At 60.8% G+C, this 56,582-nt stretch carries 54 protein-coding genes (2 of these 54 only partly in view); 29 read left to right on the top strand and 25 right to left on the bottom strand.

The features are described 5' to 3' along the window. The 10 genes from urtC to AC0J41_RS01195 all read left to right on the top strand — a co-directional run. Positions 1 to 1,002: the 3' portion of an urea ABC transporter permease subunit UrtC gene (gene urtC, locus AC0J41_RS01240; RefSeq protein ID WP_473014347.1), read on the top strand. 78 nt of this gene lie to the left of the window's left edge; 1,002 of the gene's 1,080 nt are visible here — the last part of the coding sequence; its start codon lies beyond the left edge, outside the window; it ends in the stop codon at positions 1,000 to 1,002. After that, on the top strand, positions 999 to 1,871 hold the full coding sequence (gene urtD / locus AC0J41_RS01235; RefSeq protein WP_025111794.1) for an urea ABC transporter ATP-binding protein UrtD: 873 nt from the start codon (positions 999 to 1,001) through the stop codon (positions 1,869 to 1,871). The genes urtC and urtD overlap by 4 nt, the downstream gene beginning before the upstream one ends. Positions 1,872 to 2,005: 134 nt before the next feature. Then, positions 2,006 to 2,704: an urea ABC transporter ATP-binding subunit UrtE gene (gene urtE / locus AC0J41_RS01230; RefSeq protein ID WP_025111795.1), complete on the top strand. Its 699-nt coding sequence runs from the start codon at positions 2,006 to 2,008 to the stop codon at positions 2,702 to 2,704. A gap of 30 nt (positions 2,705 to 2,734) precedes the next feature. After that, positions 2,735 to 3,574: an urease accessory protein UreD gene (locus tag AC0J41_RS01225; protein WP_473014346.1), complete on the top strand. Its 840-nt coding sequence runs from the start codon at positions 2,735 to 2,737 to the stop codon at positions 3,572 to 3,574. A 157-nt stretch (positions 3,575 to 3,731) separates the two neighbouring features. After that, positions 3,732 to 4,034 carry an urease subunit gamma gene (gene ureA / locus AC0J41_RS01220; RefSeq protein WP_025111797.1) on the top strand — a complete coding sequence of 101 codons (303 nt, stop codon included), beginning with the start codon at positions 3,732 to 3,734 and terminating at the stop codon, positions 4,032 to 4,034. A gap of 9 nt (positions 4,035 to 4,043) precedes the next feature. After that, a complete protein-coding gene (locus AC0J41_RS01215) occupies positions 4,044 to 4,577 on the top strand; it encodes a GNAT family N-acetyltransferase (protein WP_025111798.1) in 534 nt (177 codons plus the stop codon). Positions 4,578 to 4,582: 5 nt separating this feature from the next. After that, a complete protein-coding gene (locus AC0J41_RS01210) occupies positions 4,583 to 5,119 on the top strand; it encodes a GNAT family N-acetyltransferase (protein ID WP_025111799.1) in 537 nt (178 codons plus the stop codon). Next, positions 5,116 to 5,421 carry an urease subunit beta gene (locus AC0J41_RS01205; protein ID WP_473014345.1) on the top strand — a complete coding sequence of 102 codons (306 nt, stop codon included), beginning with the start codon at positions 5,116 to 5,118 and terminating at the stop codon, positions 5,419 to 5,421. Before AC0J41_RS01210 ends, AC0J41_RS01205 begins: the two co-directional genes overlap by 4 nt. Before the next feature lie 158 nt (positions 5,422 to 5,579). Continuing rightward, a complete protein-coding gene (ureC, locus tag AC0J41_RS01200) occupies positions 5,580 to 7,280 on the top strand; it encodes an urease subunit alpha (protein ID WP_102354353.1) in 1,701 nt (566 codons plus the stop codon). A 157-nt stretch (positions 7,281 to 7,437) separates the two neighbouring features. Further along, a complete protein-coding gene (locus tag AC0J41_RS01195; protein ID WP_473014344.1) occupies positions 7,438 to 8,565 on the top strand; it encodes a sensor histidine kinase in 1,128 nt (375 codons plus the stop codon). A 123-nt stretch (positions 8,566 to 8,688) separates the two neighbouring features. On the opposite strand, the gene AC0J41_RS01190 is transcribed toward AC0J41_RS01195, so the two are convergent. Both AC0J41_RS01190 and AC0J41_RS01185 read right to left on the bottom strand, forming a co-directional pair. Then, on the bottom strand, positions 8,689 to 8,994 hold the full coding sequence (locus AC0J41_RS01190) for a chaperone modulator CbpM (RefSeq protein ID WP_025111803.1): 306 nt from the start codon (positions 8,992 to 8,994) through the stop codon (positions 8,689 to 8,691). Between the two features lie 23 nt (positions 8,995 to 9,017). After that, positions 9,018 to 9,968: a DnaJ C-terminal domain-containing protein gene (locus AC0J41_RS01185; RefSeq protein ID WP_473014343.1), complete on the bottom strand. Its 951-nt coding sequence runs from the start codon at positions 9,966 to 9,968 to the stop codon at positions 9,018 to 9,020. Between the two features lie 292 nt (positions 9,969 to 10,260). On the opposite strand from AC0J41_RS01185, the gene AC0J41_RS01180 reads away from it, so the two are divergent. After that, positions 10,261 to 11,535 (top strand): Hsp70 family protein, encoded by a 1,275-nt coding sequence (locus AC0J41_RS01180; protein WP_473014342.1) that lies wholly within the window; start codon positions 10,261 to 10,263, stop codon positions 11,533 to 11,535. Positions 11,536 to 11,649: 114 nt separating this feature from the next. Here the strand turns inward: AC0J41_RS01180 and AC0J41_RS01175 are convergent, their stop codons facing one another. The 3 genes from AC0J41_RS01175 to AC0J41_RS01165 all read right to left on the bottom strand — a co-directional run bounded on the left by AC0J41_RS01175 (position 11,650) and on the right by AC0J41_RS01165 (position 14,030). After that, positions 11,650 to 12,663: an AI-2E family transporter gene (locus tag AC0J41_RS01175; RefSeq protein WP_025111806.1), complete on the bottom strand. Its 1,014-nt coding sequence runs from the start codon at positions 12,661 to 12,663 to the stop codon at positions 11,650 to 11,652. A gap of 203 nt (positions 12,664 to 12,866) precedes the next feature. Beyond that, on the bottom strand, positions 12,867 to 13,172 hold the full coding sequence (locus tag AC0J41_RS01170; protein WP_025111807.1) for a PsiF family protein: 306 nt from the start codon (positions 13,170 to 13,172) through the stop codon (positions 12,867 to 12,869). A 63-nt stretch (positions 13,173 to 13,235) separates the two neighbouring features. Then, on the bottom strand, positions 13,236 to 14,030 hold the full coding sequence (locus AC0J41_RS01165) for an AraC family transcriptional regulator (RefSeq protein WP_025111808.1): 795 nt from the start codon (positions 14,028 to 14,030) through the stop codon (positions 13,236 to 13,238). Between the two features lie 96 nt (positions 14,031 to 14,126). Here AC0J41_RS01165 and AC0J41_RS01160 point away from each other — a divergent pair, with 96 nt between their 5' ends. Then, positions 14,127 to 15,014 carry a DMT family transporter gene (locus AC0J41_RS01160; protein ID WP_473014341.1) on the top strand — a complete coding sequence of 296 codons (888 nt, stop codon included), beginning with the start codon at positions 14,127 to 14,129 and terminating at the stop codon, positions 15,012 to 15,014. A gap of 159 nt (positions 15,015 to 15,173) precedes the next feature. Here the strand turns inward: AC0J41_RS01160 and AC0J41_RS01155 are convergent, their stop codons facing one another. The 3 genes from AC0J41_RS01155 to AC0J41_RS01145 form a co-directional block, all read right to left on the bottom strand. Continuing rightward, positions 15,174 to 16,064 carry an alpha/beta fold hydrolase gene (locus tag AC0J41_RS01155; RefSeq protein ID WP_473014340.1) on the bottom strand — a complete coding sequence of 297 codons (891 nt, stop codon included), beginning with the start codon at positions 16,062 to 16,064 and terminating at the stop codon, positions 15,174 to 15,176. 91 nt (positions 16,065 to 16,155) lie between these two features. Beyond that, positions 16,156 to 16,461: a DMT family transporter gene (locus tag AC0J41_RS01150; RefSeq protein WP_473014339.1), complete on the bottom strand. Its 306-nt coding sequence runs from the start codon at positions 16,459 to 16,461 to the stop codon at positions 16,156 to 16,158. Continuing rightward, entirely contained in the window at positions 16,462 to 17,100 is a 639-nt protein-coding gene (locus tag AC0J41_RS01145; protein ID WP_473014338.1) for an FMN-dependent NADH-azoreductase, read from the bottom strand. A gap of 120 nt (positions 17,101 to 17,220) precedes the next feature. Between AC0J41_RS01145 and AC0J41_RS01140 the strand changes: the two genes are divergently transcribed. After that, on the top strand, positions 17,221 to 18,138 hold the full coding sequence (locus tag AC0J41_RS01140) for a LysR substrate-binding domain-containing protein (protein WP_473014337.1): 918 nt from the start codon (positions 17,221 to 17,223) through the stop codon (positions 18,136 to 18,138). Between the two features lie 91 nt (positions 18,139 to 18,229). Continuing rightward, positions 18,230 to 18,763: a ferritin-like domain-containing protein gene (locus AC0J41_RS01135; RefSeq protein WP_025111814.1), complete on the top strand. Its 534-nt coding sequence runs from the start codon at positions 18,230 to 18,232 to the stop codon at positions 18,761 to 18,763. A 119-nt stretch (positions 18,764 to 18,882) separates the two neighbouring features. On the opposite strand, the gene AC0J41_RS01130 is transcribed toward AC0J41_RS01135, so the two are convergent. Continuing rightward, positions 18,883 to 20,958, bottom strand: coding sequence for an AsmA family protein (locus tag AC0J41_RS01130; RefSeq protein WP_473014336.1), 2,076 nt, complete (start codon positions 20,956 to 20,958; stop codon positions 18,883 to 18,885). Positions 20,959 to 21,343: 385 nt separating this feature from the next. On the opposite strand from AC0J41_RS01130, the gene AC0J41_RS01125 reads away from it, so the two are divergent. The 7 genes from AC0J41_RS01125 (at position 21,344) to AC0J41_RS01095 (ending at position 26,680) form a co-directional block, all read left to right on the top strand. Continuing rightward, positions 21,344 to 21,850 carry a hypothetical protein gene (locus tag AC0J41_RS01125; RefSeq protein ID WP_473014335.1) on the top strand — a complete coding sequence of 169 codons (507 nt, stop codon included), beginning with the start codon at positions 21,344 to 21,346 and terminating at the stop codon, positions 21,848 to 21,850. 173 nt (positions 21,851 to 22,023) lie between these two features. Continuing rightward, positions 22,024 to 22,656, top strand: a complete 633-nt coding sequence (locus AC0J41_RS01120; RefSeq protein ID WP_025111817.1) for a TetR family transcriptional regulator — start codon at positions 22,024 to 22,026, stop codon at positions 22,654 to 22,656. A 300-nt stretch (positions 22,657 to 22,956) separates the two neighbouring features. Further along, entirely contained in the window at positions 22,957 to 23,457 is a 501-nt protein-coding gene (gene ureE / locus AC0J41_RS01115) for an urease accessory protein UreE (protein WP_025111818.1), read from the top strand. Further along, positions 23,454 to 24,128, top strand: a complete 675-nt coding sequence (locus AC0J41_RS01110; RefSeq protein WP_473014334.1) for an urease accessory protein UreF — start codon at positions 23,454 to 23,456, stop codon at positions 24,126 to 24,128. The genes ureE and AC0J41_RS01110 overlap by 4 nt, the downstream gene beginning before the upstream one ends. 23 nt (positions 24,129 to 24,151) lie before the next feature. Then, positions 24,152 to 24,766, top strand: coding sequence for an urease accessory protein UreG (gene ureG / locus AC0J41_RS01105; RefSeq protein WP_473014333.1), 615 nt, complete (start codon positions 24,152 to 24,154; stop codon positions 24,764 to 24,766). A gap of 27 nt (positions 24,767 to 24,793) precedes the next feature. Then, positions 24,794 to 25,366: a HupE/UreJ family protein gene (locus AC0J41_RS01100; protein ID WP_473014332.1), complete on the top strand. Its 573-nt coding sequence runs from the start codon at positions 24,794 to 24,796 to the stop codon at positions 25,364 to 25,366. Between the two features lie 180 nt (positions 25,367 to 25,546). Continuing rightward, positions 25,547 to 26,680 carry an AGE family epimerase/isomerase gene (locus tag AC0J41_RS01095; protein WP_473014331.1) on the top strand — a complete coding sequence of 378 codons (1,134 nt, stop codon included), beginning with the start codon at positions 25,547 to 25,549 and terminating at the stop codon, positions 26,678 to 26,680. 123 nt (positions 26,681 to 26,803) lie between these two features. Here AC0J41_RS01095 and AC0J41_RS01090 read toward each other — a convergent pair whose 3' ends face one another. From AC0J41_RS01090 to amaB, 9 genes are all read right to left on the bottom strand, one after another. Next, positions 26,804 to 27,709, bottom strand: a complete 906-nt coding sequence (locus AC0J41_RS01090) for a cation diffusion facilitator family transporter (protein WP_473014330.1) — start codon at positions 27,707 to 27,709, stop codon at positions 26,804 to 26,806. A 174-nt stretch (positions 27,710 to 27,883) separates the two neighbouring features. Beyond that, positions 27,884 to 28,648, bottom strand: coding sequence for an SDR family oxidoreductase (locus AC0J41_RS01085; RefSeq protein WP_473014329.1), 765 nt, complete (start codon positions 28,646 to 28,648; stop codon positions 27,884 to 27,886). Positions 28,649 to 29,394: 746 nt separating this feature from the next. Next, positions 29,395 to 30,111 carry an ABC transporter ATP-binding protein gene (locus AC0J41_RS01080; protein WP_025111825.1) on the bottom strand — a complete coding sequence of 239 codons (717 nt, stop codon included), beginning with the start codon at positions 30,109 to 30,111 and terminating at the stop codon, positions 29,395 to 29,397. Continuing rightward, positions 30,108 to 30,980, bottom strand: coding sequence for an ABC transporter ATP-binding protein (locus AC0J41_RS01075; protein WP_025111826.1), 873 nt, complete (start codon positions 30,978 to 30,980; stop codon positions 30,108 to 30,110). The genes AC0J41_RS01080 and AC0J41_RS01075 overlap by 4 nt, the downstream gene beginning before the upstream one ends. Continuing rightward, positions 30,977 to 32,278: a high-affinity branched-chain amino acid ABC transporter permease LivM gene (livM, locus tag AC0J41_RS01070; protein WP_473014328.1), complete on the bottom strand. Its 1,302-nt coding sequence runs from the start codon at positions 32,276 to 32,278 to the stop codon at positions 30,977 to 30,979. The genes AC0J41_RS01075 and livM overlap by 4 nt, the downstream gene beginning before the upstream one ends. 3 nt (positions 32,279 to 32,281) lie before the next feature. Further along, positions 32,282 to 33,196 carry an ABC transporter permease subunit gene (locus tag AC0J41_RS01065; RefSeq protein WP_003221160.1) on the bottom strand — a complete coding sequence of 305 codons (915 nt, stop codon included), beginning with the start codon at positions 33,194 to 33,196 and terminating at the stop codon, positions 32,282 to 32,284. 241 nt (positions 33,197 to 33,437) lie between these two features. Further along, the gene (locus tag AC0J41_RS01060; protein ID WP_025111828.1) at positions 33,438 to 34,571 is read right to left on the bottom strand and encodes an ABC transporter substrate-binding protein; all 1,134 of its coding nucleotides are present in this window, start codon (positions 34,569 to 34,571) and stop codon (positions 33,438 to 33,440) included. Positions 34,572 to 34,939: 368 nt separating this feature from the next. Continuing rightward, positions 34,940 to 36,223: an L-pipecolate oxidase gene (gene amaA, locus AC0J41_RS01055; RefSeq protein WP_473014327.1), complete on the bottom strand. Its 1,284-nt coding sequence runs from the start codon at positions 36,221 to 36,223 to the stop codon at positions 34,940 to 34,942. Between the two features lie 147 nt (positions 36,224 to 36,370). Continuing rightward, positions 36,371 to 37,861 carry an L-piperidine-6-carboxylate dehydrogenase gene (amaB, locus tag AC0J41_RS01050; protein ID WP_025111830.1) on the bottom strand — a complete coding sequence of 497 codons (1,491 nt, stop codon included), beginning with the start codon at positions 37,859 to 37,861 and terminating at the stop codon, positions 36,371 to 36,373. A 165-nt stretch (positions 37,862 to 38,026) separates the two neighbouring features. On the opposite strand from amaB, the gene AC0J41_RS01045 reads away from it, so the two are divergent. Continuing rightward, on the top strand, positions 38,027 to 38,932 hold the full coding sequence (locus tag AC0J41_RS01045; RefSeq protein ID WP_473014326.1) for a LysR family transcriptional regulator: 906 nt from the start codon (positions 38,027 to 38,029) through the stop codon (positions 38,930 to 38,932). Between the two features lie 28 nt (positions 38,933 to 38,960). Here the strand turns inward: AC0J41_RS01045 and AC0J41_RS01040 are convergent, their stop codons facing one another. Next, positions 38,961 to 39,602, bottom strand: a complete 642-nt coding sequence (locus AC0J41_RS01040) for an XRE family transcriptional regulator (RefSeq protein WP_473014325.1) — start codon at positions 39,600 to 39,602, stop codon at positions 38,961 to 38,963. Between the two features lie 336 nt (positions 39,603 to 39,938). On the opposite strand from AC0J41_RS01040, the gene AC0J41_RS01035 reads away from it, so the two are divergent. The 5 genes from AC0J41_RS01035 to nadE all read left to right on the top strand — a co-directional run bounded on the left by AC0J41_RS01035 (position 39,939) and on the right by nadE (position 44,148). After that, positions 39,939 to 41,393 carry an alanine/glycine:cation symporter family protein gene (locus AC0J41_RS01035; protein WP_473014324.1) on the top strand — a complete coding sequence of 485 codons (1,455 nt, stop codon included), beginning with the start codon at positions 39,939 to 39,941 and terminating at the stop codon, positions 41,391 to 41,393. Positions 41,394 to 41,525: 132 nt separating this feature from the next. Then, positions 41,526 to 41,795 carry a hypothetical protein gene (locus AC0J41_RS01030; protein WP_473014323.1) on the top strand — a complete coding sequence of 90 codons (270 nt, stop codon included), beginning with the start codon at positions 41,526 to 41,528 and terminating at the stop codon, positions 41,793 to 41,795. Continuing rightward, positions 41,788 to 42,042 (top strand): hypothetical protein, encoded by a 255-nt coding sequence (locus AC0J41_RS01025; RefSeq protein WP_473014322.1) that lies wholly within the window; start codon positions 41,788 to 41,790, stop codon positions 42,040 to 42,042. The genes AC0J41_RS01030 and AC0J41_RS01025 overlap by 8 nt, the downstream gene beginning before the upstream one ends. Before the next feature lie 50 nt (positions 42,043 to 42,092). After that, a complete protein-coding gene (pncB, locus tag AC0J41_RS01020; RefSeq protein WP_025111835.1) occupies positions 42,093 to 43,316 on the top strand; it encodes a nicotinate phosphoribosyltransferase in 1,224 nt (407 codons plus the stop codon). A gap of 4 nt (positions 43,317 to 43,320) precedes the next feature. Continuing rightward, positions 43,321 to 44,148, top strand: a complete 828-nt coding sequence (gene nadE / locus AC0J41_RS01015; protein ID WP_424799991.1) for an ammonia-dependent NAD(+) synthetase — start codon at positions 43,321 to 43,323, stop codon at positions 44,146 to 44,148. A 183-nt stretch (positions 44,149 to 44,331) separates the two neighbouring features. Here nadE and azu read toward each other — a convergent pair whose 3' ends face one another. Then, positions 44,332 to 44,778: an azurin gene (gene azu, locus AC0J41_RS01010; RefSeq protein ID WP_473014321.1), complete on the bottom strand. Its 447-nt coding sequence runs from the start codon at positions 44,776 to 44,778 to the stop codon at positions 44,332 to 44,334. 340 nt (positions 44,779 to 45,118) lie between these two features. Here azu and AC0J41_RS01005 point away from each other — a divergent pair, with 340 nt between their 5' ends. Both AC0J41_RS01005 and AC0J41_RS01000 read left to right on the top strand, forming a co-directional pair. After that, positions 45,119 to 45,706, top strand: coding sequence for an LOG family protein (locus AC0J41_RS01005; RefSeq protein ID WP_025111838.1), 588 nt, complete (start codon positions 45,119 to 45,121; stop codon positions 45,704 to 45,706). 68 nt (positions 45,707 to 45,774) lie between these two features. Beyond that, positions 45,775 to 45,960, top strand: a complete 186-nt coding sequence (locus AC0J41_RS01000; RefSeq protein WP_025111839.1) for a hypothetical protein — start codon at positions 45,775 to 45,777, stop codon at positions 45,958 to 45,960. 127 nt (positions 45,961 to 46,087) lie between these two features. Here the strand turns inward: AC0J41_RS01000 and AC0J41_RS00995 are convergent, their stop codons facing one another. The 5 genes from AC0J41_RS00995 to dnaB form a co-directional block, all read right to left on the bottom strand. Beyond that, positions 46,088 to 46,981: a transglutaminase family protein gene (locus AC0J41_RS00995; protein ID WP_473014320.1), complete on the bottom strand. Its 894-nt coding sequence runs from the start codon at positions 46,979 to 46,981 to the stop codon at positions 46,088 to 46,090. Further along, positions 46,981 to 49,467, bottom strand: a complete 2,487-nt coding sequence (locus AC0J41_RS00990; protein WP_025111841.1) for a circularly permuted type 2 ATP-grasp protein — start codon at positions 49,465 to 49,467, stop codon at positions 46,981 to 46,983. Before AC0J41_RS00990 ends, AC0J41_RS00995 begins: the two co-directional genes overlap by 1 nt. Before the next feature lie 88 nt (positions 49,468 to 49,555). Then, positions 49,556 to 52,831 carry a transglutaminase family protein gene (locus AC0J41_RS00985; RefSeq protein WP_473014319.1) on the bottom strand — a complete coding sequence of 1,092 codons (3,276 nt, stop codon included), beginning with the start codon at positions 52,829 to 52,831 and terminating at the stop codon, positions 49,556 to 49,558. Between the two features lie 900 nt (positions 52,832 to 53,731). Beyond that, complete coding sequence (locus tag AC0J41_RS00980) at positions 53,732 to 56,035, bottom strand: YgiQ family radical SAM protein (RefSeq protein ID WP_473014318.1); 2,304 nt, start codon at positions 56,033 to 56,035, stop codon at positions 53,732 to 53,734. A 192-nt stretch (positions 56,036 to 56,227) separates the two neighbouring features. Next, positions 56,228 to 56,582 carry the 3' portion of a replicative DNA helicase gene (gene dnaB / locus AC0J41_RS00975; protein ID WP_025111844.1) on the bottom strand. 1,043 nt of this gene lie beyond the right edge of the window, so only the last 355 of its 1,398 coding nucleotides appear in the window; the start codon falls outside the window, past its right edge; it ends in the stop codon at positions 56,228 to 56,230.

The raw sequence follows: 56,582 nt of genomic DNA, 5'->3' as shown, positions 1-56,582 counted from the left end.
GCACTGCTGATCGCCCTGCCGCTGCTGTCATTGTTGGCGCCGGACAGCGCGCTGCACGTCTCGGCGTACACCCTGACGCTGGTCGGCAAAATCCTCTGTTACGCCATCGTCGCCCTGGCGCTCGATCTGGTCTGGGGTTACGCCGGGTTGCTGTCGTTGGGCCACGGCTTGTTCTTCGCCCTCGGCGGCTATGCGATGGGCATGTACCTGATGCGTCAGGCGGCTGGCGACGGCCTGCCGGCGTTCATGACGTTTCTGTCGTGGAGCGAATTGCCGTGGTACTGGAGCGGCACCAGCAGTTTCATCTGGTCGATGTGTCTGGTGGTATTGGCGCCGGGGCTACTCGCGTTGGTGTTCGGCTTCTTCGCCTTCCGCTCGCGGATCAAGGGCGTGTATTTCTCGATCATGACCCAGGCCCTGACCTTCGCCGGCATGCTCCTGTTTTTCCGCAACGAGACCGGGTTCGGCGGCAACAACGGCTTCACCAATTTCCGCACGATTCTGGGGTTCGGCATCACCGAGCCGGGCACCCGCGCGGTGCTGTTTCTGGCCACGGTGTTGCTGCTGGTGGCGAGCCTGTTCATCGGCTGGCGTCTGGCGCAGAGCAAGTTCGGCCGGGTGCTGACCGCGCTGCGCGATGCGGAAAACCGCCTGATGTTCTGCGGCTACGACCCGCGCGGTTTCAAGTTGTTCGTCTGGGTTCTGAGCGCAGTGTTGTGCGGTCTGGCCGGGGCGTTGTACGTGCCGCAGGTTGGGATCATCAACCCCAGCGAAATGTCGCCGACCAACTCCATCGAAGCCGCCGTGTGGGTCGCCCTCGGCGGGCGCGGGACGTTGATCGGCCCGCTGCTCGGCGCTGGCGTGGTCAACGGCATGAAGAGCTGGTTCACCGTGGCCTTCCCCGAATACTGGCTGTTCTCCCTCGGCGCACTGTTCATCGTCGTGACGTTGTACCTGCCCAAAGGTGTGATCGGCCTGCTGAAGAAACGAGGTGAGCAATGAGAGTGACAGCGAGCGCTGAATTCATGCTGGAACCGGCGTTTTTTCCGCCGTTGGAACCGAACAAGGACGCCGGCACCAGCCGTGATGCACTCGGTCTCGGCCAGCGCGTCGGCCCCGGGCTGAATACCCGCCACGGCACAATCCTGACCCTGGAAGACATCAGCGTCAGCTTCGACGGCTTCAAGGCGCTGAACAATCTGAACCTGTACATCGGCGTCGGCGAGTTGCGCTGCATCATCGGTCCCAATGGCGCGGGTAAAACCACGCTGATGGACGTGATCACCGGCAAGACCCGGCCCAGTCATGGCAAAGCGTGGTTCGGTGAAACACTCGACCTGACGCAGATGAGCGAAGTGCAGATCGCCCAGGCCGGCATTGGCCGCAAGTTTCAGAAGCCAACGGTGTTCGAAGCGTTGAGCGTGTTTGAAAACCTGGAACTGGCGCAAAAAACCGACAAATCGGTGTGGGCCAGTCTGCGCGCACGCCTGAGCGGCGAGCAGCGCGAGCGCATCAGCGAGGTGCTGGAGACCATTCGCCTCACCACATCGGTCAATCGCCCGGCAGGCCTGTTGTCCCACGGCCAGAAACAGTTTCTGGAGATCGGCATGCTGCTGATGCAAGACCCGCAGCTGTTGTTGCTCGACGAACCGGTGGCGGGCATGACCGATGCCGAAACCGAATTCACCGCCGAGCTGTTCAAGTCGCTGGCCGGCAAGCATTCGCTGATGGTGGTGGAGCACGACATGGGCTTTGTCGGCTCGATTGCCGACCATGTGACGGTGCTGCATCAGGGCAGCGTGCTGGCCGAAGGCTCGCTTGAGCAGGTGCAGGAAAACGAGCGGGTGATCGAGGTCTACCTCGGCCGCTGAACTGCAAACACCTTTCCAAACTGTAGGAGTGAGCCTGCTCGCGATAGCTGTGTATCAGATAAGTAGGCGTTGACTGACACGCCGCTATCGCGAGCAGGCTCACTCCTACAAGGGGATTTGAGGAGATTTCGAACATGCTGCAAGTCGACAAACTGCACCAGTACTACGGCGGAAGCCACATCCTGCGTGGCCTGAGCTTTGACGTGAAGGTCGGCGAGGTCACCTGCCTGCTCGGGCGCAACGGCGTGGGCAAGACCACCCTGCTCAAGTGCCTGATGGGCCTGCTGCCGTCCAGGGAAGGTGGGGTGAATTGGGAAGGCAAAGCGATCACCACGCTCAAGCCGCACCAGCGTGTGCACGCCGGGATCGCCTATGTGCCACAGGGCCGGGAAATCTTCGGCCGGCTGACGGTGGAAGAGAATCTGCTGATGGGCCTGTCACGGTTTCCCGGCAGCGAAGCGAAAGAAGTACCAAGTTTCATCTACGAACTGTTCCCGGTGCTGCTACAAATGAAGCAGCGGCGCGGTGGCGACCTGTCCGGCGGCCAGCAACAGCAACTGGCGATCGGTCGCGCACTGGCCAGTCGCCCGCGTTTGCTGATCCTCGACGAACCCACCGAAGGCATTCAGCCGTCGGTGATCAAGGAGATCGGCGCGGTGATCAAGACACTCGCGGCCCGTGGCGACATGGCGATTTTGCTGGTGGAGCAGTTCTACGATTTCGCCGCGGAGCTGGCCGATCAGTACCTGGTGATGTCCCGGGGCGAGATCGTGCAGCAGGGTCGCGGTGAAAATATGGAGGCCGAGGGTGTACGAGGTCTGGTAACGATTTAATCTGTAGCTTCCTAACGATAATTACAAACCATGAATCTAGCGCTTCCCACTGCCCTGTTTACCCCAAGCTGGCACGCCGAGCTGGAGCTGGCCTACGCCCGCTTCGGCGACTGCACGCGCCCGGTTCAACGTCGCCACCTCGGCCCGCTGCGGGTGCAAAAGCACCTGTACGCCGAAGGCCCTCAGGTCTGCCAGCACATTATCGTCCACCCACCGGGCGGGATCGCCGGCGGTGACCGGCTGAACATCAGCGCCCGCGTCGAACCGCACGCCTGGGCGCAGATCACCAGCCCCGGCGCGGCCAAGTGGTATCGCGCGGCGGGGCCGGCGTATCAGCAACTCGATCTGAAAGTGGCGGCTGGCGCGACGCTCGAATGGCTGCCGCAGGAAACCATCGTCTACAGCGCCGCCCAGGCGCAACTCACGACCTCGATCGAGCTTGAGGGCGATGCGCGGCTGTTCTACTGGGACGTGGTGGCGCTGGGTCGCCCGGCCAGCGGCGAGCGTTTCGACCTCGGACATTTTCAGGCGCACCTGGATATTCGCCGCGACGGCCGCTTGCTCTGGCACGAGCGCCAGCGTATCAGCGGCAATGACGGCCTGCTCGACTCGCCCATCGGCCTGGATGGCAATCCGGTGTTTGCGACGCTGCTGGTCACCGGAGAAATCGATGCCGAACTGCTGGAGCGTTGTCGATCGCTGGGCCATGAGGTGCGCGGCGATCTGACCCAACTGCCAGGGTTGCTCGTCGCCCGCTGCCTGGCGAGCGAGGCGCTGCTGGCCCGCGCCTGGCTGATCGACCTGTGGCGCCTGCTGCGCCCGGCCTTGCTCGGCCGCGAGGCCCAGCCACCCCGAATCTGGAACACCTGAAATGCATTCCAATGTGGGAGCGAGCCTGCTCGCGAAAGCGCTGTATCAGTCACCTCAAATATTGATTGGGCCGACGCCTTCGCGAGCAGGCTCGCTCCCACAGAGATCTGTGCCAACAGTCCCGACTCTTTTCAATCTGCCCTGATGGATACCCACAATGGACCTGACCCCACGCGAAAAAGACAAGTTGCTGATATTCACCGCCGGCCTCGTCGCCGAGCGCCGCCTGGCGCGCGGTGTGAAACTCAATTACCCGGAAGCCATGGCCTTCATCTCTGCAGCGCTGCTTGAAGGCGCACGGGATGGCCAGACCGTGGCCGAACTGATGCACTACGGCACTACCCTGCTGAGCCGCGAGCAGGTGATGGAAGGCATCCCGGAAATGATCCCGGAGATCCAGGTCGAAGCAACGTTCCCCGACGGCACCAAACTGGTCACCGTCCACCAGCCCATCGTCTGAGGCCGCGCCATGACCTACACCCTGCGAGATGCCCTGCACGCCGACCTGCCGGCGATCCGCGACATCTACAACGACGCAGTACTCAACACCACCGCGATCTGGAACGAATCGGCGGTCGACCTCGGCAACCGCCAGGCCTGGTTCAGCGCCCGCCAGGCCCAGGCCTACCCGATTCTGGTGATCGTCGACACCGCCAACTGCGTGCTCGGCTACGCTTCGTTTGGCGACTGGCGACCGTTCGACGGGTTTCGCCATACCGTCGAGCACTCGGTCTACGTGCGCAGCGACCAGCGCGGCAATGGTCTTGGTCCGAAATTGATGAGCGCACTGATCGAACGGGCGAAAGCCTGCGACAAGCACGTGATGGTCGCCGCAATCGAGAGTGGCAACGCCGCTTCCATTCGTCTGCATGAGCGCGCCGGTTTCAGCGTCACCGGGCAGATGCCGCAGGTCGGCACCAAGTTCGGCCGCTGGCTCGACCTGACGTTCATGCAACTGATCCTCAACCCTGGCGCGGAGCCGCCTGCAGCCAACAAGGAGTGACACCGATGAACGCCGCCCAACTGCGACGGGTCAATGCGGAAAGTTTTGCGCACTATCGTCAGGGCCTGATTGATCTGCTGCTCGACGCCGTAGGCTATGGCGCCAGCGTCGGTTTCATGGCCGACCTCGATGCCGCGCAGGCCCGCGCCTATTTCGATGATGTGCAGCAACAAGTGAACAAGGGCAGCGTGTTGCTCTGGGTGGTGGTCAAGGACGAACAGGTGCAGGCCAGTGTGCAACTGGGCCTGTGCCAGAAGGCCAATGGTCTCAATCGCGCCGAAGTGCAAAAACTGCTGGTGCGCGAACAGGCGCGCCGGCGCGGCCTGGGCCAGCAATTGATGAGTGCGCTGGAACTTGAGGCAGCCAAGCACAAGCGCGGCATGCTCTACCTCGACACCGAGGCCGGCTCCCCCGCCGAGGATTTCTACAAGGCCCTGGGTTACACCCGAGCCGGCGAAATCCCCGACTACGCCTGCGACCCGCACGGCACCTATCGACCGACCGCCCTCTATTACAAGATTCTGCAAGGAGCCCGGCCATGATTCCCGGCCAGTACCAGATCCAGCCCGGCGACATCGAACTGAATGTCGGCCGCCGCACCGTCAGCCTGAAAGTCGCCAACAGCGGCGACCGGCCGATCCAGGTCGGTTCGCACTATCACTTCTTCGAAACCAACGATGCGCTGACCTTTGATCGCGCCGCCAGCCGTGGCATGCGCCTGAATATTCCGGCCGGAACCGCCGTGCGCTTCGAGCCGGGGCAGAGCCGCGAGGTCGAGCTGGTGGAGTACGCCGGGCATCGGCGGGTGTTCGGCTTTGCCGGGCGGGTCATGGGTGACCTTTAAGTAATGCGGTGTCTGCTCTGGCCCCTTCGCGAGCAAGCCCGCTCCCACATTAAACCGAGTTCCTCCAGCGGGCATCCGATCCCCTGTGGGAGCGAGCCCGCTCGCGAATGTGAGCGCAGCGAACGATCTCAAAACCAATTGAATTCCAAGGCGAACACATGAAGATCTCGCGTCAAGCCTACGCCGACATGTTCGGCCCCACCGTCGGCGACAAGGTGCGCCTGGCGGACACCGAACTGTGGATCGAAGTCGAAAAGGACTTCACCACTTACGGCGAAGAAGTGAAGTTCGGCGGCGGCAAAGTGATTCGCGACGGCCAAGGCCAGAGCCAGTTGCTGGCAGCCGAAGTGGTCGACACGTTGATCACCAACGCGCTGATCATCGACCATTGGGGCATCGTCAAGGCCGACGTCGGCCTCAAGGACGGGCGCATCGCCGCGATCGGCAAGGCCGGCAATCCGGACGTGCAACCGAACGTGACCATCGCCATCGGCGCCAGCACTGAAGTGATTGCCGGTGAAGGCATGATCCTCACCGCCGGCGGCATCGATACGCACATCCACTTCATCTGCCCGCAGCAGATCGAAGAAGCGCTGATGAGCGGTGTCACCACCATGATCGGTGGCGGCACGGGGCCGGCGACCGGCACCAACGCCACCACCTGCACTTCCGGCCCGTGGCACCTGGCGCGCATGCTTCAGGCCGCCGATGCGTTCCCGATGAACATCGGCCTCACCGGCAAGGGCAACGCCAGCCTGCCGGAGCCGTTGATCGAACAGGTCAAGGCCGGCGCCATCGGCCTCAAACTGCACGAAGACTGGGGCACCACCCCGGCGAGCATCGACAACTGCCTGAGCGTCGCCGACCAGTACGACGTGCAGGTGGCAATCCACACCGACACCCTCAACGAATCCGGCTTCGTCGAAACCACCCTCGGCGCGTTCAAGGGCCGCACCATCCACACCTACCACACCGAGGGTGCGGGTGGTGGTCACGCGCCGGACATCATCAAGGCCTGCGGTTTCCCGAACGTATTGCCGAGTTCGACCAACCCGACCCGACCGTTCACCCGCAATACCATCGACGAACACCTCGACATGCTGATGGTCTGCCACCACCTCGACCCGAGCATTGCCGAAGACGTCGCATTCGCCGAAAGCCGCATCCGCCGCGAGACGATTGCCGCCGAGGACATTCTCCACGACCTCGGTGCGTTCTCGATGATCAGCTCCGACAGCCAGGCCATGGGCCGCGTCGGCGAAGTCATCACACGCACCTGGCAGACCGCCGACAAGATGAAAAAGCAGCGCGGCCCGCTGCCACAGGACGGCGAAGGCAACGACAACTTTCGCGCCAAACGCTATATCGCCAAGTACACCATCAACCCGGCGATCACCCATGGCATCAGCCATGAAGTCGGCTCGATCGAAGTTGGCAAATGGGCTGACCTGGTGCTGTGGCGTCCGGCGTTTTTCGGCGTGAAACCGACGCTGATTCTCAAGGGCGGCGCGATTGCCGCCAGCCTCATGGGCGATGCCAACGCGTCGATCCCCACCCCGCAACCCGTGCACTACCGCCCGATGTTCGCCAGCTACGGCGGCTCGCTGCACGCCACCAGCCTGACTTTCATCAGCCAAGCGGCCCTGGAGGCCGGACTGCCGGAGGCGCTGGGCCTGAAGAAGAAAATCGGCGTGGTCAAAGGTTGCCGCGAGGTGCAGAAAACCGACCTGATCCACAACGACTATCTGCCGAACATCGATGTCGACCCGCAGACTTATCAGGTCAAGGCCGACGGTGTGCTTCTGTGGTGTGAACCGGCTGAAACCCTGCCGATGGCCCAGCGCTACTTCCTGTTCTGAGGCGGCCGACACACGGTAAAAGGCCCCGGGCCGGTGCCTTGCGCACAGACCCGGGGCCTTTTTCATGGGTGTGAAAAACCGCCGTTGGATCTGATCGTGTATTTCCCGCCAAAGGGACTACTATTCGATTCGCGCCACCTCTTTTCAGGTACTGCCCATGCGTCTTTCCGAGTTCATCGTGGCCAACATCGACCCTATCGTCGATGAGTGGGAACAGTTTGCCGCGACCATCACGCCGGCCGCCGACTATCTGGATTCAGCCGCGCTGCGTGATCACGCCAGTGCCATTCTGCGGGCCGCTGCCCGCGACATGAACAAGCCGCAGAGTCCTGTCGAACAGGCTGCCAAAGCCAAGGGCGAAGGCCCGGAAAAGACCCCGAGCCTGGACAAGGCCGGCGCCAGTCATGGCGAGCTGCGCCACACCGTGGGTTTCGATCTGGTGCAGATGACCAGCGAATTTCGCCACCTGCGCGCCTGCGTGATCCGCTTGTGGGTCGAGAGTCTCGAATCGTCGGACAAGACTTACTTTCAGGACATGATCCGTTTCAACGAAGCCATCGACGAAGCCCTCGCCGAATCGACCGCCGCCTACGCCGAACAGGTCAATCGCTCGCGGGACATCTTCCTCGCCATTCTCGGCCATGACCTGCGCGCGCCGCTGCAGGCGGTGAGCATGTCCACCGAATTGCTGCTGCGCAAAGCCAGCCTTGAAGGCGATGCCCTGGCCTGCGCCCTGCACATCAAGCGCGGCGCGCGGCACATGGCAGTGATGGTCAGCGACCTGCTGGAGCTGGTGCGCAGCCGTCTGGGTAAAAGCCTGCCGATCGAACCGGCGCCGATGGACCTGGCTGCTGCCGCACGGGCGGCAATTGCTGAAGCCTGCGCCGGCAATCCGGAGTGCGATCCGAAGCTCAAGGTGAACGGCGACACGCGCGGTACCTGGGATGCCGGACGGCTCGATCAGCTCCTGCAAAACCTGATCGGCAATGCGCTGCAGCACGGTGCGAACAATCGCGACGTAACCCTCACACTCAGCGGCGAGGGCGACAGTGTGTGTTTGTCGGTGCATAACTATGGCCCGCCGATTTCCGAAGAAGCCATTGGCACGATTTTCGACCCGTTGGTGCGCAGCGCCGACGAAGAACTCGGGCAGCCGTTGACCAGCCTCGGGTTGGGCCTGTTTATCGTCAAGGAAGTGGTCACCGCGCATGGCGGGACGATCGAAGTCAGCTCGAGCGCGGCTGACGGGACGTTGTTCAGTGTGGTGTTGCCCAGAACGGTTTAAGCAGGCTGACCGCGTTATCGTTCTTCGCGAGCAAGCCCGCTCCCACAGGAGACCGCGATCACATGTGGGAGCGGGCTTGCTCGCGAAGAGGCCCGATCAAGCAACCGATAAACATCAGACAGACTACTCAACCACCAAGCGCCCCAAGCGCTGCCTGAGCATGCGGTTTTCCGCGCGCAACTCATGCACTTCCTCAAGCAGATCGAGCGCCAGGGCGACGCCCTCCCACTCAAGCTCCAGCTCGCGCCGCAACTTGGCGGCGCGCTTGGCCAGACTCAGCTCGTAGTCGGTGAAGCGCCATTCCCGGGGCTGCGCGCCCTGAGGTTCGAGGATGCCGTGTTCGACGATTTCGATCACGTAGACGTCCGATAAATCGGCCGCCTCACAGAATTCTGCCATGTCCAGTTGAACGATCAGGGGGCTGCTCATGATGGGCTACTCCGTCGTCGAATTTAGAAGTTCTCTCGCGGATTGAAGGCGGCTTTCTTTGCCAGCTCCTGCCACAGCGCCTTGACCTCGTCGTCCGAGGTTTTCGGCATCACGGCTTTGAGCTGCACGAACAGATAACCGCGCTCACCGGCCTTGTTTTTCAAGCCATGACCCTTGGCGCGCATGCGCTGGCCATTCTGGCTGCCGGCCGGAACCTTGAGGTTGATCTTGCCGGTCAGGGTCGGCACGGCCACTTCGGCGCCCAGTGCCAGTTCCCACGGCGCCAGCGGCAGGGTGATGATCAGATTGTCGCCTTCGACATCGAATTTCGGGTGCGGCGCAAAGCGAATGGTCAGGTACAGGTCGCCATTGGCCCCGCCACCGATGCCCGGCGCGCCCTGGCCCTTGAGGCGGATACGCTCGCCATCGGTCACGCCCGCCGGGATCTTCACGTTCAGGCTCTTGCTGGTGTTGCTGACGTGTTGGCCGTTGGCGTTGTATTGCGGCACCTGGAAGCTGACTTTCTTCGACTCGTCCGACAGCGTCTCCTCAAGGAAGATCGGCAGTTCCATTTCCACGTCTTGCCCTCGGCGCCCTGCACTGCGTTGTTGCCGACCTTCGCCGCCACCGAAACCGGGGCCGCGATTGCCGAAGATCGAACTGAAGAAGTCCGAGAAGTCGCCGGTGTCACCGCCACCGCCACCAAAGCCGCCACGGCTCTGCCAGCCCGGTGGCCCCTGGAACGGCTGACCGTGCTGGCCGTAGCGACGCAGTTCGTCGTACTCGGCGCGCTTGTCGGCACTTTTCAACGCTTCATAGGCTTCCGAGGCGTCCTTGAACTTGGCCTCGGCGTCTTTTTCCTTGCTGACATCGGGGTGGTATTTGCGCGCCAGCTTGCGATAGGCCGCCTTGATCGCCTTGTCGTCTGCCGTCGGCTCCACGCCGAGTATCTTGTAATAGTCTTTGAAGTCCATCGAAGGAATCACCATCCGTTATCGATTTCGCGCCGATGCCAGCATGCGCCAATGTGCGCACGCCAGGTTGACCGATCTCAAGGTTGTGACCGGGTGGCGCAGCAGAAGTTTATCGGCAGTGGACGGCGGTTCTTGCGACCGCCGGTGGTTCTGCCGGCCCATGCCAGCAAGTTTGGGGCAAAGTCCGCGCTTTCAACCCAGTCTAGTCGCGAAATAGCTGATGACCGGCCTTCGAATCTGGCGCGCACTGACATACACTGCGCGGCCGTTTTTTTGACCGGAACCGAAAGACATGAAAGACGCCTCTCCAGCCCGTGCCTGCGGCATCGACTTCGGCACGTCCAACTCCACCGTCGGCTGGCTGCGCCCCGGCATGGAAACGATGATCGCGCTGGAAGACGACAAGATCACCCTGCCGTCGGTGGTCTTCTTCAACATCGAGGAGCGCCGCCCGGTTTACGGTCGCCTGGCGCTGCACGAGTACCTGGAAGGCTACGAAGGCCGCCTGATGCGCTCGCTCAAGAGCCTGCTCGGTTCCAAGCTGATCAAGCACGACACCAGCGTCCTCGGCACGGCGATGCCGTTCAAGGACTTGCTCGGCCTGTTCATCGGCCAACTGAAGAGCCGCGCCGAAACGGCCGCCGGTCGGGAATTCGAACAAGTGGTACTGGGTCGCCCGGTATTTTTCGTCGATGACGATCCGCTGGCCGACCAGGAAGCCGAAGACACCTTGGTGGAAGTGGCGCGCAAGCTCGGCTTCAAGGACGTCTCGTTCCAGTACGAGCCGATTGCCGCAGCCTTCGACTACGAGTCGACCATCGAAAAAGAAGAGCTGGTACTGATCGTCGACATCGGCGGTGGTACGTCCGACTTCTCGCTGGTGCGCCTGTCGCCCGAGCGTCGCGGCATGGACAACCGCCACGACGACATCCTCGCCACCGGCGGCGTGCATATCGGCGGTACCGACTTCGATAAACAGCTGAGCCTGCAAGGCCTGATGCCGCTGTTCGGCTATGGCAGCCGCATGAAGAGCGGCGCCTACATGCCGACCAGCCACCACATGAACCTGGCCACCTGGCACACCATCAACTCGGTGTACTCGCAAAAATCCAGCCTGGCGCTGGGCAGCATGCGCTATGACATCGAGGACACTGGCGGCATCGATCGCCTGTTCAAGCTGATCGAACAGCGCGCCGGGCACTGGCTGGCGATGGAAGTCGAAGAAACCAAGATCCAGCTGACCCACACCGACAGCCGTCATGTGCCGCTGGACCGGATCGAGCCAGGCCTGAGCGTGGAACTGAGCCGCGCCTTGTTCGAATCGTCCATCGACGCGCTGCTTGAGCGCGTGCGTGGCAGCGTCACGCAGTTGTTGAACGACGCGAACGTGGCCGTGGGTCAGGTCGATACAGTGTTCTTCACCGGCGGCTCCAGCGGCATCCCGGCGCTGCGCAACAGCGTCTCGGCAATGCTGCCGAACGCGCGGCACGTGGAAGGCAACATCTTTGGCAGCATCGGCAGCGGTCTGGCGATCGAGGCCATGAAGCGTTATGGCTCGGTGAACTGATCCAGAATGAGCGGTGCGCCCTTCGCGAGCAAGCCCGCTCCCACAGGTTCGGTGTGATCCTGTGGGAGCGGGCTTGCTCGCGACAGCGCCGGCTCAGACGCTACAAAGCCTGGATCAGACCATCCCGCCCAGCTTCAACTCACTCTTCAGATACGCGTAATAAATCGGCCCCGCCACCACTCCCGGCAGACCGAACGCGGCTTCGAACACCAGCATCGCCAGCAGCAACTCCCACGACTTGGCACTGATCTGCCCGCCGACAATGCGCGCGTTGAGGAAGTATTCGAGCTTGTGGATGAAAATCAGATAGCCCAGCGCCGCCACTGCCACCCAGATCGACAGCGACAGGCCGACGATGGTGATCAGCGTGTTCGACATCAGGTTACCGATCACCGGCAGCAGGCCGAGCAGGAAGGTCAGGACGATCAAAGTCTTGGTCAGCGGCAGCTTGATGCCGAACAGCGGCAGGATCACCGCGAGGAAGATCGCGGTGAAGAAGGTGTTCAGCAGGGAAATCTTGATCTGCGCGAAGACGATATTACGGAACGCCTGCACCAGCAGGTGCAAACGGTCGAACAGCGCGGCGGCCAGCGGTTTGCGTTTGGTCAGGTCCGGCACTCGCTGCAGGGCGATGATCGCGCCCAGCACCATGCCGATCAGCAAGGTGACGAACATGTGCGCCGCGTCCTTGCCCACCAGTTGCAGGTCGGCCAGGTGCTTACTCGCCCAGTCGCCAATGGCCACGCGGAATTCGGCGGCGCTGGCAGGCAGGTAACTGTCGAGAAATGGCGGCAGTTGACCGCGAGCGCGATCGACCACGCCCATGAATTTATCGAGCGAGGCGCCGGGATTTTCCGCTTCGTGCAGCAGGAAACTGATGGCCCCGGCAAAAATCAGCGCCAGCACACTGACCACCAGCGTGCCCAGCAGCGCCACCGCCAGCCAGCGCGCGCGCCGGCCTTCGATCAGCCGTTGCAGTTGCGGGGTGAGCATGTTGACCAGCTCGAACACCAGCAGACCGGCCAGCAGGCTGGGCAACAAGCGCAACGGCAACGCCAGCAGCAAACCGCCGCAAATGATGATGCAACTGACCCAAAACACAACATGACGCTCAGAAAACGTTGGCATACAGCCTCAAAACGAACGGCGTAAAAGGATTGGCAGTCTGCCAGCGATCCGGGGTGAGCACTAGAAATATGCAGGGTTTGAGATTGGCGGTGCAGCAGCAGACGCCATCGCGAGCAGGCTCACTCCTACACTTGAAATGCGTTCCCCTGTAGGAGTGAGCCTGCTCGCGATGAGGCCGGCACGCTCACCCACTGATCAGAGAATCATTTTTTCTTCAGGCAATCACTCATGAATGTCTTGCGCGCATCGCCGGTCAGGGCTTTGGTTTTCGCGTCGGCGTTGCAGGTTTTCATTTTTTCCTGCTGCGGGGTCAGGGTCTTGGCGTCGTTGGCGGCAGGCGCAGCCTTGAGGCAGGTGCTCATGAAAGTCTTGCGCTCATCGCCCTTGAGGCTCTTGGCGGTAGCGTCGGCATTGCAGGTGGTCATTTTGTTCTGTTGCGCCGTGGCGGCGAAACCCTGGGAACACAGGAGCAGACCGATCATCAACAAAGGGACACGCAACATCTTCATGGAGTTTTCTCCTTGTCGCCGCACCGATGGATGCGGCCTCCGCTGAAGTGTAGCCAAATCTTGTTACACCTTCCTGCCTTCCAGGTGGCTGCGACGATACTGCTCCGGCGTGCACCCCGCCTGCCGGGCAAACATGGCAATGAACGCCGAGCCGCTGCTGTAACCCAGGTCGAAGGCGATCTCCTGCACGCTCCGGGTACTTTCCAGTGCTTCGATCGCTGCCAGATAACGCAGGCGCTGGCGCCATTCGCCAAAACTCATCCCCAGCTCGCGCACAAACTGCCGGGCCAGCGTGCGCTCACTGACGTGCACCTGCGCCGCCCAGTGCGCCAGCGGCTGATTGCTCCCGGGGTCGGCCTGCAGCGCGTCGAGGATCGCCAGCAACCCGGGATGGCTCGCATACGGCAGATAGCATTCATGCACCGGCGCCTGTTGCAGCTGATCGACCAGCACCTGGGCCAGGCGCTGGTCGGCAGCGAGTTCGGGGATTTTCACGTCACGGGCGGCGAAGTCCTTGAGAATCGCCTTGAGGATGTCGCTGATCGCCAGCGTGCAGGCCCGTGCCGGCAGATCGACACAGACCTTGGGATCGAGGCACACCGCGCGATAATTGACCGGCTGGTGGCTGTAGAAGCTGTGCTCGACCTGCGGCGGCACCCACACCGCATATTGCGGCGGCGACATGAAGCGGCTGCCGTCGACGTCCATGTGCAGCACACCGTGGGCCGCATACTCCAGCGTGCCCCACGGATGACGGTGCGGCGCGGCGTATTCATGAGTGTTGAAGTCGGCGTAGCGGAAGTACACCGCTGACGGCAGTTCGCTGAAATCCAGCAGATCGATGTGTTTACTGTTCATGCTGTCCGGTTTCAGAGGCAGGTTGTCTGGTTCGCAGTATAGGGCTGCATCCAGACAGGGGATAATCACCGTTCATCAACGTTCTGGTTTTAACCCATGCAATACGCGTTTCCCCTGCTGGCGATTTTCATCTGGGCCGGCAATACCGTGATCAACAAACTGGCCGTCGGGGCGATTTTCCCCGCCGAGATCGGTTTCTACCGCTGGCTGCTGGCCGGCCTGCTGTTCACCCCCTTCATGCTCAAGGCAGTGTTCGCGCACTGGCCGCAGATTCGCCCGAACCTGGGCAAGATCTTCATCCTCGGCGTGCTGGGCATGGCGGTCTATCAAAGCCTGGCCTACTTCGCCGCAACCCTGACCACAGCAACCAACATGGGCATCATTCTGTCGCTGATGCCGCTGATGTCCCTGGCCATGGCGATCATCAGCCTCGGCCAGCGCCTGACCGCCGGTGCATTGTTCGGCGCGGTGCTGTCGTTCGCCGGCGTACTGGTGGTGGTGTCGTCCGGCAGCCTCGGCGCCTTGCTGCAACACGGGGTGAACATGGGCGATGCGATGATGTTGATCGCCACCCTGGCCTATGCGATCTACAGCACCTTGCTGAAAAAATGGCAGTTGCGCCTGCCGCCGCTGGTGTTGCTGTACCTGCAGGTGCTGGTGGCGATTGTGGTGCTGTTTCCGCTGTATGCCGCTTCGCCGAAAACCGGCCTGACCCTGCAGAATATTCCACTGGTGTTGTATGCGTGCCTGCTGGCGTCGATGCTCGCGCCGCTGGCGTGGATGCAGGCTGTGCAGCGCCTGGGACCGAGCCGCACGACGTTGTTTTTCAACCTGCTGCCGCTGATTACCGCGCTGATTGCCGCGGTGGTGTTGAAGGAAGAGTTGGCGATGTATCACCTGGTCGGTGGTCTGCTGACGTTGGGCGGGGTGATTCTTTCCGAGCGCTGGACCACGGTGTTGGGCCGCAAACTCAGCGTCGCCTGATCTGGCCTCTTCGCGAGCAGGCTCGCTCCCACATTCGACCGAGTTCCAACAGGTGGAATGCGGACAACTGTAGGAACAGGCTTGCTCCCACAGGGGAACGCATTCCAAATGTGGGAGCGAGCCTGCTCGCGAAGAACGATAACGCGGTGTAACTGACCTTCACACGCCGGCAGCCTTGAGCCGCGCCGCATGCTCGACAAACAACCGCACCGGGTCCGCACCCTTGCCCACCAGCCCCAGCGACTGGTTGACGATGTCAAAGTGATCCAGCGGATAGTCGTCGCCAATCACCGTGCCCAGGTGCGAGCTGTACCGCCCGACCATCCCATCACACTGCCCTGGCTCGCGCACGAAGGTTTTCGCGAACAGCCGACAACTGCGGTTGGTGCCATCAAACAGGTTGCCGCCGCGATCGGTCTTGCCGGGTTGCAACGTGCCCGACCACGAGTAATACCGCACGCCGTTGACCTCTTCCGGCCCGTGTCCGCCCCAGGTCTCGGGCAGGCCCTGTGGATAACGCTGATTGAACAGCGCCACACCCTCGTGGGTCAGCGATTGGTGCGAAGCGTGGATATCCACCGGCAGTTTCGGCCCGTGGTAACCGGTTTCCAGCACCGCCATCAGCCAGCCGACAAAACGCAGCAGGGCCTCAAGCAGGCGCCCTTTGGCGCTGTCCGCCGGGTAGTGTTTTTGCAGATAGTCAGCCAGTTCCGAACCGTGATTGGGCCCGGCCACCGAGGTCACCGACGCGACCAGATCCGGTCGCCTGGCAGCGGCATAACGGGCGGTCAACGAACCCTGACTGTGGCCGAACAGATTGACCTTGGCCGCGCCGGTCTCGCGCAGAATCTCGTCGATCCGCGCCAGCAACTGCTCGCCGCGCACTTCGGTGGAATGCAGCGGCGACACCTGCACCGCGATCACCGTCGCACCACCGCGGCGCAACGCCTTGATGATCCCGTACCAGTACGGGTACAGCAGCAGCCGGATAAAGCCGAGCATGCCCGGCACCAGCACCAATGGATAACGTGTCGCCGTACCTTGTGACATGGGCAAACATCCTTGTGGTCGCTGAGTGGATGCCAGACGTGCAAAACGCCCGCCAAGCATCCTCCTCGATGATGACAACGCCACGACCAGCCTACTTCAGCCCCACCACCCCCGCCACAATCAGCCCCACCGATAGCAGTTTGACCAGGGTCAGGCTTTCGCCGAGCAGGGCAAAACCGAGAAACACCGTGCCCAACGAGCCGATCGCCGTCCAGATCGGGTAGGCGACGCTCACCGGCAACTCGCGCATCGCCAACGTCAGGAAGCAGATCCCGCCAATCGCCGCCACCACAGTGATCAATGACGGCCACAAGCGGGTGAAGCCTTCGGCGTACTTCATGCTCATGGCGAACGAGACTTCGAACCCGGCGGCGATCAGCAGGAACAGCCAGGCCATCTAGAACACCCGGGCGAGGTCGAGCAAACACTGCTCGGCCTCGGCCACCGACACCGCGAAGGTGCGTTCCGCCGACTCTTCACCCTCGGCCGCGACCACGCTGACGTCGTTGATGCCGACAAACCCCAGCGCGGTGCGCAGCCACGGATCGGCGTGATTCAGTGCTTCCAGTTCACCGCCGGGGCCGAAACCGGACCCGCCGCGACTGGTGACGATCAGTGCTTTCTTGCCTTGCAGCAGCGGTGTGTACTGGGCCACGCCGTTGTCGAGGGTGTGATCGAAGGTCAGGCCCAGGCGCACGATCTGATCGACCCAGGCCTTGAGGCCACTGGGCACGCTGAAGTTGTACATCGGCGTGGAAATCAGCAGCAGGTCATGTTCCAACAACTCGCCGACCAGTTGATCGCTGAGCGCCAGATCCGCCTGCATCGACAACGGCCGCGCTTGCGGTTGCGGGTAGAACGCCGCCGCCACGAATGCCTCGTTGACTGCCGGAATGAGTGCCCGTCCGACTTCGCGACGGGTGACCTGCGCCTGTGGGTGGCGCACTTGCCAGGCACTGAGGAAGCTTTCCGCCAGGCGCCGTGAGTGTGAACGGTCACCGCGTGGGCTGGCATGAATCGCAAGAATCTTGCTCATCTGAAACTCCTTGAGACTAGACTTGAGTGGTGTGTAGCGCCAGATTGCTGGCAGATCAGCACAGCCTCAAATGAGTAAAAATCAGTCTGGATGAATCTATTTCATCCATGGAGTTTTCAAATGTTCGCTTCGTTGCCGCTGACCGCCTTGCGCGCCTTCGAGTCCGCCTCGCGCCTGCTGAGTTTCAAGGCTGCCGCTGAAGAGTTGTCGGTCACGCCCACGGCCATTTCCCATCAGATCCGTTCGCTGGAAGACTGGCTCGGCGTGGCGCTGTTCGAACGCTTGCCGCGTCAGGTGCGCCTGACCGAGGGCGGTGAGCGGCTGTTTCGCAGCCTGCACGGCGCACTGCTGGAAGTCGCGCAGAGCGTCGACACCCTGCGCCCGCACCGCAGCGGCAGCAGCCTGACGCTGTCGACCACCGCCGCGTTTGCCGCGCTGTGGCTGGTGCCGCGCCTCGGGCGTTTTTATGCACAACACCCGAACATCAACGTGCGGCTCGACACCCACTGCGAAGTCATCGACCTGCATCAGGACGCCAGCGTCGATCTGGTGCTGCGCTACAGCCTCGACGACTACCCCACTCTCTACGGCTTGTGCCTGTTCGATGAGTCGTTCGGCGTATATGGCTCGCCGGAGCAGGTGGCGCTGGCCGCCCGGCGCACGCCGGCGCTGATCAGCGTGCGGTGGCACAACTCAAAGCTATATGCCCATGGCTGGGAGGCGTGGTGCGCCAAATCCGGCGAACACTGGCTCAAGCAGCAACCGGCGGTCCGAGAATACGACGAGGAGCATTACGCCCTGCAAGCAGCGATTGCCGGGCAAGGCCTGGTGCTGGCGAGCAATATTCTGGTCTCGCAAAGCGTCGCCAGTGGCTTGCTGGTGCCGTACAAGGGCCAGGCGCAGGTCGATGGCGCGGGCTATAGCGCACTGTGCGTGCCGGGGCGCGAGCGGCATCCGCCGGTGCGGGCATTTTTTACCTGGTTGCGTGAGGAAGCGCAGTTGTCCGGGCTGACGCCAAGGTCGCCCGAAATCTCATAAAACTTTTTGCATCGCGCATGACTCACAACTTGGGTACGCGATCACGCCTGTAGAGCGTGGCGCCCATTGGATTAGCCTCCTGGAGATCGAAATGAGCGATGACCTGCATTTGTCTGATGTACAAACCCTGCGCGCACGCGCACGGCAACACGTCGAGAACGGCGCGGTAACCGAGAGCTACAGCGCCAACCGTGAGGAAGTGCTGCGCTTGCTCAATGAATCGCTGGCCACCGAGCTTGTCTGCGTACTGCGCTACAAGCGTCACTACTTCATGGCTAACGGCCTGAAGGCCAATGTGGCGGCTGACGAATTCCTCGAACACGCCACCCAGGAAGCGCAACACGCCGACCGTCTGGCCGAGCGCATCGTGCAACTGGGCGGTGAGCCGGAGTTCAACCCGGACCTGCTGTCGAAAATGTCCCATGCCCAGTACGTGGCCGGGAACACCTTGAAGGAAATGGTCTACGAAGACCTGGTGGCGGAGCGGATTGCGATCGACAGCTACCGCGAGATCATTCAGTACATCGGCGAAAAAGACCCGACCACCCGACGCATCTTCGAAGACATCCTGGCGCAGGAAGAAGAGCATGCCGATGACATGGCCGACATTCTGAAAGACCTGTAAGCCATTCAAAACCGCCTTCGCGAGCAAGCCCGCTCCCACCCTCGGCCGTATTTATCCAGATGAAATACGGTCGAGGGTGGGAGCGGGCTTGCTCGCGACGGGGCCCTGTCAGTCACCGATCACTTTGTAGGCTTGACGGTGACGGGCGCCTTGCCCGCCTTCATCTGTTGCAGCAACGGCGCACACTGATTCGGCTCACCACCACTCGGCGCCACCAGCGCCAGCAGCCCCGCCGCCGGCGCAGCGATCACGCCTAACGCGACCATTCCCGCCCCGCGCAGCAACAGCGGCACCGCCTTCACCCCAGCATCGGGCTTGATGAACTTGCCGCGCACGTACAACGGCGAGCGCAGGGAAATCAAACGCCAGCCCTTGGATTCCGGGGTCACGGTCAGGTCCAGTTGCTCGGTGGCCATATTCGCCGTGCCGTCGATATAGATGATCGCGTTCTCGGTATCGAAGACAAACAGGCGTGTGGTCGCCAGGCCAGTCTTGATGTCGAAATCCGCTGCGGCGCAATTGATCTTCACTTCCTTGTCGCCAAAGATCTTGCCGACCACGTAGTTGCCGACGTTGAGCCCCGCCAGTTCCATCAGCTCACGGCTGATCGCACCGTCGTTGATCAGCATCTTCAGGTTGCCATTGGCACCGCCCAGCAGTTGGGCGACGGAGTTGCCGCGACCACTGATGTCGGCATCGCCATTGAGCTCACCGAAGCTGGTTTTCATCGGTTCGAAGGTCGGGAACAACTGCTTGAGCTTGAAGCCGCGCGCGGTCAGTCTGGCCCGGCCCTCCAGCGGCTCGGTACGGCCGTTGAGGCGAATCTGCGCATCCAGATTGCCGCCGGCCACGCCAAAGCGCAGCGGCTCGAGGCTGAGTTCGCCGTCGGTGAGTTTCAGGTGGGTGTAAAGGTCAGTGAACGGCAGTTTTTCGCTGTGCACGATGCGCTTGCCGGTGAACTCGACGTCGGCGTCCATCGCGCGCCAGCGGTCGGTCTTGAACTCCTCGACCGGCAGCACTTTGTCCGTCGGCTGTTTGCTCTCGCCACCGCGGGCCTTTTGCTTGTCGTTGGAGTCGGCACCGATCAGCGGCGCGAGGTCAGCGAACAGCAGTTGATTGGACAGCAACGCACCGCTGAGTTTTGGCCGTGGCTGGCTGGCGACGTAGGTCAGGTCACCGTGAATGTCACTGCCACCGATCTTGCCGTTGAACTGCTCATAGGTGAATCTGGCACCTGCGGCGTCATGCAACTTGGCGATCAAGTGACCGTCGGTGGAATACGGCGGCGTGTCCGGCAGCGTCACCCCGGTCAGCGGATAGAGGTTGCCAAGGCTGGCGCCGGCCAGTTTCAGACGTAGATCGAGGGCGCCGAGGTTGAGCGGGTCAGTCAGGGTGCCGGCCAGTTCAATGCTGGTGGCACCGATCTTCGCCTGGGCCTGCAGCGGGAACGGTTTGTTCGCGTCCTGCAGCGCCAACAGCCCGCCGATCTTGCCCTGGCCGGTGAGATTCTGACCGTGGTACTGACCTTTGACCTTCAGCGCAAAGGCATAGTCCTGTGGCGCGGCGCCCTTGTCCTGCGCGGTCTTCGCGGCCTTGTCACCGACGATCTCGCTGAACGGAATCGGCTTGCCCAGCGGATCGATCACCACGTCCAGATTGGTCTTCAGCGTCTGGTCGTCCAGCGTGACGTGGCCCTTGTCGAAGCCAATCGCACCGATGTCCACCACCCAACTGGACGGCTCGGCATTCGGGTCCTTCGGATCGAACTTGAACGTCCAGTTGGCGCGGCCATCGGCCAGGCGTTGCAGTTGCGCGTTGGGCTCGGTCAGGTCGATGCGCGGGATCGTCACTCGCTGCGCCAGCAGTGCCAGTGGCGAGATACGCAGTTCCACGCGCTTGAGCGTGACCATCTGCGGCTGCCTGGACCAATCGGGATTGCCCAGCGTCAAGTCTTCAGCCACCACGTGCGGCCATGGCACCCAGGCCCGCCAGCCCCCTTCGTCCGGCTCGCGCTGCCAGAGCACCGCGAGGTTGCCGTTGATGGCAAACGGTCGATGCAGTTCTTCCGAGACTTTGGCGTTGAGCGGCGGTTTGATCCGGTTCCAATCGAAGAACACGATGATCAGAACCATCACCGCCAGCAGCAGTACGAGAGTAGCGAAGGTCCAACTGAAGATTTTTCCGGTGCGCGTCATGCACAAGACTCCTGATGACGACCGCACGCCGACTTCGCGACGCACAGCTGAAACGGTGGGCCAAAGCGGCCCTCATGAAATCTACGACTGACAAACAGTGCGCAGGTTTAATCGGAATATAGATTCCAGGGCAAAAAATCGCCCGAATGCTGACCGATTGGTCGAACAGCGTTACCGCCACCCGCACATTTGCGAGGCGCGAGTGAGTCGAAAATACCCACTGCGGTGCAAAACCACCGTCCGCAAACGCCCGAGCTAGAGCGCCTCGGCAGAACAATCAATTCTGTTGATTATTACCATTGCGTTTATGAACTTTTATATCGACTTATCGAGAGTAGCATTGGCTTCGTACCCACTTTATCGCCCTCCCAAGGAGCAACCCATCATGAAACGCCAATTACTGCTCAGCCTTACCCTGTCGATGCTAGCCAGCACGGCTTTCGCCCTGCCCGCTGCCGATCAGGCTACCCCACAAGTGAAATCGAACCACTCGGTGTTCAGCCAGACTGTTGCTGCTGACGGTGGCGACCGCACTCCTCAAGGTCAGACCCTGGCTGAAAACGGCCGTAATCGCCTGGAAGAAAAAGGCCTGGTACAAGATGGCTACGACAAGACTCCACAAGGTCAAGCTGTAGCAGAAGGTGGCCGTGATCGCCTCGAAGAGAAAGGTCTGGTTCAAGACGGCTATGACAAGACTCCACAAGGTCAGGCCCTGGCTTCCGACGGCTACGACAAAACCCCACAAGGTCAGACCCTGGCTTCCGACGGCTACGACAAAACCCCACAAGGCCAGACCCTGGCTTCCGACGGCTACGACAAAACCCCACAAGGTCAAACGCTGGCCGAAGGCGGTGGTGACCGTGTGATCGAACGCAACAGCGCCTTGAGCTAAGCCCGTGGCGGCCTGGAAAAAAGCCCAATCAGCCGATTGGGCTTTTGACTTTTTAAGCCCCGGCCCATCGCAAAACCGTATTTCCCCTCGCTGACGCTCCCCTGCCGTTCGACGCCGACAAAGCCGATTTGCTAGAGTGCGGCGCTTGTCCCGCTCAAGAAAACGCCATTGCGATGCTGCCCCGCGCCGAACAGAAACAACAGACCCGCAATGCCCTGATGGACGCTGCCCGCCATTTGATGGAAAGCGGCCGAGGATTCGGCAGCCTGAGCCTGCGCGAAGTGACCAAGACCGCCGGCATCGTGCCCACCGGTTTCTATCGGCACTTTGCCGACATGGACGAGCTGGGCCTGGTGTTGGTCAGTGAAGTCGGCCAGACCTTCCGCGAGACCATCCGCCTGGTGCGCCACAACGAATTCGTCATGGGCGGCATCATCGATGCCTCGGTGCGGATCTTTCTCGACGTGGTCAGCGCCAACCGCTCGCAATTCCTCTTTCTCGCTCGCGAGCAGTACGGCGGCTCGCTGCCGGTGCGCCAGGCGATTGGCCGTCTGCGCGAGAACATCAGCGCCGACCTCGCGGCCGACCTGACGCTGATGCCCAAGCTGCAACATCTGGACGCTGCCGGCCTGAGCGTGATGGCCGACCTGATCGTCAAATCGGTGTTCGCCACCCTGCCGGACATCATCGACCCGCCCGCCGAAGCCCTGCCGGAACATCTGACGCCGCAGGCGAAGATCACCCAGCAACTGCGCTTCATCTTTATCGGCCTCAAGCACTGGCAAGGGCTGGGCAGCACCGAGTAATCCCCTCTTCCCCAATACACCACAAATCCCCTGTAGGAGTGAGCCTGCTCGCGATAGCGGTCTTCCAGTTAATTGATTGCCGACTGGTAAACCGCTATCGCGAGCAGGCTCACTCCTACATTGTTTTGCGCGGTCGCCACAAATTGGTGCATGTAAAAATCTTCACGCACCAAAACCTTCCAAAATTCTGCAACATCTTGAAACATCCACTACGCTCCGACAGGGATTTCCTACATCTCGTCCGGTTGGCAAGCCCCTTGCTCTAGCCCTCCCTACAAGTCCATTGCTGGAAGCTTTCCGATGCTGGTGATTCATCGCAGAATCGACCCTCAACCTGTCTGGTCCGCCGAGTTGCACCTGACCTTCGAAGCACGTAGCAAAAGCCGTCTGCGCTGTTTCAGTGCCGATGGCGAAGACGTCGGGTTGTTTCTGGAGCGCGGTCAGCCGCCGTTATATGACGGCGAATGCCTGCAGGCCGAGGACGGCCGCATCGTTCGCGTCTGCGCCCGCCCCGAACAACTGCTGCACGTCACCTGCGCCAATGCCTTTGAACTGACCCGCGCCGCCTATCACTTGGGCAACCGCCACGTTGCGCTGCAAGTGGGCGATGGCTGGCTGCGCCTGCTCGACGACTATGTGCTCAAGGCCATGCTTGAACAGCTCGGCGCGCAGGTCGAGGCGATTGAAGCGCCGTTCCAGCCGGAACATGGCGCCTACGGCGGTGGCCATCACCATTCGCGGCACGGCGACGAAGACTTCAACTACGCGCCCAAACTCCATCAGTTCGGCGTACGCCTGTGAATCCGGCCTGGGCGCTGCTGCGCCTGGCCAGTCCGCAATTGCCGATTGGCGGCTACAGCTATTCGCAAGGCCTGGAAATGGCGGTGGATAACGGCCGCGTGAACAACCCGGACAGCGCCCGCCGCTGGATCAGCGATCAGTTGCTGCTCAACCTTGCCCGTTTCGAAGCGCCGCTGTTGCTCGCCCATTGTCAGGCGGCGGCCGAGGAAAACTGGGATGAACTGCTGCGCATCTGCGAAACCCACCGCGCCAGCCGCGAGACCCGCGAGTTGCATCTGGAGAGCCGGCAGATGGGTTACTCGTTGCAGCAATTGCTCAACGGTTTGCCGGAACTCGACGCACCGGCCAGGACCTTTCTCGAGCGATGCGCCGAGCCGCATCTGGCCCTCGGCTGGGCACTCGCCGCTCGCGCCTGGGGCATCAGCCCGCAGGACGCCCTCGCGGCGTGGCTGTGGAGCTGGCTGGAAAACCAGCTCGCCGTCTTGATGAAAACCCTGCCGCTGGGCCAGCAAGCCGCCCAGCGCCTGACCAGCGAACTGCTGCCACTGCTGCAACAGGCGCAGCAGGACGCCACCCGCATCAATCCCGAACACCTGGGCAGCGCCGCGTTTGGCCTGTCCCTGGCGTGCATGGCGCATGAGCGCCAGTACAGCCGCCTGTTCCGTTCCTAGGGCCTGTCATCTTGGAGAAGCACATGAACACACAACCCCTGCGCGTCGGCATCGGCGGTCCGGTCGGTTCCGGCAAGACCGCATTGACCCTGGCCCTGTGCCTGGCGTTGCGCGAACGCTACAACCTGGCCGTCGTCACCAACGACATCTACACCCGCGAAGACGCCGATTTTCTGGTGCGCAACGAAGCGCTGGCACCTGAACGGATCATCGGCGTGGAAACCGGTGGCTGCCCGCACACGGCGATTCGCGAAGACGCCTCGATCAACCTCGAAGCAGTCGATCAACTGAACCGGCGCTTTCCGGGGCTGGACCTGATTCTGGTGGAGTCCGGCGGCGACAACCTGTCGGCAACGTTCAGCCCGGAACTGTCTGACCTGACCATCTACGTGATCGACGTCTCGGCCGGTGACAAACTCCCGCGCAAAGGTGGGCCCGGTATCTGCAAGTCGGACCTGCTGGTGATCAACAAAATTGACCTGGCACCGCTGGTCGGCGCTTCGCTGGAAATGATGGATAGCGACACCAAGCGCATGCGCAACGGCAAGCCATTTGTCTTCAGCAACCAGAAGACCGGCCAGGGCCTGGACGAGATCATCGCCTTCATCGAGCGCCAGGGCCTGCTGAACGCCGCCTGACTTATTGACCAACAAGGAAGCTTATCCATGACACTCAAACGCATTCTCGGCGCCGTGGCGCTGCTGCTGACCCCGGCACTGGCCTTCGCCCACCCGGGCCACGGCGACAGCGGTCTGGTCGCCGGTATCAGCCACCCGATCGGCGGCCTCGACCACTTGCTGGCGATGGTCGCGGTCGGCCTGTGGGCGGCGCAGCAGCAAGGGGCCGCGCGTTGGGCGCTGCCGTGCACGTTTGTCGGCACTATGCTGATCGGCGGGATGCTCGGGTTCGAAGGGCTGGAGCTGCCGGCGCTGGAAAGCGGGATCGCCGCGTCCGTGCTGGCGCTGGGTCTGGCGGTGGCGCTGGCCGTGCGTCCGCCGCTGGTGATGGCGGTGGCCGCGACGGCGCTGTTTGCGTTGTTCCATGGTGTGGCGCATGGCCTGGAGTTGCCGGACATGACCAGCCCTTGGGCGTATGCCGCCGGTTTCGTGGCTGCGACTGCTGCGTTGCATGCGGCGGGTTATGCGGTTGTTCGCGTCCTCCCACAGGCTGCCGCGCCGCTGGTGCGACTGGCGGGTGCTGCTTCGGCAGTGACTGGCGCGTGGTTGCTGGCCGGTTGATCTCTATCGCCTGAACTGCCCCTTCGCAAGCAAGCCCGCTCTCACAGGTTTTGTGTACGCTGCAAATCCACTGGGGGAGCGGGCTTGCTCGCCAAGGCGGACTGACAGACACCGCGTCTCATCAGGCCGCCGCTCTGCTACCATGTCGCGCAATCGCCCCAGCCGTGACGACGTCCGCCAATGCCCCATGCTTCCCGCTCCACCTCCCTGCCTGAATTGACCGCCCTGTTCAGCGACGTGCAACAGCACTTTCTGAACGTGATCGTGCCGCTCTGGCAAGGCCCGGGCTGGAACGCCGACATGGCGCTGCCCTACGAAGCACTGGACGCCGCCCACCAGCCGCTGCCGCCACAACGCTATCGAGCGATGGCCTGCGCACGGCAGCTATATCTGTTTTCCAGCCTGATCGGGGTTGTGGATAACGCCGATGTGCGCGCCGCCGCACTGTTCCGCTCGCTGCAACGGCACTTCCACGATGCCGAGCACGGTGGCTGGTTCTACAGCATCGATGCGCAGGGCCAGCCGCTGGATCAACGCAAAGACCTCTACACCCACGCCTTCATCCTGTTCGCTTGCGCACATTACTGGGCCAAGTCCGGCGAGGCACTGGTGGAATCCACGCTCAACGCCGCACTGGAAGTTATCGCCCAACGCTTTGCCACCGGCGATGGCTTGTACGAAGCCTGCCTGGACCGCGACTGGAGCAGCCTGCAAACCGGCCCGTTGCAAAACCCGCTGATGCACCTGGCCGAAGCATTCCTCGCCACCCTTGCCGTGCGCGAAGATGCGCAGACGCAGCAAGCATTGGTCGAGTTATGCACAGCCATGCACAAACACTTCGTCGACCCGCAAGACAACGTGCTGATGGAGAAACCGCTGGGCGCTGTGGATAACTGGTACGAACCGGGCCATCAGTTCGAATGGTATTTCCTGCTGGAATCGTCGCCATTGCTGCGCGGCTCGAAACTGCACGCGGCGCTGGACCGGGCATTCGCTTTCACCGAACAGTTCGGCGTAGTACAGCCTTCAGGTGCGGTGCGGGCGATGCTCGATCTGCAACTGGATGGACGGCCGAAGGATTCGACCCAGCGCATCTGGGCTCAGGCGGAATACCTGCGTGCACTGACATTGCGCCCGGGCAGCGAAGCTACGGTGCTGCGCCAGTTGCAAGCGCTGCAGCAGCGGTTTCTGCATGCGGGCGGGTGGCATGAGTGCCGGGATGAGCAGGGTGAAGTCAGCCGCAAGGACATGCCGTCAACGACGCCTTATCACTTGGCGACGTGCTACAGCGGGCTGGCCGACTATCTGCGTTGATTGACAGACAGCTTTCGCGAGCAGGCTCGCTCCCACAGTTGACCTGTGCTGTTCACAAATATTGTGTCCGGCACAATTCCAGTGTGGGAGCGAGCCTGCTTGCGAATAGCCATTACACGGTCTCTAGGCAATCCACTTCTTGTCGCCAGTAAAACTGATGGTCAACCAGCGCGCCGCATCCGGCTCGCCCAACTGCGCCGAAATCTCCTCACGCAGCGCATCCAGCTGACCCACGCTGCTCAGCGCATAATCGGCCGGCAACACCACATGAATCTCGATGAATCGCGCCCGCCCGTGCTTCTGCACGTAGGTCACGTAATCGTCGAAACCATGCTCGACCTTCGCCGCCTCCATCACCTGCCGCACCTGGTCATCCAGCGTGTCCGGGGCGATGCCCAGCACATCGCGCAGCGCCGGGCCAAGGATCTTGAATGCCGGTGGCAACATGGTCAGGGCCAGCACGATCAGGATCAGCGGGTCGACAAACTTCGCCCACTCCCCAAAGCCCTGGGCCTTGAGCAACAGCGCCGCGAGAAAGCTGATCAACAGGCCGACCGAGAGCATCGCGTCCACCAGCCAACTGATGTTGTCGAACTGGATCAGGCTGGACTTGAGTTTGCGATTGCGTCGACGCACGTAGAAGAAGTAGGCGAATTCAACGACGGTGAACACCGCCGCATAAATGATTACCAGCCCCAGTTCGATCTCGCGGCCACCGTTGATGATGCCGAACACACCGTTGAGAAACGCATAGATGGCGATCAACAGCAGGAAGCTGCCCTCGATCAGCAACACCATCGGCTCCAGATGCCAGAAGCCGAACTGGAAGCGATGATTGCTCTCTTTGGCGATCAGCCTGGCGGTGATCAGCATCAGTACTTTGATGAAGGTGGCGATCAGCGAGAAAAAACCATCGAAAAGGATGGATTGCGAACCAGAAATAAAACCGGTGACGATCCCGGCGATCGACACCGCGAACATCAGGATGGTCGATTGTTTGAGCAGCGCCTGCTCACCTCGGTTACTCACGTAGCCTCCTCTAAAAACCCTTGAACCGCGGGGCGCGGTGGGGTTTGTCGGAGATGAGTTTACCTTATTGCCCTATTTTGGCTGATTTGCCCCCTTCGCGAGCAGGCTCGCTCCCACACAGGAATGCATTGCAAAGTGGGAGCGAGCCTGCTCGCGAATGGCCTCAACCCGGTCTCAGGCCTTGTTACGCTCGATGGCAAACCCGGCCCAGGTCTGGCTCACCGGCATCAGCTCGAGGCTGTTGATATTGATGTGCGCCGGCGCATTCATCACCCAGAAGATGGTCTCGGCGATGTCCTGCGGCTGGATCGGCTCGGCCCCGGCGTAAGTGGCGTTGTAACGCTCCTGGTCACCGGCAAAACGCACCAGCGAGAACTCGCTTTCGCACAGACCCGGCTCGATGTTGCTGACGCGCACGCCAGTGCCTTGCAGGTCGCAACGCAGGTTCAGCGAAAACTGTTTAACGAACGCCTTGGTCGCGCCATACACGTGGCTGCCCGGGTAAGGATAGTTACCGGCGATGGAGCCGAGGTTGACGATGCCGGCACCGCGACCATGCGCGATCAGACGCGGCAGCAGCAGACGGGTGCTGTACATCAGGCCTTTGACGTTGGTGTCGACCATGGTGTCCCAGTCGTCGAGGTCGCACTTGGGCGCCGGATCGACGCCCAGCGCCAGCCCGGCGTTGTTGATCAGGCCACGCAGCTTGGCGAAGGATGGCGGCAGATTGGCGATCGCCTCTTCCATCGCCTTGCGATCACGCACATCAAGCACCAGGCCATGCACTTCGGTCTGCTTCGACAACTCGGCGCACAGAGCGCTGAGGCGTTCTTCACGACGGCCGGTCAGCACCAGTTTCCAGCCAGCCTCGGCAAAACGGCGGGCACAGGCTTCACCAAATCCGGACGTCGCGCCGGTGATAAACAGGGTGTTGGACATCGTGTTCTCCTTGCTTCGGCCGCCGGGGCAGCCCCTGGAATAGAAAATCAGCAGGCAGCATGCCCGCCCGCGCTTTCACGGGCAACACCCACAAGCTGTACAAAAAACAACCAACCCTGCCAACCCCACAGCGACCGTGGCCTGTAGCCATGTGCGCGCACCTTATCCACAGTCCCTTCCACAGTTTCCGGGGGCAAGTGGAAACGCGCAAAGCCACGCCACACAAGGCTTTGCGCGGGAAATAGAAAGTTTTTTGCTTGACCCTGAAGCGGCAGTTGTGCCGGGCATGGCATTTTGCACGACCGACCAGTCACCTCAGTGATTGCGCGAGGCCAGTAATTACGGCCCTCAGCGCGGTCTTTCCAGAGTTTAGTCACAGACTTATCCACAGGCTTGCTCACATGGAATCGTCTGTCTGGTCGCGAGTATAAAAAGGTTGACAACGACGGCTTCAGCTCCAGTAAAAACGCCTGATCAAAAAACACTCACCGCCCTGAAAGCCACGTTTCAAAAGGGCTGCAGCCAGCTACTCCCACGTTATTCACAGCCAGCTCCACAGCAAACGGGGACAAGTCAAAACTGTGGAAAAACAGCCATTTGCAGCGTCTATATGTCGCGCTTTGACAGCTTCGGGAATTTGTTTTCCACAATTCTGAAAAATGGCGAAGATCAGAACTTGCGGTGAGTTTGAGATGAAAAAAGCCCCGGGACTTTCGTCGCGGGGCTTGTGGACAACTCAAGAAGCGTCAGTGCCCGCCCAGATAGGCGTTGCGCACCTCCTCGTTCACCAGCAGTTCCTTGCCGGTACCGGTCAGGCGAATCTCGCCGTTGACCATCACATACGCGCGATCCGACAGCTTCAACGCATGGTTGGCGTTCTGTTCGACCAGAAAGATCGTCATCCCGGTTTTCGCCAGTTCGCGCAGCGTTGCGAAGATCTGCTTCACCACGATCGGCGCCAGGCCCAGGCTCGGCTCATCGAGCAGCAACAGCTTTGGCCGACTCATCAATGCCCGGGCAATGGCAAGCATCTGCTGCTCGCCGCCGGACATGGTCATCGCCCGCTGAGTGCGGCGCTCTTCGAGCCGCGGGAACAGCGTGAACATGCGCTGCATGTCCTCCTTGGCATACTTGTCACCAATCGGGATGGTGCCCATCAGCAGGTTTTCCTCGACGGTCATGTCGGGGAACACCCGCCGCCCTTCCGGCGACTGCGCAATGCCGTTGGAGGCGATGTAGTGCGATGACTTGTGGGTAATGTCGACGCCTTGATAAAGGATCTGCCCGCCCGCGGCCCGTGGCTGGCCGAAGATCGACATCAGCAGCGTGGATTTGCCCGCGCCGTTGGAACCGATCAGGCTGACGGTTTCCCCTTCGTTGATCTGCAGCGACACGCCCTTGAGGGCCTGGATCGGACCGTAGAACACGTCGAGGTCTTTGAGTTCGAGGATCGGTCGGGTCATACCAGCTCCTCTTCGTCGGCGCCCAGGTAGGCGGCAATCACCTTCGGATCGTGACGGATTTGCTCGGGGCCGCCCTCGGCGATGACAACGCCGTGATCCAGCACCACGATGTGGTCGGAAATGCTCATTACCATGCCCATGTCGTGTTCGATCAGCACCACGGTCAGATCGTGCTCGTCGCGCAGCAGCCGGATCATCGCGCTCAGCGCTTCGGTTTCCTGAGGGTTGAGGCCGGCGGCCGGTTCGTCGAGGCAGATGATCTGCGGTCGCGTGCACATGGCCCGGGCAATTTCCAGACGGCGTTGCTGGCCGTAGGACAGCTCGCCGGCCAGACGGTTGGCGCAGTCCACCAGATCGACCACTTCCAGCCAGTAGAACGCGCAATCCAGCGCGTCGCTTTCGGCCTTGCGATAGCCCTTGGTGTTGAGGATGCCGGCCAGCATGTTGCGGTTGACCCACATGTGCTGGGCCACCAGCAGGTTTTCCAGCACCGACATTTCCTTGAACAGGCGAATGTTCTGGAACGTCCGGGCCAGGCCAGCACGGTTCACCAGGTGCGTACCGCCGAACATCTTGTAGTACAGGCGACTGAGGAAAGATTTCGGCGAAACGAAATCGGTCGGTTTGAACGACTCGCCCAACAGTTTGATGACGTTGGTCTGCTGGCCGCGCACGTTGAGTTCGATCTTGCCGCCAGAGGCCTTGTAGAAGCCGGTCAGGCAGTTGAACACGGTGGTCTTGCCTGCGCCGTTGGGGCCGATCAGGGCGAAGATCGAGTTGCGTTTGACCTTGAGGCTGACATCGCTCAGGGCCTTGATGCCACCGAAGTGCATCATCAGTTTTTCCACAGAGAGTACGACTTCACTCATGGCGCAGTCCTCTCATAGTGAATGGCACCTTTGCGTGGAGTAACCCCGGTACGGCTGATGCGGATCAGCCCTCGTGGTCGCCAGATCATCATCAACACCATCAGGATGCCGAACAGCAGCACGCGGTATTCAGCGAAGCCGCGCAGCAGTTCCGGGGCAACGGTCAGCACGAACGCCGCGATCACCACGCCGATGGTCGAACCCATACCGCCGAGCACGACGATGGCGAGGATCAGCGCCGATTCGAAGAAGGTGAACGAGGTCGGGTTGACGAAGCCTTGATAGGTGGCGAAGAACACCCCGGCCAGACCGGCTGTCGATGCTCCAATAGTGAACGCCGAGAGTTTGACCAGCACGTGATTGAGGCCCATCGAGCGACAGGCGATTTCGTCTTCACGCAAAGCTTCCCAGGCGCGGCCTACCGGCATCTTCACCAGACGATGCTTGATGTACAGCACGGCCAGCACCACCAGAAACAACACCGCGTAAATGAAGTAATACTTCACGTCCGGGTTGTAGGCGATGCCGAAGAACTCGTGAAACGGCACCCCGCCATCCTTCGCCCGCTTGCCGAACTCCAGACCAAAGAACGTCGGCAGCGGCGCCGGCATGCCGTTCGGGCCACCGGTGAGCGACAGCCAGTTGTTGAGGATCAGGCGAATGATTTCACCGAAGCCCAGGGTCACGATCGCCAGATAGTCACCGTGAAGACGCAACACCGGGAAACCGAGGATGCAGCCGGCAAGACCTGCGGTGATCGCCGCCAGTGGCAGCACGGTCCAGAAGCCCAGCCCGAGGTATTGATAACCCAGCGCCAGACCGTAGGCACCGATGGCGTAGAACGCCACATAACCGAGGTCGAGCAGACCAGCGAGGCCGACCACGATATTGAGCCCCAGCCCCAGCAGCACGTAGATCAGCCCGAGGATGACCACGCCCAACAGATAGGAGTTGGAAACAAACGGCACGATGACCGCAAGCACAATCAGTAACGGGATAATCCAGCGCAGCGAGGACTTGTGATCGGCAGGCAGCACATGCACACCGGAACCGGTGCTCTCGAATCCGTCGAGAATCTTCAGGCCTCTGGGCGTTTGCAGGAACAGGCTGAGGACAAAGCGGCCAATCATGACAATGCCGATGATCCAGGCCACGCGGGTCGGTTGGAGGTTGAAGCTGTAACCCTCGAGCACCACGCCGACAATCGGGCCAAAGACGATCAGGGCAATGAGGCCGGCAAGAATCGCCTCAACCAGGCTTTTTTTGATATCGATGTTTTTTTGAGTGGTTGAAGACATCGCTTACACCTTCGACACAAGAGGACGGCCCAACAGGCCCTGCGGCCGGAAGACCAGAACAAGTACGAGCAGCGAGAAGCTGAACACGTCTTTGTAGTCGGAGTTGACCAGGCCCGAGAACAGCGACTCGGAGATGCCAAGGATGATCCCGCCAAGCATCGCGCCGGGCAGCGAGCCGATCCCGCCAAGCACTGCGGCAGTGAACGCCTTGATGCCGATGACAAAGCCTGCGTAGAAGTCGAACGTGCCGTAGTTCATGGTGATCAGCACGCCGGCCAGGGCCGCCATCGCTGCACCGATGATGAACACGTAGGAAATCACCCGGTCGGTGTTGATCCCCAGGATCGAGGCCATCTTGCGGTCTTGCTGGGTGGCGCGGCACATGCGGCCGAGCTTGGTGTACTTGATCACGTAGGTCAGCAGGCCCATGCCGACGAACGCGGCGACGAGAATGAACACCTTGGTGTAGGTCAACTGCACGAAGCCTGTGCCGACGTCGATGCGCCAGGCACCGGTGAGCAGCGTTGGAACACCCTGTTGACGGGCGCCCTGGCTGATCTGGGCATAGTTTTGCAGGATCAGGGAGATCCCGATGGCGCTGATCAGTGGTGCCAGTCGGGTGGAGTTGCGCAGAGGTTTGTAGGCGACGCGTTCGATCACCCAGCCATAAACGCCAGTGACGACGATGGTGAAGACCAGCGTGCCGAGCATCAACAGCGGGAAGGATTCGATACCGAAGTAAGCCAGCAGAGCCAGACTGATTGCCGCCAGGTAAGCAGAAATCATGTAAACCTCGCCGTGGGCGAAGTTGATCATGCCGATGATGCCGTAGACCATTGTGTAGCCGATGGCGATCAGGCCATAGACCGACCCGAGGGTCAGGCCGTTGACCAGTTGCTGCAGGAAAATACCATCCATAACGCAATCTCACGCAATGAGAACCTGCACACCGGTGGGCGGGCGGCTCTTCTAGGAAAAATACAGATTTACGTCGGAGCAATGCAGACACGATCAGTCAAACCGCCTCTGTCCACTGTGGGAGCGAGCCTGATCGCGAAAGCGGTTGAACATTCAACACATGTGTTGGCAGTCATTCCGTCTTCGCGAGCAGGCTCGCTCCCACATGGAGCAATGGCTGTTCAGCTGATCGCGTCAGCCCTTACTTCTGTTTTTCCAGCTGATGGTATTTGCCGCTCGCGTCCCACTGGTAAACCACGTAGTCGGACACTTTCAGGTCGCCCTTCTTGTCCCAGGCTTTCTCGCCCATGACGGTTTTCACCGGGTTGGCTTTCAGCCACTCGGCGGCTTTCTCGCCACTGTTGGACTTGGCGCCGTTGAAACCGGCGGCCAAGGTCTGGATCGAAGCATAGGCGTACAGTGTGTAGCCTTCAGGCTCGGTGCCAGCCTTGCGGAACTGCTCGACCACCGCCTTGCTTTCCGGCAGCAGGCGCGGGTCGGCGCCGAAGGTCATCAGCACGCCATCGACGTATTGCGGGCCACCGGCAGTGGTCACCAGTTCGTCGGTGACGATGCCGTCGTCAGACATGAACTTCACGTCTTTCAGGCCTTCGGTGCGCAGTTGCTTGACCAGTGGACCGGCTTCCGGGTGCAGGCCGCCGAAGTACACGACATCGGCGCCCGCAGCGCGGATCTTGGTAACCAGGGCGCTGAAGTCTTTCTCGCCACGGGTCAGGCCTTCGTAGATCACCGGGGTCACGCCGCGCTTGATCAGCTGCGCCTTGGTCGCATCGGCCAGACCTTGACCATAGGTGTCCTTGTCGTGGATCACCGCGACTTTCTTGCCCTTGAGCACGTCGACGATGTAGTCGCCAGCCACGATGCCTTGCTGGTCGTCACGCCCGCACATACGGAACATGGCGCTCAGGCCGCGCTCGGTCACTTGCGGGTTGGTGGAACCCGGGGTGATCGCGATGACGCCGGCTTCGTCGTAGATTTCCGAGGCTGGAATGGTGGAGGAAGAGCAGAAGTGACCGACCACACCGGCAACCTTCTGGTTGACCAGGTCCTTGGCGACCGTCACCGCCTGTTTCGGTTCGCAGGCGTCATCGCCCTTGACCAGAACGATTTTCTCGCCGTTGACGCCGCCTGCCGCGTTGACCGCGTCCGCCGCTGCCTGTGCACCCTTCATGTACTGCTCGCCAAATGCCGCGTTGGCGCCAGTCATTGGACCCGCTACACCGATTTTCACATCAGCTTGAGCAAACGCGGAAACACCCAGCGCAGTTGCGACTGCGAGGGCCAGAAAGCCTTTCTTGTAAAACGTCTGGGACATGAGGTGGTGCTCCAAGGTTTTTTTTAGTTGGCACTGCGACTTCACTTCACTGAATGCTCTGAGCAAGCGCCGTGCCATCGGTTTTTTATTCTTCAAAAAGTCGCTGCTTTCTTGTTATTTCGACTGTTTCGTTCCCATTTTCATTGGGCGTGCAACCGTCTAAACCGCGGAAGGTGAAACCTTTTTAAATCATGGGCGCAACCCGCTTGCGCCATCATTGCAACCGCGGCACCAAACGACGTGCAACCAGCCTGTAACAGCTCGCGTCACCGAACTGCACACTGCTGGTGCGGGACTGCTACAACCCGCACCATTACAGGCTAGTCGTTGCGTCGGAAAGCGCCGCTTCCGGCAACATATTTCAACACTCAAATGACGATGCGCAGGCACTGGCCCGCGTGATACAGCGAGAACCCGGCCTCGTACAGGCAACTGCGCAAGCCGACACCGGCCAAGGGCTGCATCGGTGCGAAGGGGATCGGCAGGGCTTGAGGATTGCCGTGGCACAGGTAATCGGCGAAGGCCTTGCCGACCACGGTGCCAGTGGTCACGCCGCGACCGTTGTAACCGGTGACGGCGACCAGGCCGGGCGCCGGCTCGAACAGGCGCATCAGGTGATCGGGCGTGAAGGCGATGCGCCCGGTCCAGGTGCACTCCCACTCCACCGGTTTCAGGTTGGGGAAGTAATGTTGCTGTACCCGGTCAGCCCAGGCCTTGAGAAACCAGGTCGGTTTCTGATTGCCGTTACCCAGACTGCCCAGCAACAACCGGCCGTCCTTGTCGCGGCGAATACTGCTCAGCACCTGCCGCGTGTCCCACGAGCCCTGCCCGCCCGGGAGAATTTCCTGGGCCGCGTCTTCGGTCAGCGGCACCGAAGCGACCTGATAGTAATAACCGGGGAAGAAATTGCGCTTGAGTTCGGTCCAGTCGCCTTCGGTGTAGGCGTTGGAGGCAATGACCACTTGTTCGGCAAGCACTGAGCCCTGCTCGGTTTGCACCGACCATTGCTGGCCCTGGCGTTCGAGGCGGGTGACGGGCGAGTGATCGAACATCTGCCCGCCCAGGCCTTTCACCGCATTGGCCAGCCCGGTGACATAGGCCATCGGGTTGAGGGTGCCCGCGCGGCGGTCGAGCAGTGCAGCAGCGATTTTTTGCGTGCCAGTGGCCTGCTCGCAGGCCTTGCCAGTCAGCAGTTCGACCGGAGCGCCGCGGCGTTTCCATTGCTGCTCGCGACTGCGCAGATCCGCCTCGCCCTTGGCGTTGTGCGCCATGTGCAGGGTGCCTTCGCGGCGCAACTGGCAATCGATGTGGTATTTATCCACAAGGCTGAACACCAGCGCCGGCGCCGCTCCGAGCATGCGGTTGAGCTGGCTGCCAACGGCCTCGCCAAACCCGGCCTCGATCTCGTCCGGCGGGATCCACATCCCCGCGTTGACCAGCCCGACGTTGCGTCCGGAACCGCCGTGCCCGGCGCGATGCGCTTCCAGCACGCAGACGCGCTTGCCTTTTTCCAACAGATGCAGCGCCGCCGACAACCCGGTAAACCCGGCGCCGATCACGCAGACATCGACTTTGACTTCGCCGCGCAGCGCGGTGTTATCCGGGCGTTGCGGCGTGAGTTTTTCCCACAGACATTCTTCGCGTAACGGCATTGCCAGACTCCAACAGAAACCTGCCAAACACTGCATACCCTGTGGGAGCAGGCTTGCCCGCGAAAGCGGTATATCAGCCAACATCCATGTCGTCTGACCCAGCGCTTTCGCGAGCAGGCTCGCTCCCACAGGGGGGGGATCCACCTGTCAGTCGAAGGTAATGCCCTGCGCCAGCGGCAACTCCAGCGAGTAGTTCACGGTGTTGGTCTGGCGGCGCATGTACGCGCGCCAGGCGTCTGAGCCCGACTCGCGACCACCGCCGGTCTCTTTCTCGCCACCAAACGCCCCGCCGATTTCCGCGCCGCTCGGGCCGATGTTGACGTTGGCGATGCCGCAGTCGCTGCCGACCGCCGACATGAACTGCTCGGCCTCGCGCACGTCAGTGGTGAAGATGCACGACGACAGGCCTTGTGGCACTGCGTTGTTCAGGCGCAACGCTTCCTGGAAGTCGCTGTAACCGACCACGTAGAGGATCGGCGCGAAGGTTTCGCTGCAGACCACATCGCTCTGCTCCGGCATTTCAACGATCGCCGGCGACACGTAGTAGGCGTTGGGAAATTGCGCTTCAAGCTGACGCTTGCCGCCAAACACCCGGCCGCCCTCGCTCAACGCCTGCTCCAGCGCGTCCTGCATGTTTTCAAAGCTGTGCTTGTCGATCAGCGGGCCGACCAGATTGCCTTCCAGCGGATGGCCGATGCGCACTTTCGCGTAGGCGGCCTTGAGACGGGTGACGATTTCTTCCTTCACCGACTCATGGGCAATCAAGCGGCGCAAGGTGGTGCAACGCTGACCGGCAGTGCCGACCGCACTGAACAAAATGGCGCGCACGGCCATGTCCAGATCGGCGCTCGGGCCGAGGATCATCGCGTTGTTGCCGCCCAGTTCGAGGATGCTGCGGGCAAAACGCGCGGCGACTTTCGGCGCCACTTCGCGGCCCATGCGGGTGCTGCCGGTGGCGCTGATCAGCGCAACGCGCGGGTCATCCACCAGCGCCTCGCCGGCATCGCGACCACCGATGATCACCTGGCACAGATGCGCCGGAGCATCGGTGAAATTCTTCACCACGCGATCGAACAGCGCCTGGCAGGCCAGCGCGGTCAGCGGGGTCTTTTCCGACGGTTTCCACACCACCGGGTTACCGCAGACCAGCGCCAGCGTGGTGTTCCACGCCCACACCGCAACCGGGAAGTTGAAGGCACTGATCACGCCGACCACGCCCAGCGGATGCCAGGTTTCACGCATGTGGTGGCCCGGGCGCTCGGAGGCGATGGTCAAGCCGTACAGTTGACGGGACAGGCCGACGGCGAAGTCGCAGATGTCGATCATCTCCTGCACTTCACCCAAACCTTCCTGGGTGATCTTGCCCGCCTCCCACGACACCAGCTCGCCGAGGTCAGCCTTGTACTCGCGCAACACTTCGCCGAACTGGCGCACCAGCTCGCCGCGACGCGGGGCCGGCACCTTGCGCCATTGTTCGAACGCATGATCTGCGCGACTGATGTGCTGCTCGACTTCGGCCGGGCCTTCCCAGTTCACGGCGGCGATGCGGCTGCCGTCAATGGGCGAATGCACCGGCACTTTGCCGTTCTGGTACAGGGCCGGGTTCACGCCAAGACGATCAAGCAATGCGGCAACCATGGGTCACTCCTCAAGCGAAAAACTGAATGGGTGCGGCCGAATGTTCACGACCGGGCAGGCCTTTAGTTGTAGCGTCAGTACGACGAGGCAACAAACGACCTTTACGCGAGATATCATTCCGTTTATTCATGCTGCGCATAGAAAGACAAGAAAAAGGGATCACCCATGCTGAATAAACGCCACCTGCCGTCGATCACCGCATTGCAGTGCTTCGAGGCCGTGACCCGGCACCTGAGTTTTACCCGGGCCGCCGAGGAACTGAACCTGACCCAGAGCGCTGTCAGCAAGCAAGTGGCGCAGCTTGAGGAATTGTTGCAGCACTTGTTGTTCCGGCGAGTGCGTCGTCGCCTGCAAATGACCCCGGCCGGGGATTTGTACCTGGTGGAAGTCCGAAAAATCCTCACACAAGTGGAAATGTCGACGCATTACCTGCGTTCCTACGGCGGCGAGACCGAAGTCCTGCGCGTCTCTACGCCCTCGACCTTCGGCGCCCGCTGGCTGGTACCGCGCCTGAAAGGCTGGCGTCTGCGCCATCCGTCGATCCATCTGGATCTGTGCAACGAGCAGGAGGCGGATGATTTGCTGCAAGGGCGCAGCGATCTGGCGTTCTATTTCGGCCAGGGTTCCCGCCCCGGCACCGAATGCCTGAAGCTGTTCGGCGAAGAGCTGGTGCCGGTCTGTGCGCCGGGCAGCCTGCCGGATCAGCCATTCACCGACCCGACGCAACTGACCGATCTGGTGCTGCTGCAAAACGCTTCGCGCCCACAGGCGTGGCACGACTGGTTCGACAGTCAGGGTTACCACACCGAACACAGCTACCACGGGCCGCGTTTCGAAACCTTTTATATGTGCATCCGCGCCGCCCAGGTCGGCTGCGGCGTGGCGCTGTTGCCACGCTTTCTGGTGGAAGAGGAATTGGCCGACGGCAAACTGGTCATTCCCTGGCAGCATGCGATGCCCAGTTCCGACGCCTATTACCTGGCCTACCCGGAACATGCGGCGGAAGTGCCGAAGGTGCGCGATTTTGTGAAGTGGATGCTGGAGCAGATCAATAGCCCCGTCGACGACTGATTTCCCTTCGGCAACTCCAGGGAATTCGTCAGGCGATCACAAACAAGCTATCCACAACCTGGGCTTGAGCGAGACGTGCACGCAAATCGGCGTCTATAGCGCAATCATCCGGCTTGTACAGCCGAACGCGCCGATAAGCATCGACCCGATTGATATCGCGCCCAAGAAACTCCCAAACGACCCTTGAACAAGAAGGAGCACGGTGATCAGCAGCAGAAACCCCCAGTTTCAAACCATTGAGCCGCGTGATACAGCTTTTGAAACTCGGGATGAGAATGGTTTGGCTGATCTCGTTTGAAGTCAGCGATTCATAATCGACAAAAAACAGGCGATCGCGCAGGTAATAAGCAATACCCAGATATTGATACCGTTCAAAATCCCCTCCCGCCCCGGCAATCTGTAAGCGCTCGTTTCGCTCGTAAACAATGTCATCACCCTCCTCCCGCACGTGCACAAGCGAACACAGGATGGAGCCAGGTTCGGTCATAGCATGGTAATACTCATAGTAGTAGCCGACATGGGTTTTCAGTTCAGGTGAAGACTGTTGACGAAGGTGTTCATGCATTATCCGTGATGCCACCGCTGCTCCCGAGGCCTGATTCTTATTAGCCTTATCGCCAATCAGGGCAATAAATTTCTCCGGCGGCAAACCTATCTCAAACTCTTCCACGCCAAAAAAATCACAAATGCGTTTGAGATTGAAAGATGTTGGAACGCTTTTCCCACAAAGATACTTATTGAATTGCCCACGATTAATTCGAAGTTTCCTACAAACTTCTGCGACAGATCGGTAGTGACCTGACCACACAGCAGCTTCAAGTTAGCCGGAAGAAATTCACACATACAATGACCCAACAGAAATCAAGAGGCGGCAACCATAGCAGCAACTCGCATCACATTTAAGCAACTTGCGAAATTGCATCGGATGAAATATGGCTGGATATTACGACTCCTGAAACGCAGACACCATTAATACGCCAGCACTCTAAATAGCAAGGAGCTTTGAATGCTAGACATCATCAACGACTTTCTGTCGGGCAAGGTATTGATACCTTTAGTTCTAGGACTGGGAGGCTACTTCACCATCCGGTCGAAATTTGTCCAGTTCAGATATTTCCCCCATATGTTCGGCGTTCTACACGGCAGCTGGCGCGCTAGCAGCCATCATTTGAGTTCATTTCAGGCATTGACGCTCAGCCTTGCCGGCCGTGTCGGTACTGGCAATATAGTTGGCGTCGGGATTGCAGTGAGCATGGGCGGGCCCGGCGCAGTATTCTGGATGTGGATGACCGCTCTTCTAGGCATGTCGAGCAGCTTCTTCGAGTGTACGTTAGGGCAACTGTATAAGCGCAGCGATGGCAAAGGCCTGTACCGCGGAGGCCCGTCCTGGTACATCCAGCACGGTCTGGACAAGCGATGGCTCGGGATGATCTCGGCAGTGTTATTGCTGGTGACCTTCGGTTTTGCAATCAATGGTCTCGAATCCCATGCGGTATCACACTCGCTAAACGATGCATTTGGCTTGTCGCCTACGTACTCAGGGCTCGTACTTTCTTTGACGTTGGGAGCTGTCTTCGTTGGCGGAATAAAACGCATAGCTGCGGTAGCCGATCTTCTGGTTCCACTGAAGGTTCTCGCCTACGTCGGCGTCACTACCTATGTGATCGCTCTGCAGTTCGATCAGGTACCGGCCATGCTGATGACCATTATCAAAAGCGCGTTTGGTCTGGATCAGGCGTTTGGGGGAATGGTTGGCAGTGCAATCATCATGGGTGTCAGACGAGGCGTTTTCTCCAACGAAGCAGGACTCGGCAGTGCTCCCAATGTCGCCTCGGTAGCGAAGATCGAACACCCGGTTGCACAAGGCGCCGTACAAGCGCTGAGTGTTTTCATCGATACATTCGTCATCTGTACCTGTACAGCGTTATTGATTTTGCTTTCAGGTTTCTACACACCGGGGTTTGAAGGTGACGGGATTGCTCTGGCGCAAAACTCGCTGGCAGCCGTCGTCGGGGAATGGGGGCGGATGTTTATCAGCGTAGTGCTTGCGTTATTCGTCTTTACCGCAATGTTGTACAACTATTACTTGGGAGAAAACAGCTTGCGGTTCATATTTGCTGAACCACGAAAAACGCTGTTTTTCTATCGTGCGCTGGTGTTGATATTAGTGTTCTTGGGGGCTATCGAAGATCTGTCCACTGTTCTGGCTTTCGCAGACATCACCATGACGCTGCTGGCGCTCGTCAACCTGGTCGCCATGTTCCTGCTCTTCAAAATCAGCATGCGTGTTTTGCGCGACTACGACGAACAACGCCGTGCCGGCGTCAAGACTCCAGTTTTCGATTCAAGCAAATTCCTTGATCTGGATCTTGATCCTATAGCGTGGCCGCCAAGGCACCGCGGCCCTCATAGCGAGTGCGCTCAGTCCTCAAACATCAGCAAACAGCCTATTCAAACTTAGTTCGGAAAAATACAAAGCCATTAGATTAATTAATGGCTTTGCAGAAACCACTTCAATACCACTCAGACATAAAATTTAAAGAGCAATGCTTTTTCGAACTATCACGATTGAAAAACCGAAGGACGTTATCCCATGAATCGCTTTTACCCCCTCAAAGCAAATGCGACCAATATCCCGACATTCTTCATAGACTCGCACGCCACACCCAACCAATTATTTGAAGATGCCTGCTTCAGAATTCGCGCCGCTGCGGGCCTCCTGGAGGCTTTCACACTTGTCACCATTAAAGGCACTAACGACTCTGACTTTTACAGACTGATACTTCCGGCCTACGTATTACTTCAGGACGGCGTCGACACACTGGAACAGATCACCTTCAAAGGAGGTGTGATTCATGTATAAAATAGTCACCCAAGAAATGCTCAAAGCTGCCTTGATCAAAGCAGTTGAAATCCATCTAATACCCAAACACTCTCTATTGGCCGATTATTTAAAAAGCGGTGAACAACTTGAGCGAGTCATTCAAGCCGCGCTTGATGCGCAACCGAAAATAGCCAAGTTCTGTGGGCTAGGGTGTATGGCGTCAGAGGATCTTTCACCTGAAAGCAAAAAAGCGCTGGCAATCCCCACCGCTGATATGCGCCACTAGCACCATTGTTTGATACCGCGCCATGCGCGGTGCACCAGGAGACCCCGTTTATGAGCGAGAGTGTGTTTGCCGATCGCATCGTGCAGAACCTGCTCGACACCGACTTCTACAAACTGACGATGATGCAGGCGGTGCTGCACAACTACCCCAACGTCGAAGTCGAATGGGAGTTCCGTTGCCGCAACAGCGAGGACCTGCGGCCGTATCTGGCCGAGATCCGCTATCAGATCGAGCGTCTGGCCGACCTGAGCCTGAGCGCCGACCAGTTGAGTTTTCTCGAGCGCATCAGCTTCCTCAAACCGGATTTCCTGCGGTTTCTCGGGCTGTTCCGCTTCAACCTGCGCTACCTGCACACCGGCATCGAAAACGGCGAACTGTTCATCCGTCTGCGCGGCCCGTGGCTGCATGTGATTTTGTACGAGGTGCCGCTGCTGGCGATCGTCAGCGAAGTGCGCAACCGCTATCGCTACCGGGAAATTGAACTGGTGCAGGCGCGTGAACAGCTGTATCGCAAGTTCGACTGGCTCAGCGCCAACGCCTCGGCCGATGAACTGGCGCAGTTGCAGGTCGCCGATTTCGGCACCCGTCGGCGCTTTTCGTATCGCGTGCAGGAAGAAGTGGTGAACGTGCTCAAGCACGATTTCCCAGGGCGCTTCGTCGGCACCAGCAACGTGCATCTGTCCCGAGAACTGGACATGAAACCGCTGGGCACCATGGCCCACGAGTGGATCATGGCCCACCAGCAACTCGGCCCACGGCTGATCGACAGCCAGATCGCCGCCCTCGATTGTTGGGTACGGGAATACCGTGGCTTGCTGGGGATCGCCCTCACCGACTGCATCACCACCGATGCCTTCCTCGGCGATTTCGACCTGTTCTTCGCCAAGCTCTTCGACGGCCTGCGCCACGATTCCGGGGATCCGGTGCAATGGGGCGAAAAATGCATCGCCCACTACCACAAGCTCGGCATCGACCCGATGAGCAAGACGTTGGTGTTCTCTGACAGCCTGAGCCTGCCCAAGTCGCTGGAGATCTTCCGCGCGCTGCACGGTCGGATCAACGTCAGCTTTGGCATCGGCACCAACCTGACCTGTGACATTCCGGGTGTCGAACCGATGAGCATCGTGCTTAAAATGACTGCCTGCAACGGCCAGCCGGTGGCGAAGATCTCCGACGAGCCCGGCAAGACTCACTGTAAAGACCCCAACTTTGTCGCCTATTTGCGACACGTTTTCCAGGTTCCTGCCGTTTCCAGTCTATCTAGCAAGGAGTGAATTCATGCAAGCCGTACAGCGTGAGATTGCTGAACAGCTCAAGGTCCAACCGCCATTCGCCGGCCACCAGGCCCTCGAAGCGGAAATCGCCCGGCGCATCACCTTCATCCAGGACTGCCTGGTCAACTCCGGTCTCAAGACCCTGGTGCTGGGCATCAGTGGCGGTGTCGATTCGCTGACCGCAGGTCTCTTGGCCCAGCGCGCCATGCGCGAACTGCGCGAGCGCACCGGCGACCACAGCTACAAGTTCATCGCCGTGCGACTGCCGTACGAAACCCAGTTCGATGAGCACGACGCACAAGCTTCGGTGGACTTCATCGCCCCGGACGAGCGCCACACCGTCAACATCGGCCCGGCGGTCAAGTCGCTGGCCAGTGAAGTCGCGGCGTTTGAAGGCAAGCACGCGGTGTCGGTGGACTTTGTGCTCGGCAACACCAAGGCGCGGATGCGCATGGTCGCCCAGTACACCATCGCCGGCGCAGCGCACGGTCTGGTGATCGGCACCGACCATGCGGCGGAAGCCGTGATGGGTTTCTTCACCAAGTTTGGTGACGGCGCCTGTGATCTGGCGCCGCTCAGCGGCCTGGTGAAAAACCAGGTCCGGGCGATCGCCCGCCGCTTCGGTGCGCCGGAGTCGCTGGTGGAGAAAGTGCCGACCGCGGATCTGGAAGACCTGTCACCGGGCAAACCGGACGAAGCGTCCCATGGCGTGACCTACGCCGAGATCGACGCGTTCCTGCACGGCGAGCCGGTGCGCCAGGAAGCGTTCGATATCATCGTCGCGACCTACAACAAGACCCATCACAAGCGTGTCATGCCGTTCGCGCCTTGATCGCCGATGGAATGAAAAAGCCCGCTGAGGAGTGATCCTCTGCGGGCTTTTCTTTGGCCAGGTCATCTGTCGATGCTGATGGCCCCTTCGCGAGCAGGCTCGCTCCCACAGGGTTTCAGGTGTCAGACACAGAACCTGTGGGAGCGAGCCTGCTCGCGAAGAACGATGACGCGGTAAACCTGCTTACTTGACAGCAATGGTGCCTTTCATCATCGAGTTGTGACCCGGGAAGGAGCAGAAGAAAACATAATCACTGCCTGCTGCCAGCTTCGAAACGTCGAAGGTCACCGAATCATTTTCGCCGGCACCGATGATTTTGGTGTGGGCAATAACGCGCTCGTCGCCGTCTTTCAGATAGTTTTTATCGATACCGGCGGCCATGCCATCAGTCGCGATCCCGGCCATGTCAGCCGCTTTGCTGATCACAACGTTATGGCCCATGACGTTCTTCGGCAGGCTGCCGGAGTGGGTCAGCTCGACGGTGAAGGTCTTGCAGCTCTTGTCGATCACGATCTCCTTGGTGTTGAAGGACATCTGGTCGGTGGAGTCAACGGTGGTTTTGCACTCGGCAGCCATCAATTGGCTGCTGGCCAGCGCCAGCAGGGATACCGCAACAACTTTGGAAAACATGGTGAATCTCCAAGGCAGGGTTAACAAAAACACGAATGGTGGAAAGACTGCCTGAAATCTTCGCAAGTTCCTATGACTTGAGTCAAAAATTGTATACAACTTTCAGGCTATGACACTCATCGAAACAATCTACCGGTCAGATTCCCCGGCCGGCCCTATGATCGGCCCATCTACTGAGACGGAGTGCCTGTCATGTTCTTTAACGGTCTGTTGTGCAGTTTGCTCGCCGCCTACGCCTGTGGCGCCAGCGGTACCTTTGAATCGCCAGAGCGCGAAGTTTAGCCCTTGGATCAAGGCGTGCCAGCCATTACCCTGTGACGGATTGACCCAGGAGGAAGGCATGTCTCTCAAATCCGTGTGTGTATTTTGCGGTGCCAACGCCGGCACTGATCCGGCTTACACCGAAGCCGCCAAAGCGCTTGGCCGCGCGTTGGCCGAGCGCCAGTTGACCCTGGTCTATGGCGGTGGCGCCGTGGGGTTGATGGGGCTTGTCGCCGACGCCGCACTGGCCGCCGGCGGTGAAGTGATCGGGATCATCCCGCAAAGCCTGATGGACAAGGAAATCGGCCACAAAAGCCTGACCCGCCTCGAAGTGGTCGACGGCATGCACGCGCGCAAGGCACGCATGGCCGAACTGAGCGATGCGTTCATCGCGCTGCCCGGCGGCCTCGGCACGCTGGAAGAGCTGTTCGAAGTCTGGACCTGGGGCCAGCTCGGCTATCACGGCAAGCCGCTGGGCCTGCTGGAAGTGAATGGTTTTTACAGCAAACTCACCGCTTTTCTCGACCATATCGTCGGCGAAGGCTTCGTTCGCGCCCCACACCGTGACATGCTGCAAGTGAGCGAATCGCCACAAACCCTGCTCGACGCCCTCGATCAGTGGAAGCCGACCGTCACCCCCAAGTGGGTCGACCAAAAACCCGGCTAACCGCCGGACACCGATACAGGGCAGAATACGCGCCGCTCAACCTCACCTTCGACCCAAGAGGATCGCCCATGGCCAAACCCAATTACTCCTTCGCCAAACGTCAACGAGACCTGGCAAAGGAGCAGAAGAAAGAGGAAAAGCTTCAGCGCAAGAAACAAATGGCTGAAGAAGCGGCACTGAACCCTGACGGTGAAGTGGCGACTGACAACGATGATGATGTTGATGCACCGAAAGATCAGGCGCCCGACGCCTGAGCAAACTGCTTAAACCTTGAACACAATCCCTGTGGGAGCGGGCTTGCTCGCGAAAGCGTCGGAACATTCACTCTGGATGTGACTGAACAATTGCTTTCGCGAGCAAGCCCGCTCCCACATTTGATCTTCACTCCTCCAGTGGCATTACGGTGACCCGCACTTCCGGGTCGTGACTGCCGCCCCCCAGAATCACCCCCCGCAACGGCGACACATCAGAAAAGTCCCGGCCCCACGCCAGGGTGATGTGCTCCAGCGCCGGCTGCACATTGTTGGTCGGATCAAAATCCACCCAGCCCAACACCGGACAGAACACCGACACCCAGGCATGCGACGCATCGGCGCCGATCAGCCGCGGCTGCCCCGGCGGTGGCTGGGTCAGCAAATAGCCGCTGATGTAACGCGCTGCCAGCCCCCGCGAGCGCACGCAGGCGAGCATCAGATGGGCGAAGTCCTGACACACGCCACGCCGACGCTCCAGCACCTCCACCAGCGGCGTCGCCACCTGAGTGGCCTCGGCATCGAAGGTGAACTCGCTGAAAATCTTCTGCATCAAGGCTTGCACGCCGAGCATCAAGGGCCGGCCCGGCGGGAAGCAGCTTTCAGAGAACTCGACAAAGCTGCGCTTCAGGTGCACGTAGGGTGACTGAAAGCGATAACGACAAGCCTCCAGCATCGGGGCCGACAACGGCTGGCTGCTGTAGGTCAGCGCATTGCGCGTCTGCTCCCACGCCGGGGAGAGACTGAAGTCCGCCAGCGGCCGCGCCAGCACTTCAACGGTGAGCCGTGCGTTGACCTGCAACTCGTCGTGCGGTCGCTCGAACGCCAGACGGGTCAGCGGGTTGCCGAAGACATCGAGTTCATCGCGCCGGCTCGTCGGCTCCGGACTGATCAGCAATTGCTGTTCGGTGCAGCGCTGCCATGTGCATTCACGGGGCCACAGGTGCGCCAATTGCTGCGCCAGCGACACCGGACTGTCGTAGTGATAACAGGTGTCGTGGAAGATCTGGTAATGCACGCTCATCAGACGGACACCGTGCGCTGACTGACATCATCGACATGGGCAAAGTGACGCAGGGCCAGACGATCCGAGACTTGCCCGCTGGCCTCGGCGATGTCTTGCAACAAGCCCGCCAGACCATCGAGTGCGGCGCGCACGCTGGACTCGCCGAACAGCGAATTTTCCAGGCAACCCAGATCAAAGCGTGCCAGCCGCTCGACCAGTTGCGGCAGCCCGGCCTCGCGGGGCACGCCAAAATCATCGTTCAAGCGCTTCAGCGTGCGGGTCACCAGTTTCAACTGGAACAACACCGCATGCGGGTTCTGTTCGTCGAGCAGCAACAAGTCGAGCACCGGAATCAACTGCGCCACCGCCAGATAACGGGAACGGTAAGTGATGCTACTGTTGCCCAGTTCCAGCAGCCACTCCAGCCCCGCCTGATCGAACGCGGCGCTACCGCGCAGGAACGCCGCAAGGCTGCTGCTGAGGAACTGCAGGCGCTCGATGCGCCGGCCGATCATCAGGAAGCGCCAGCCTTCGTCGCGGGTCATGTCGTCCAGGGCAAAACCGGACAGCGCCGCCAGTGACATCACCAAACGGTTGAGAAAATCCAGCAGCTCGCCGAAGTCCGGCTCGTCAGTGTCCAGCTCCATGGCTTCGCGCTGCAACTCCACCAGAGCCTGCCAGTTTTCCCGCGAGAGTTTGCCGCGCACCTGCGAGGCCGCCCACTGCAGGCGTTGCAGATTGGAGCGCAGGCTGAATGACCAGTCTTCGCCGAGCAACGCCGCCAGCAGGCGCTCCGGCAGCTCGCCCTCCTCCGGCAGCAACATCAGGCGTTCACCCAGTTCGACCGCCGCCTGCAAGGCTTGCGGATCGTCGCCATCGACATACCGCGCAAGCATGATCCGCAGCAATCGCGCACTGTCGTCACAACGCTCGCAATAGCGGCCGAACCAGAACAGATTCTCCACCACCCGTGACGGCAGGTACGGGTCGCGACGTACCAGATCGTGCACGCCGACGTTGCGTTGAGTCTTCCACTGCTCGCCACTGGGCGGGCGCTCGCCCAACACCCAGGTGTCCTTGCTCGCCCCGCCGCGCTGCATCGACACCACTTCGGCATCGGCCTCGGCGGCCACCCGGGTCAGGCCGCCGGGCAACACGCGATAACCATCGCGACTGGCCACGGCGTACATGCGCATGCCGATGGCCCGCGGTTGCAACTGGCCGTCCACGGCTTGCCAGATCGGTGCCTGTGACAGCTGCGCCAGCTCTTGCGCCACGTAGGCATAAGGCCGGGCCTGCATGCGTTCGGCGAGCGCCTGACGCTGTTGCTCACTCAGATCCCGGCCGAACACCGGCGCAAAACTTTGTGAGGGGAACGCCGGTTTGATCAGCAGCTCCGGCAGTTTTTCCAGCGCCTGCGCCAGCACCGGTGGCTCACCGCACCACCAGGTGGCGATGGATGGCAGGATCAGCTCTTCGCCGAACAGGTACTGATTGATCTTCGGCAGAAACCCGAGCAGTCCCGGAGACTCCAGCACGCCGCTGCCCAGTGCATTGGCGACCAGCACGCGCCCTTGGCGCACCGCCTCAAGCAGACCGGGAACGCCAAGTGCCGAGTCGGTGCGCAGCTCCAGCGGATCGCAGAAGTCATCGTCCAGACGGCGCATGATCGCGTGCACCCGACGCAAGCCACTGAGGGTTTTCAGGTACACCGTGGCGTCGCGCACCGTCAGGTCGCCGCCCTCCACCAGTGGATAACCGAGCTGGCGCGCCAGATACAGGTGTTCGAAATAGCTTTCGTTGAAGCGTCCGGGCGTCAGCAGCACCACCAGCGGTGCGTCATCGTCGCTCGGTGCCTGACGCGCGAGGGTTTCCTGCAACGTGCGGAAGAATCCGGCCAGATGTTGCACCTTCAAGTCGCGGTACAACTCGGGAAAGGCGCGGGACACGATCGTACGGTTTTCCAGCGCATAACCCGCTCCCGAAGGCGCTTGGGTGCGATCCGCGGTGACCCACCAGCGACCGTCTGGCGTGCGCGCCAGGTCCACGGCGTACAGATGCAGAAAGGCCTCTTCCGGCGGCGCAATGCCCTGGCAGGGCCAAAGAAAGTTGTTGTGGCCAAAGACCAGTTCCGCCGGCAACAGTCCTTCGCTGATCAACCGCTGCGGGCCATACAGATCGGCCAGCACGGCATTGAGCAGGCGCGCACGCTGGGCAATCCCGGCTGACAGATGCTGCCACTCGTCAGCGGCGATCACGTGCGGCAGCAGGTCCAGCTCCCACGGCCGATCCGCGCCTTTCGGATCGGCATAAACGTTATAGGTGACGCCGTTTTCCTGGATCTGCCGCGCCAGCAACGCCTGACGCTGCACCAGTTGCGCCGGGCTGCTGCGCTGTAACTGATCAAACAGCCGCCGCCAATGCGCGCGCACCTCCCCGCTGTCATCCAGCAGTTCGTGGTAAGTGCCCGCAGTGCGCGGGTAGCGGTCTAGCAGGTCAGGCATGGAAAGCTCGGCAGACAGCAAGGAACGGTCAGACTAACGCAGGCGCATGACACGCGGATATACGAAAAATCCGCATGTCGTGCAGGACTCAGAAACGTCGCAAATCGAGCGTCATTGGCAGCTCGTCGGAGATTGTCAGGTTCGGTATCGGAAGTTTCCCTGGCGTGTGGCCGATGCGGAAAAATCGCGCCATGCGCCGGCTCTCCGCTTCGTTGGCATTGACCGGCAGCGTCTCGTAGTTGCGCCCGCCCGGGTGCGCCACGTGGTATTGACAGCCGCCCTGCGAGCGCTGCATCCAGGTGTCGAGCAGGTCGAACACCAGCGGCGCGTGCACCGGGATGGTCGGTTGCAGGCAGTTGGCCGGTTGCCAGGCCCGAAAGCGCACACCGGCAACAAACTCGCCGATGCGCCCGGTCGGCTGCAGCGGCACCGGGACGCCGTTGCAGGTCAGCAGGTAACGTTGTGGCGGCAGCCCGTTGAGTTTGATCTGCAGACGCTCCAGCGACGAATCGACATAGCGCACCGTGCCGCCCGCCGTGCCCTCCTCGCCCAGCACATGCCAAGGCTCCAGCGCCTGGCGCAGTTCCAGTTCGATGCCATTGACCGCCCAATCGCCGACCTTGGGGAAACGGAACTCCAGATGCGCGGCGAACCACTCGGCGCGCAATGGATAACCGGCACTGTTGAGTTCGACGATGACGTCGGCAAAATCCTGCTCGATGAAGTGCGGCAGCATGAACCGGTCGTGCAGTTCGGTGCCCCAGCGCGCCAGTTTTGGCGGCGCATACGGTTCACGCCAGAATCGCGCAACCAGCGCCCGCAGCAACAACTGCTGAGCCAGACTCATGCGTGCATGCGGCGGCATTTCAAACGCGCGCAACTCCAGCAGACCGAGGCGCCCGGTGGCACCGTCCGGCGAATACAGTTTGTCGATGCAGAACTCGGCACGGTGAGTGTTGCCAGTGACGTCGATCAGTAAATTGCGCAGCAACCGATCCACCAGCCAAGGCGGGCATTCTTCGCCCACTTGCGGCATCTGCGCGAAGGCGATTTCCAGTTCGTACAAGGCGTCGTTGCGCGCCTCGTCGACCCGTGGCGCCTGCGAGGTCGGGCCGATGAACAAGCCGGAAAACAGGTAGGACAACGACGGGTGGTTATGCCAATAGCTGATCAGACTGCGCAACAGATCCGGGCGGCGCAGGAACGGCGAGTCCGCCGGGGTCGCGCCACCGAGGACGAAATGGTTGCCGCCGCCAGTGCCGGTGTGACGCCCGTCGATCATGAATTTTTCGGTGGTCAGGCGGGTTTGCCGTGCCTCTTCATAGAGAAACTCGGTGCGCTCGACCAATTCGTCCCAAGACGCGGACGGCTGCACGTTGACCTCGATCACGCCCGGATCCGGAGTGATACGGAAGTTGCTCAGGCGCGGATCACTCGGCGGCTCATAACCTTCCAGAAGCACCGGGCAATGCAGCTCTTCGGCGGTGGCTTCGATAGCCGCCACCAGTTCCAGATAATCCTCGACACGCTCCAGCGGCGGCATGAACAGATACAGACGCCCTTCGCGCGCCTCGGCACAGAATGCGGTGCGAGTCAGCCAGTCGGCGGACTCGTCGACTTTCGCTGCGCGCTCCTGCGCCGGGGCCGCCTCGCCGTGGCTGTTGAGCTGGGCCGCATCCGGTAGCGGCGGGAAGTCCTGATTCGGATCGTTGGGATGAATGAACGGATACTCGGCGGCCTTCACCCATGGCTGCGAACCGAGCGGCAGGCGATAACCCAGCGGCGAGTCTCCCGGCACCAGTCGGCAATGCTCGTCACGCAGATACCAGCGCCCGCTCTGCCATTGATCGCCCTTGGCGGTGCGCGCCAGCGGCAGCACCTGGCCGATCACTTTATCCAGGCCCTGACTGAAGACTTTGCGCAGACGCGCGCGCTCCAGCGGTTCTTCCAGTCGTGAGTCTTCGGCACTGACGTTGCTCGGCAGCGCGCCCTCGCGCCAGAGGTAATAGAAGTTGTCTTCGTAGGCCGCAAACACAAAGCGGGCGGGCAACTTCAGGCGCTCGGCGACACTCGCCAGAAAACGCCCGGCCAGCACGCCGTCGGCGCCGTAATCCTGCTGTTCGTCGGCGATCAGCGCATTGTTGTGCCAGATCGGCACGCCGTCCCGGCGCCAGTAACAGTTCAGCGACCAGCGCGGCAATTGCTCGCCCGGGTACCACTTGCCCTGACCGAAATGCACCAGGCCTTTGGGCGCGTAATGCTTGCGCATGCGCTGAAACAGTTCGGCGGAGAGCCGGCGCTTGTCCGGGCCTAGCGCGGCGGTGTTCCACTCGGCGCCGTCAGGGTCGTCGATGGAGACAAAGGTCGGTTCGCCGCCCATGGTCAGGCGAACATCGCCTTGCAGCAGATCGGCATCGATCTGTCGGCCCAGCGCTTGAATCGCCTGCCACTGCTCGTCGGTGTAGGGCTTGGTCACCCGTGGCGCTTCCCAGATCCGCTCCACCGACATCTCGTGGCTGAACTGGCATTCGCACGGCTCGACCAAGCCGCTGATCGGCGCTGCCGAGGACGGATCGGGACTACAGGCCAACGGGATATGCCCTTCACCGGCGAACAATCCGGACGTGGCATCCAGACCGATCCAGCCGGCACCGGGCAAGTACACCTCGCACCAGGCGTGCAGGTCGGTGAAGTCGACTTCGGTGCCGGACGGGCCGTCGAGGCTTTTCACGTCGGCGGTGAGTTGAATCAGATAACCGGAGACAAACCGTGCGGCCAACCCGAGATTACGCAGCAACTGCACCAACAGCCACGCCGAATCGCGGCAGGAGCCGGAGGCGTGTTCGAGGGTGTGCTCCGGGGTCTGCACACCCGGCTCCATGCGGATCAGGTAGCGGATGTCTTCGCTGAGGCGCTGGTTGAGCATCACCAGGAAATCCACGGCGGGCAGCGGCGTGCGATCGATGCCGTCCAGATAGGCTTTGAACGCCGGGGTCAGCGGCAGGGTTTCGAGGTACGGCGCCAGTTCCTTGCGTTCATCGACCGCGTAGGCGAAGGGGATTGTCTCGGCGTAGGGTTCGAGGAAGAAGTCGAACGGGTTGAACACAGCCATTTCGGCCAGCAGATCAACCTCGATGCGCAGTTCGTCGGTTTTCTCGGGGAAGACCAGACGCGCGAGGTAGTTGCCCTGCGGGTCCTGCTGCCAGTTGATGAAATGCTGCTCGGGCGAGACTTTCAGCGCATACGACAGTATCCGCGTGCGGCTGTGGGCAGCCGGGCGCAGGCGAACGATCTGCGGACCGAGTTCGACAGCACGGTCGTAGCGGTAATGCGTGACGTGATGCAATGCGACATGAATCGACACGGCGTGCCTCCTGCGAGCCTAAGCGTATTCGAAAGCGCGCAAGACTTATGCCATGCAGGGGCTTGGGCGCTTTCCCGGAATGCTCAGGGCAGTACAGCACCAAAATCGGGCGATGCGGGGAAATGGTTTAGCGAAGTTGCGCCTAAATGTGGCGGCATTTGTTGATGCGGCGCCTGAGAGGACGCCTTCGCGAGCAAGCCCGCTCCCACAGGAGACCGTATTACAAATGTGGCAGCGGGCTTGCTCGCGAAGGCCAGTCGTTTCAGCACACTTATTGAACCCTGAAATGCAAAACGCCAACCCGAAGGTTGGCTAAAAAGCGACTTGGCGCGGGACCACTGGCCCTCACAGGAGACCGTATTCCAAATGTGGCAGCGGGCTTGCTCGCGAAGGGGCCAGTCGTTTCAGCACATTTCTTGAACCCTGAAATGCAGAACGCCAACCCAAAGGTTGGTTAAAAAGCGACTTGACGCAGCCACTGGCTCCCACAGGAGACCGTATCCCAAATGTGGGAGCGGGCTTGCTCGCGAAGGGGCCAGTCGTTTCAGCACATTTCTTGAACCCTGAAATGCAAAACGCCAACCCGAAGGTTGGCTAAAAAGCGACTTGGCGCGGGACCACTGGCCCTCACAGGAGACCGTATTCCAAATGTGGCAGCGGGCTTGCTCGCGAAGGGGCCGGTCGTTTCAGCACATTTCTTGAACCCTGAAATGCAAAACGCCAACCCGAAGGTTGGCTAAAAAGCGACTTGACGCAGCCACTGGCTCCCACAGGAGACCGTATTCCAAATGTGGGAGCGGGCTTGCTCGCGAAGGGGTCAGTCGTTTCAGCGCACTTCTTGAACCCTGAAATGCAGAACGCCAACCCGAAGGTTGGCGTTCTGTTGAGCTGAAAAGCGACTTAGCGCGGTACCACTGGCTTGCGGGTCGGTTTCGGCCCTTTGCCTTTCGCGGCATCCTTGCGTTCCTTGGCCGCCTGCTGGTTGCGGGCGAACGCCGCCGCCTTGGCCTGTTCACGCTTGTCCCAAGGGTTGCCACCGTCACTGGCACGCGGCGGCAGGCCGTTGTGCTGGGTGAGAATCTTGGTGGTCTTCTCTTTCGCGACCTTGTGGCTGCCGGCCGGTGTCGAGTTCTTGCGACGGGCGCTCTGGTAGCTGTCGGTCGCTGGCTGATGGGCCGGGATCAGTTGATCCTTGCCCGGCCCGATCAGATCACCACGGCCCATGCGAATCAGCGCTTCGCGCAGCATCGGCCAGCCTTTCGGATCGTGATAACGCAGGAACGCCTTGTGCAGGCGACGCTGGTCTTCGCTCTTGACGATGGTGACGCCGTCGCTCTTGTACGTGACCTTGCGCAGCGGGTTCTTGCCCGAGTGGTACATCGCTGTGGCGGTAGCCATTGGCGACGGGTAGAACGCCTGCACCTGGTCGGCACGGAAGCCGTTGCCCTTGAGCCATAGCGCCAGGTTCATCATGTCTTCGTCGGTGGTGCCCGGGTGGGCGGCGATGAAGTACGGAATCAGGTACTGCTCTTTGCCCGCTTCCTTGGTGTACTTCTCGAACATGCGCTTGAACTTGTCATAGCTGCCGATGCCCGGTTTCATCATCTGGTTGAGCGGACCTTCCTCGGTGTGTTCCGGGGCGATCTTCAGGTACCCGCCGACGTGGTGGGTCACCAGCTCCTTGACGTACTCCGGCGACTCGACCGCGAGGTCGTAACGCAACCCGGAAGCGATCAGGATCTTCTTCACACCCGGCAAGGCACGGGCGCTGCGGTACAGCTGAATCAGCGACGAGTGGTCGGTGTTCAGGTTCGGGCAGATCCCCGGGAACACGCAGGACGGCTTGCGGCACGCGGATTCGATTTCCGGTGTCTTGCAGGCGATGCGGTACATGTTCGCGGTCGGGCCGCCGAGGTCGGAGATGACGCCGGTGAAGCCTGGCACCTTGTCGCGGATCTCTTCGATTTCGCGAATGATCGACTCTTCGGAACGGTTCTGGATGATCCGGCCTTCGTGCTCGGTGATCGAGCAGAAGGTGCAACCGCCGAAGCAGCCACGCATGATGTTCACCGAGAAACGGATCATGTCGTAGGCCGGGATCTTTTCCTTGCCGTACGCCGGGTGCGGAACCCGCGCGTAAGGCATGCCGAACACGTAGTCCATTTCTTCAGTGGTCATCGGAATCGGCGGCGGGTTGAACCAGACGTCGATTTCGCCATGTTTCTGCACCAGCGCACGGGCGTTGCCCGGGTTGGTCTCCAGGTGCAACACGCGGTTGGCGTGGGCGTACAGGACCGGGTCGTTACGCACCTTTTCCATCGACGGCAGGCGGATCACGGTCTTGTCGCGGGTCATCTTCGGGCTGGCCAGGATCTGTACGACCTTGGCTTCCTCGGGATCATCCACAGGGCCCTTTTCTTGCTCGATGGCGCAGGCCTGGGTGTCTTGGGTGTTCACGTACGGGTTGATGATCTTGTTGACCTTGCCCGGACGGTCGATACGCGTGGAATCGACTTCGTACCAGCCTTGCGGCGTGTCACGACGGATGAACGCGGTGCCGCGCACGTCGGTGATGTCTTCGATCTTGTGCCCGTAGGACAGACGCTGCGCGACTTCGACAATCGCCCGCTCGGCGTTGCCGTACAGCAGGATGTCGGCGCTGGCGTCGATCAGGATCGAGTTGCGCACGCGATCCTGCCAGTAGTCGTAGTGAGCGATACGGCGCAGGGACGCTTCGATGCCACCGAGTACGATCGGCACATGCTTGTACGCTTCCTTGCAACGCTGGCTATAGACCAGGCTCGCGCGATCCGGACGTTTGCCGGCCATGCCACCCGGGGTATAGGCGTCGTCGGAGCGGATTTTCTTGTCCGCGGTGTAGCGGTTGATCATCGAGTCCATGTTGCCGGCCGCGACGCCGAAGAACAGGTTCGGCTCGCCGAGCTTCATGAAGTCGTCTTTGGACTGCCAGTTCGGCTGGGCAATGATCCCGACGCGGAAGCCCTGGGACTCCAGCAGCCGGCCGATGATCGCCATGCCGAACGACGGGTGATCGACGTAAGCATCACCGGTGACGATGATGATGTCGCAGGAATCCCAGCCGAGCTGATCCATCTCCTCCCTGCTCATCGGCAGGAACGGCGCTGGCCCGAAACATTCGGCCCAGTACTTTGGATAGTCAAATAACGGCTTGGCTGCTTGCATGTCGATAACCGGTGTTGGCTTTCATTGAATTTCGCGGGCGCGGAATATAGCACAAATTTTGACCAATTCCGACGGCTGTGGTCGGAAATTACGCCACGCCCCTTCGCGAGCAAGCCCGCACACACATTTGAATGCATTCCAAGTGTGGGAGCGGGCTTGCTCGCGAAGGCGTCAGCTCAAACGATGAAGAATTTACTCATCGTCGTCGAAGTTGTAACTGCCCGGCGCGAGGTTTTCGAAGCGGGTGTATTTACCGATAAAGGCCAGGCGAATAAAGCCGATCGGACCGTTCCGCTGCTTGCCGATGATGATTTCGGCGATGCCCTTGTGCTCGGTTTCCGGGTGATAGACCTCGTCCCGGTACACGAACATGATGACGTCGGCGTCCTGCTCGATCGCTCCGGATTCCCGCAAGTCGGAGTTCACCGGGCGCTTGTTGGGACGTTGTTCCAGGGAGCGGTTGAGCTGCGAAAGCGCCACCACCGGGCAGTTGAATTCCTTCGCCAGGGCTTTCAGGGATCGCGAGATCTCGGAAATCTCGTTGGTC

Source organism: Pseudomonas sp. Arb-4-2C, from assembly GCF_055755015.1.
This window is presented reverse-complemented; position numbering and strand designations above follow the sequence as displayed.

Bases quoted from the DNA above. Each gene is read 5' to 3' on its own strand.
- AC0J41_RS00990 (WP_025111841.1), bottom strand. From the start codon at position 49,467: ATGCCTGACCTGCTAGACCGCTACCCGCGCACTGCGGGCACTTACCAC.
- nadE (WP_424799991.1), top strand. From the start codon at position 43,321: ATGCAAGCCGTACAGCGTGAGATTGCTGAACAGCTCAAGGTCCAACCG.
- AC0J41_RS01185 (WP_473014343.1), bottom strand. From the start codon at position 9,968: ATGGACTTCAAAGACTATTACAAGATACTCGGCGTGGAGCCGACGGCA.
- AC0J41_RS01165 (WP_025111808.1), bottom strand. From the start codon at position 14,030: ATGAACAGTAAACACATCGATCTGCTGGATTTCAGCGAACTGCCGTCA.
- AC0J41_RS01205 (WP_473014345.1), top strand. From the start codon at position 5,116: ATGATTCCCGGCCAGTACCAGATCCAGCCCGGCGACATCGAACTGAAT.
- AC0J41_RS01175 (WP_025111806.1), bottom strand. From the start codon at position 12,663: ATGCCAACGTTTTCTGAGCGTCATGTTGTGTTTTGGGTCAGTTGCATC.
- AC0J41_RS01130 (WP_473014336.1), bottom strand. From the start codon at position 20,958: ATGACGCGCACCGGAAAAATCTTCAGTTGGACCTTCGCTACTCTCGTA.
- AC0J41_RS01005 (WP_025111838.1), top strand. From the start codon at position 45,119: ATGTCTCTCAAATCCGTGTGTGTATTTTGCGGTGCCAACGCCGGCACT.
- AC0J41_RS00980 (WP_473014318.1), bottom strand. From the start codon at position 56,035: ATGCAAGCAGCCAAGCCGTTATTTGACTATCCAAAGTACTGGGCCGAA.
- AC0J41_RS01095 (WP_473014331.1), top strand. From the start codon at position 25,547: ATGCCCCATGCTTCCCGCTCCACCTCCCTGCCTGAATTGACCGCCCTG.
- AC0J41_RS01075 (WP_025111826.1), bottom strand. From the start codon at position 30,980: ATGAGTGAAGTCGTACTCTCTGTGGAAAAACTGATGATGCACTTCGGT.
- AC0J41_RS01135 (WP_025111814.1), top strand. From the start codon at position 18,230: ATGAGCGATGACCTGCATTTGTCTGATGTACAAACCCTGCGCGCACGC.
- AC0J41_RS01210 (WP_025111799.1), top strand. From the start codon at position 4,583: ATGAACGCCGCCCAACTGCGACGGGTCAATGCGGAAAGTTTTGCGCAC.
- azu (WP_473014321.1), bottom strand. From the start codon at position 44,778: ATGTTTTCCAAAGTTGTTGCGGTATCCCTGCTGGCGCTGGCCAGCAGC.
- ureC (WP_102354353.1), top strand. From the start codon at position 5,580: ATGAAGATCTCGCGTCAAGCCTACGCCGACATGTTCGGCCCCACCGTC.
- AC0J41_RS01025 (WP_473014322.1), top strand. From the start codon at position 41,788: ATGTATAAAATAGTCACCCAAGAAATGCTCAAAGCTGCCTTGATCAAA.
- AC0J41_RS01215 (WP_025111798.1), top strand. From the start codon at position 4,044: ATGACCTACACCCTGCGAGATGCCCTGCACGCCGACCTGCCGGCGATC.
- AC0J41_RS01085 (WP_473014329.1), bottom strand. From the start codon at position 28,648: ATGTCCAACACCCTGTTTATCACCGGCGCGACGTCCGGATTTGGTGAA.
- AC0J41_RS01160 (WP_473014341.1), top strand. From the start codon at position 14,127: ATGCAATACGCGTTTCCCCTGCTGGCGATTTTCATCTGGGCCGGCAAT.
- AC0J41_RS01120 (WP_025111817.1), top strand. From the start codon at position 22,024: ATGCTGCCCCGCGCCGAACAGAAACAACAGACCCGCAATGCCCTGATG.
- AC0J41_RS01155 (WP_473014340.1), bottom strand. From the start codon at position 16,064: ATGTCACAAGGTACGGCGACACGTTATCCATTGGTGCTGGTGCCGGGC.
- AC0J41_RS01225 (WP_473014346.1), top strand. From the start codon at position 2,735: ATGAATCTAGCGCTTCCCACTGCCCTGTTTACCCCAAGCTGGCACGCC.
- AC0J41_RS01000 (WP_025111839.1), top strand. From the start codon at position 45,775: ATGGCCAAACCCAATTACTCCTTCGCCAAACGTCAACGAGACCTGGCA.
- urtD (WP_025111794.1), top strand. From the start codon at position 999: ATGAGAGTGACAGCGAGCGCTGAATTCATGCTGGAACCGGCGTTTTTT.
- AC0J41_RS01140 (WP_473014337.1), top strand. From the start codon at position 17,221: ATGTTCGCTTCGTTGCCGCTGACCGCCTTGCGCGCCTTCGAGTCCGCC.
- AC0J41_RS01060 (WP_025111828.1), bottom strand. From the start codon at position 34,571: ATGTCCCAGACGTTTTACAAGAAAGGCTTTCTGGCCCTCGCAGTCGCA.
- AC0J41_RS01065 (WP_003221160.1), bottom strand. From the start codon at position 33,196: ATGGATGGTATTTTCCTGCAGCAACTGGTCAACGGCCTGACCCTCGGG.
- AC0J41_RS01170 (WP_025111807.1), bottom strand. From the start codon at position 13,172: ATGAAGATGTTGCGTGTCCCTTTGTTGATGATCGGTCTGCTCCTGTGT.
- ureG (WP_473014333.1), top strand. From the start codon at position 24,152: ATGAACACACAACCCCTGCGCGTCGGCATCGGCGGTCCGGTCGGTTCC.
- AC0J41_RS01030 (WP_473014323.1), top strand. From the start codon at position 41,526: ATGAATCGCTTTTACCCCCTCAAAGCAAATGCGACCAATATCCCGACA.
- livM (WP_473014328.1), bottom strand. From the start codon at position 32,278: ATGTCTTCAACCACTCAAAAAAACATCGATATCAAAAAAAGCCTGGTT.
- AC0J41_RS01190 (WP_025111803.1), bottom strand. From the start codon at position 8,994: ATGAGCAGCCCCCTGATCGTTCAACTGGACATGGCAGAATTCTGTGAG.
- AC0J41_RS01080 (WP_025111825.1), bottom strand. From the start codon at position 30,111: ATGACCCGACCGATCCTCGAACTCAAAGACCTCGACGTGTTCTACGGT.
- ureE (WP_025111818.1), top strand. From the start codon at position 22,957: ATGCTGGTGATTCATCGCAGAATCGACCCTCAACCTGTCTGGTCCGCC.
- pncB (WP_025111835.1), top strand. From the start codon at position 42,093: ATGAGCGAGAGTGTGTTTGCCGATCGCATCGTGCAGAACCTGCTCGAC.
- AC0J41_RS00995 (WP_473014320.1), bottom strand. From the start codon at position 46,981: ATGAGCGTGCATTACCAGATCTTCCACGACACCTGTTATCACTACGAC.
- amaB (WP_025111830.1), bottom strand. From the start codon at position 37,861: ATGGTTGCCGCATTGCTTGATCGTCTTGGCGTGAACCCGGCCCTGTAC.
- ureA (WP_025111797.1), top strand. From the start codon at position 3,732: ATGGACCTGACCCCACGCGAAAAAGACAAGTTGCTGATATTCACCGCC.
- AC0J41_RS01100 (WP_473014332.1), top strand. From the start codon at position 24,794: ATGACACTCAAACGCATTCTCGGCGCCGTGGCGCTGCTGCTGACCCCG.
- AC0J41_RS01145 (WP_473014338.1), bottom strand. From the start codon at position 17,100: ATGAGCAAGATTCTTGCGATTCATGCCAGCCCACGCGGTGACCGTTCA.
- AC0J41_RS01045 (WP_473014326.1), top strand. From the start codon at position 38,027: ATGCTGAATAAACGCCACCTGCCGTCGATCACCGCATTGCAGTGCTTC.
- amaA (WP_473014327.1), bottom strand. From the start codon at position 36,223: ATGCCGTTACGCGAAGAATGTCTGTGGGAAAAACTCACGCCGCAACGC.
- urtE (WP_025111795.1), top strand. From the start codon at position 2,006: ATGCTGCAAGTCGACAAACTGCACCAGTACTACGGCGGAAGCCACATC.
- AC0J41_RS01195 (WP_473014344.1), top strand. From the start codon at position 7,438: ATGCGTCTTTCCGAGTTCATCGTGGCCAACATCGACCCTATCGTCGAT.
- AC0J41_RS01180 (WP_473014342.1), top strand. From the start codon at position 10,261: ATGAAAGACGCCTCTCCAGCCCGTGCCTGCGGCATCGACTTCGGCACG.
- AC0J41_RS01150 (WP_473014339.1), bottom strand. From the start codon at position 16,461: ATGGCCTGGCTGTTCCTGCTGATCGCCGCCGGGTTCGAAGTCTCGTTC.
- AC0J41_RS01035 (WP_473014324.1), top strand. From the start codon at position 39,939: ATGCTAGACATCATCAACGACTTTCTGTCGGGCAAGGTATTGATACCT.
- AC0J41_RS01125 (WP_473014335.1), top strand. From the start codon at position 21,344: ATGAAACGCCAATTACTGCTCAGCCTTACCCTGTCGATGCTAGCCAGC.